The sequence below is a fragment of the Proteiniphilum sp. X52 genome (genome assembly GCF_003712195.1).
Taxonomy (GTDB): Bacteria; Bacteroidota; Bacteroidia; order Bacteroidales; family Dysgonomonadaceae; genus Proteiniphilum.
Map to the genome: position 1 here is coordinate 346,029 of NZ_RDSD01000001.1, position 57,671 is coordinate 403,699.

Annotated in this window: 47 protein-coding genes (2 of these 47 cut by a window edge); 12 read left to right on the plus strand and 35 right to left on the minus strand. The window is 45.5% G+C overall.

The features are described 5' to 3' along the window. The 3 genes from infB to rimP form a co-directional block, all read right to left on the minus strand. Window positions 1–485 carry the 5' end (the start) of a translation initiation factor IF-2 gene (gene infB, locus D7D25_RS01140; protein ID WP_122967128.1) on the minus strand. The gene continues 2,608 nt to the left of window position 1, outside the view, so only the first 485 of its 3,093 coding nucleotides appear in the window; the start codon lies at window positions 483–485; its stop codon lies beyond the left edge, outside the window. A 71-nt stretch (window positions 486–556) separates the two neighbouring features. Continuing rightward, window positions 557–1,954, minus strand: a complete 1,398-nt coding sequence (nusA, locus tag D7D25_RS01145) for a transcription termination factor NusA (RefSeq protein WP_122967129.1) — start codon at window positions 1,952–1,954, stop codon at window positions 557–559. Window positions 1,955–1,957: 3 nt separating this feature from the next. Then, window positions 1,958–2,425 (minus strand): ribosome assembly cofactor RimP, encoded by a 468-nt coding sequence (gene rimP, locus D7D25_RS01150; protein ID WP_122967130.1) that lies wholly within the window; start codon window positions 2,423–2,425, stop codon window positions 1,958–1,960. Between the two features lie 349 nt (window positions 2,426–2,774). Between rimP and D7D25_RS01160 the strand changes: the two genes are divergently transcribed. The 5 genes from D7D25_RS01160 to D7D25_RS01180 all read left to right on the plus strand — a co-directional run bounded on the left by D7D25_RS01160 (window position 2,775) and on the right by D7D25_RS01180 (window position 9,117). Further along, window positions 2,775–3,347, plus strand: coding sequence for a DUF5063 domain-containing protein (locus tag D7D25_RS01160; protein WP_122967132.1), 573 nt, complete (start codon window positions 2,775–2,777; stop codon window positions 3,345–3,347). Then, entirely contained in the window at window positions 3,323–3,913 is a 591-nt protein-coding gene (locus tag D7D25_RS01165; protein WP_122967133.1) for a 3'-5' exonuclease, read from the plus strand. Before D7D25_RS01160 ends, D7D25_RS01165 begins: the two co-directional genes overlap by 25 nt. After that, window positions 3,910–5,103 carry a class I SAM-dependent rRNA methyltransferase gene (locus D7D25_RS01170; protein ID WP_122967134.1) on the plus strand — a complete coding sequence of 398 codons (1,194 nt, stop codon included), beginning with the start codon at window positions 3,910–3,912 and terminating at the stop codon, window positions 5,101–5,103. Before D7D25_RS01165 ends, D7D25_RS01170 begins: the two co-directional genes overlap by 4 nt. A gap of 525 nt (window positions 5,104–5,628) precedes the next feature. Further along, window positions 5,629–6,606: a GSCFA domain-containing protein gene (locus D7D25_RS01175; protein ID WP_122967135.1), complete on the plus strand. Its 978-nt coding sequence runs from the start codon at window positions 5,629–5,631 to the stop codon at window positions 6,604–6,606. Window positions 6,607–6,648: 42 nt separating this feature from the next. Next, entirely contained in the window at window positions 6,649–9,117 is a 2,469-nt protein-coding gene (locus D7D25_RS01180) for a bifunctional UDP-N-acetylmuramoyl-tripeptide:D-alanyl-D-alanine ligase/alanine racemase (RefSeq protein ID WP_122967136.1), read from the plus strand. Between the two features lie 57 nt (window positions 9,118–9,174). On the opposite strand, the gene D7D25_RS01185 is transcribed toward D7D25_RS01180, so the two are convergent. From D7D25_RS01185 to D7D25_RS01225, 9 genes are all read right to left on the minus strand, one after another. Then, complete coding sequence (locus D7D25_RS01185; RefSeq protein WP_122967137.1) at window positions 9,175–10,332, minus strand: OmpA family protein; 1,158 nt, start codon at window positions 10,330–10,332, stop codon at window positions 9,175–9,177. A gap of 280 nt (window positions 10,333–10,612) precedes the next feature. Further along, the gene (locus tag D7D25_RS01190) at window positions 10,613–11,473 is read right to left on the minus strand and encodes an RNA polymerase sigma factor RpoD/SigA (protein ID WP_019538504.1); all 861 of its coding nucleotides are present in this window, start codon (window positions 11,471–11,473) and stop codon (window positions 10,613–10,615) included. Window positions 11,474–11,681: 208 nt separating this feature from the next. Next, complete coding sequence (locus D7D25_RS01195) at window positions 11,682–13,211, minus strand: Do family serine endopeptidase (RefSeq protein WP_122967354.1); 1,530 nt, start codon at window positions 13,209–13,211, stop codon at window positions 11,682–11,684. A 257-nt stretch (window positions 13,212–13,468) separates the two neighbouring features. Further along, window positions 13,469–14,632, minus strand: coding sequence for a glycosyltransferase (locus D7D25_RS01200; RefSeq protein ID WP_122967138.1), 1,164 nt, complete (start codon window positions 14,630–14,632; stop codon window positions 13,469–13,471). A 3-nt stretch (window positions 14,633–14,635) separates the two neighbouring features. Further along, entirely contained in the window at window positions 14,636–15,793 is a 1,158-nt protein-coding gene (gene lysA / locus D7D25_RS01205; protein WP_122967355.1) for a diaminopimelate decarboxylase, read from the minus strand. A gap of 85 nt (window positions 15,794–15,878) precedes the next feature. Then, entirely contained in the window at window positions 15,879–16,802 is a 924-nt protein-coding gene (gene miaA / locus D7D25_RS01210) for a tRNA (adenosine(37)-N6)-dimethylallyltransferase MiaA (RefSeq protein ID WP_122967139.1), read from the minus strand. A gap of 1 nt (window position 16,803) precedes the next feature. Then, window positions 16,804–17,595, minus strand: a complete 792-nt coding sequence (locus tag D7D25_RS01215) for a YgcG family protein (protein WP_122967140.1) — start codon at window positions 17,593–17,595, stop codon at window positions 16,804–16,806. Then, window positions 17,573–17,995, minus strand: coding sequence for a TPM domain-containing protein (locus D7D25_RS01220; protein WP_122967141.1), 423 nt, complete (start codon window positions 17,993–17,995; stop codon window positions 17,573–17,575). Before D7D25_RS01220 ends, D7D25_RS01215 begins: the two co-directional genes overlap by 23 nt. Window positions 17,996–18,126: 131 nt before the next feature. After that, window positions 18,127–18,708, minus strand: coding sequence for a LemA family protein (locus D7D25_RS01225; protein WP_122967142.1), 582 nt, complete (start codon window positions 18,706–18,708; stop codon window positions 18,127–18,129). Window positions 18,709–19,096: 388 nt separating this feature from the next. Here D7D25_RS01225 and D7D25_RS01230 point away from each other — a divergent pair, with 388 nt between their 5' ends. Next, window positions 19,097–20,689 carry a DUF3078 domain-containing protein gene (locus D7D25_RS01230; RefSeq protein WP_122967143.1) on the plus strand — a complete coding sequence of 531 codons (1,593 nt, stop codon included), beginning with the start codon at window positions 19,097–19,099 and terminating at the stop codon, window positions 20,687–20,689. A 2-nt stretch (window positions 20,690–20,691) separates the two neighbouring features. On the opposite strand, the gene fmt is transcribed toward D7D25_RS01230, so the two are convergent. The 7 genes from fmt to recR form a co-directional block, all read right to left on the minus strand. Further along, window positions 20,692–21,669 (minus strand): methionyl-tRNA formyltransferase, encoded by a 978-nt coding sequence (gene fmt / locus D7D25_RS01235; protein ID WP_122967144.1) that lies wholly within the window; start codon window positions 21,667–21,669, stop codon window positions 20,692–20,694. 117 nt (window positions 21,670–21,786) lie between these two features. Next, on the minus strand, window positions 21,787–21,927 hold the full coding sequence (locus tag D7D25_RS17910; protein WP_158602504.1) for a hypothetical protein: 141 nt from the start codon (window positions 21,925–21,927) through the stop codon (window positions 21,787–21,789). Between the two features lie 9 nt (window positions 21,928–21,936). Then, window positions 21,937–23,727, minus strand: coding sequence for a chloride channel protein (locus D7D25_RS01240; RefSeq protein ID WP_122967356.1), 1,791 nt, complete (start codon window positions 23,725–23,727; stop codon window positions 21,937–21,939). 205 nt (window positions 23,728–23,932) lie between these two features. Continuing rightward, window positions 23,933–24,496: an L-threonylcarbamoyladenylate synthase gene (locus tag D7D25_RS01245; RefSeq protein ID WP_122967145.1), complete on the minus strand. Its 564-nt coding sequence runs from the start codon at window positions 24,494–24,496 to the stop codon at window positions 23,933–23,935. Between the two features lie 26 nt (window positions 24,497–24,522). Further along, the gene (locus tag D7D25_RS01250) at window positions 24,523–25,050 is read right to left on the minus strand and encodes a GNAT family N-acetyltransferase (RefSeq protein ID WP_122967146.1); all 528 of its coding nucleotides are present in this window, start codon (window positions 25,048–25,050) and stop codon (window positions 24,523–24,525) included. Next, the gene (locus tag D7D25_RS01255) at window positions 25,028–25,672 is read right to left on the minus strand and encodes a hypothetical protein (protein ID WP_122967147.1); all 645 of its coding nucleotides are present in this window, start codon (window positions 25,670–25,672) and stop codon (window positions 25,028–25,030) included. The genes D7D25_RS01250 and D7D25_RS01255 overlap by 23 nt, the downstream gene beginning before the upstream one ends. 44 nt (window positions 25,673–25,716) lie before the next feature. Beyond that, a complete protein-coding gene (recR, locus tag D7D25_RS01260) occupies window positions 25,717–26,349 on the minus strand; it encodes a recombination mediator RecR (protein ID WP_122967148.1) in 633 nt (210 codons plus the stop codon). A 242-nt stretch (window positions 26,350–26,591) separates the two neighbouring features. Here recR and D7D25_RS01265 point away from each other — a divergent pair, with 242 nt between their 5' ends. The 5 genes from D7D25_RS01265 (at window position 26,592) to D7D25_RS01285 (ending at window position 32,367) form a co-directional block, all read left to right on the plus strand. Beyond that, window positions 26,592–27,518 carry an NAD(P)-dependent oxidoreductase gene (locus D7D25_RS01265; RefSeq protein WP_185140194.1) on the plus strand — a complete coding sequence of 309 codons (927 nt, stop codon included), beginning with the start codon at window positions 26,592–26,594 and terminating at the stop codon, window positions 27,516–27,518. Between the two features lie 117 nt (window positions 27,519–27,635). Next, window positions 27,636–28,715, plus strand: coding sequence for a 3-phosphoserine/phosphohydroxythreonine transaminase (serC, locus tag D7D25_RS01270; protein WP_122967150.1), 1,080 nt, complete (start codon window positions 27,636–27,638; stop codon window positions 28,713–28,715). Window positions 28,716–28,859: 144 nt separating this feature from the next. Continuing rightward, on the plus strand, window positions 28,860–29,222 hold the full coding sequence (locus tag D7D25_RS01275) for a BlaI/MecI/CopY family transcriptional regulator (RefSeq protein ID WP_122967151.1): 363 nt from the start codon (window positions 28,860–28,862) through the stop codon (window positions 29,220–29,222). A gap of 29 nt (window positions 29,223–29,251) precedes the next feature. Then, on the plus strand, window positions 29,252–30,946 hold the full coding sequence (locus tag D7D25_RS01280; protein ID WP_122967152.1) for a M56 family metallopeptidase: 1,695 nt from the start codon (window positions 29,252–29,254) through the stop codon (window positions 30,944–30,946). Between the two features lie 104 nt (window positions 30,947–31,050). Further along, the gene (locus D7D25_RS01285; protein ID WP_158602505.1) at window positions 31,051–32,367 is read left to right on the plus strand and encodes a lipopolysaccharide assembly protein LapB; all 1,317 of its coding nucleotides are present in this window, start codon (window positions 31,051–31,053) and stop codon (window positions 32,365–32,367) included. A gap of 357 nt (window positions 32,368–32,724) precedes the next feature. On the opposite strand, the gene D7D25_RS01290 is transcribed toward D7D25_RS01285, so the two are convergent. The 10 genes from D7D25_RS01290 to trmB form a co-directional block, all read right to left on the minus strand. Next, the gene (locus D7D25_RS01290; RefSeq protein ID WP_122967154.1) at window positions 32,725–33,930 is read right to left on the minus strand and encodes a 6-bladed beta-propeller; all 1,206 of its coding nucleotides are present in this window, start codon (window positions 33,928–33,930) and stop codon (window positions 32,725–32,727) included. A gap of 33 nt (window positions 33,931–33,963) precedes the next feature. After that, window positions 33,964–34,224, minus strand: a complete 261-nt coding sequence (locus tag D7D25_RS01295) for a hypothetical protein (protein WP_122967155.1) — start codon at window positions 34,222–34,224, stop codon at window positions 33,964–33,966. A 609-nt stretch (window positions 34,225–34,833) separates the two neighbouring features. Next, window positions 34,834–37,131 carry a transglycosylase domain-containing protein gene (locus D7D25_RS01305; RefSeq protein WP_255417146.1) on the minus strand — a complete coding sequence of 766 codons (2,298 nt, stop codon included), beginning with the start codon at window positions 37,129–37,131 and terminating at the stop codon, window positions 34,834–34,836. A 379-nt stretch (window positions 37,132–37,510) separates the two neighbouring features. Further along, window positions 37,511–39,220: a hypothetical protein gene (locus D7D25_RS01315; RefSeq protein ID WP_122967158.1), complete on the minus strand. Its 1,710-nt coding sequence runs from the start codon at window positions 39,218–39,220 to the stop codon at window positions 37,511–37,513. Window positions 39,221–39,327: 107 nt separating this feature from the next. Continuing rightward, window positions 39,328–42,318: a tetratricopeptide repeat protein gene (locus D7D25_RS01320; RefSeq protein ID WP_122967159.1), complete on the minus strand. Its 2,991-nt coding sequence runs from the start codon at window positions 42,316–42,318 to the stop codon at window positions 39,328–39,330. Between the two features lie 8 nt (window positions 42,319–42,326). Next, window positions 42,327–42,536 carry a type II toxin-antitoxin system RelE/ParE family toxin gene (locus D7D25_RS18710; RefSeq protein WP_158602506.1) on the minus strand — a complete coding sequence of 70 codons (210 nt, stop codon included), beginning with the start codon at window positions 42,534–42,536 and terminating at the stop codon, window positions 42,327–42,329. Between the two features lie 92 nt (window positions 42,537–42,628). Continuing rightward, window positions 42,629–42,850 (minus strand): hypothetical protein, encoded by a 222-nt coding sequence (locus D7D25_RS01330; protein ID WP_122967161.1) that lies wholly within the window; start codon window positions 42,848–42,850, stop codon window positions 42,629–42,631. Then, on the minus strand, window positions 42,847–43,380 hold the full coding sequence (locus D7D25_RS01335; protein ID WP_122967162.1) for an NUDIX domain-containing protein: 534 nt from the start codon (window positions 43,378–43,380) through the stop codon (window positions 42,847–42,849). Before D7D25_RS01335 ends, D7D25_RS01330 begins: the two co-directional genes overlap by 4 nt. A gap of 148 nt (window positions 43,381–43,528) precedes the next feature. Next, window positions 43,529–44,638 carry an Mrp/NBP35 family ATP-binding protein gene (locus D7D25_RS01340; protein WP_122967163.1) on the minus strand — a complete coding sequence of 370 codons (1,110 nt, stop codon included), beginning with the start codon at window positions 44,636–44,638 and terminating at the stop codon, window positions 43,529–43,531. Between the two features lie 76 nt (window positions 44,639–44,714). Continuing rightward, entirely contained in the window at window positions 44,715–45,452 is a 738-nt protein-coding gene (gene trmB / locus D7D25_RS01345) for a tRNA (guanosine(46)-N7)-methyltransferase TrmB (protein WP_122967164.1), read from the minus strand. Between the two features lie 425 nt (window positions 45,453–45,877). Between trmB and gdhA the strand changes: the two genes are divergently transcribed. Further along, a complete protein-coding gene (gene gdhA / locus D7D25_RS01355) occupies window positions 45,878–47,215 on the plus strand; it encodes an NADP-specific glutamate dehydrogenase (RefSeq protein WP_122967165.1) in 1,338 nt (445 codons plus the stop codon). A gap of 146 nt (window positions 47,216–47,361) precedes the next feature. Here the strand turns inward: gdhA and D7D25_RS01360 are convergent, their stop codons facing one another. The 6 genes from D7D25_RS01360 to D7D25_RS01385 form a co-directional block, all read right to left on the minus strand. After that, a complete protein-coding gene (locus D7D25_RS01360) occupies window positions 47,362–48,693 on the minus strand; it encodes a DUF5125 domain-containing protein (RefSeq protein ID WP_255417129.1) in 1,332 nt (443 codons plus the stop codon). A 21-nt stretch (window positions 48,694–48,714) separates the two neighbouring features. Then, window positions 48,715–50,208 carry a glycoside hydrolase family 30 beta sandwich domain-containing protein gene (locus D7D25_RS01365; protein WP_370453816.1) on the minus strand — a complete coding sequence of 498 codons (1,494 nt, stop codon included), beginning with the start codon at window positions 50,206–50,208 and terminating at the stop codon, window positions 48,715–48,717. A gap of 237 nt (window positions 50,209–50,445) precedes the next feature. Then, window positions 50,446–51,846, minus strand: a complete 1,401-nt coding sequence (locus D7D25_RS01370; protein WP_122967168.1) for a hypothetical protein — start codon at window positions 51,844–51,846, stop codon at window positions 50,446–50,448. Window positions 51,847–51,896: 50 nt separating this feature from the next. Further along, window positions 51,897–53,435 (minus strand): RagB/SusD family nutrient uptake outer membrane protein, encoded by a 1,539-nt coding sequence (locus tag D7D25_RS01375; protein WP_122967169.1) that lies wholly within the window; start codon window positions 53,433–53,435, stop codon window positions 51,897–51,899. Between the two features lie 11 nt (window positions 53,436–53,446). Further along, the gene (locus D7D25_RS01380; RefSeq protein ID WP_255417131.1) at window positions 53,447–56,671 is read right to left on the minus strand and encodes a TonB-dependent receptor; all 3,225 of its coding nucleotides are present in this window, start codon (window positions 56,669–56,671) and stop codon (window positions 53,447–53,449) included. A gap of 301 nt (window positions 56,672–56,972) precedes the next feature. Continuing rightward, window positions 56,973–57,671, minus strand: partial view of a FecR family protein gene (locus D7D25_RS01385; protein WP_122967358.1) — the 3' portion only. Its footprint extends 294 nt past the window's final position; the window shows 699 of its 993 coding nt (coding positions 295–993); its start codon lies off the right edge, out of view — the gene reads right to left on this strand; it ends in the stop codon at window positions 56,973–56,975.

Sequence of the window (57,671 nt, forward strand, 5' to 3'; positions counted from 1 at the left end):
GCCGGTTTTTCCACTTCGGCCTCGGGCTGTGTTTCCACTTCACGGGAAACCGGCGCAATGATCTCTTCAATCTCTTCCTTCACCGGCTCTTCTCTCTCTGGTCCGCTTTTCTTTTTATGAAGGTTGTCGAGATCAATGCTGCCTACGACATGGAAGTGAGGTCTTAATTCGTCAGGTATCTCTGTCTCGATAGCTTCTTTTTCTGTCTTTTTCCTGGGAGTTTGTTCTTCCGGAAGTTCATAGCCCTCTATGGCGACAGTCTCCCGTTTTTCGTCACGACGATGTAGTTTTTCACGGGTGATAGTCGCTTCCTTGCGTATATTTTTGTCTTTACCGAATTCGGCAATCAGTATATCATACTGTTCATCCTCAATTTTCGCATTGGGATTTGCTTCAATTTCAATACCTTTCTTGTGCAGGAATTCAACAAGAGTGTTGATTCCCACATTTAAATTTTTTGATACTTTTATTAGTCTTACAGGCATATATCTCTCCTAACCTTTCTCTCTTTTATGTTGTGAACAGTATGTATAATATTGACCGGGATTGGATTGGACTAATTATCATCTTCCTCTTCGACAGCCATGCCCATATCGGCCTCCGTGTCTGTAGCGGTATCCATATCTATATTTGATTCTGCCTCGATATCTGTGTCCACGTATACATCTGCTTCCGCATCCATATCTGTGTCGTCCAGGTCATCTTCTTCAAACTCATAGCGTAAGATGGCCAATATCTCATCTACTGTACTATCTTCCAGATCCGCTTCTCTGATAAGCCTTTCACGTCCCATCGCGAGTACGTTCTTGGCAGTGGAACAGCCGATCTTTTTTAATTGGTCGATCACCCATCCATCGATCTCATCACGGAATTCATCGAGATAGATATCTTCTTCGTCCACCTCGTCTATGTCGCGGAACACTTCGATGTTATAACCGGTGAGCATGGAGGCCAGTTTTATATTGGCACCACCCTTTCCAATGGCAAGGGAGACTTCTTCGGGATTAAGAAATACTTCGGCACGACGCTCCTCCTCCCTTACGGTAATGGAGTTGATCCTGGCAGGACTCAACGCCCGCTGGATATAGAGAGTGGTGTTGTTAGTGTAGTTGATTACGTCGATGTTCTCGTTTCGCAATTCACGCACTATGCCGTGAATACGAAATCCTTTCATCCCAACACAGGCTCCTACCGGATCGATGCGATCGTCATACGCTTCCACAGCTACCTTGGCTCGTTCACCCGGAATACGGGCGATACCTTTGATGGTAATCAGTCCGTCCGCAATCTCCGGAATCTCCTGTTCAAATAACCTTTCAAGGAATACGGGTGAGGTGCGCGAAAGAATGATCCTGGGATTGTTGTTCTTGTTCTCGACGCGTGCCACCACGGCACGGGCATGTTCCCCTTTCCGGAAAAAATCGCTGGGTATTTGTTCTGTCTTGGGTAAGATCAGCTCATTATGCTCATCATCGAGCAGTAATAATTCCTTTTTCCAGACCTGATAGACCTCTCCGGAAACAATTTCTCCTACTTTTTCCTTATACTTGTTATAGAGATTGTCTTTTTCCAGTTCCAGTATCTTGGAAGCCAGTGTCTGCCTGAGATTCAGGATAGTGCGGCGGCCGAAATGGTCGAGCGATACCTCGTCGGTAACCTCTTCTCCCACCTCAAAATCCTCATCGATCTTCCGGGCTTCCGACAGGCTAATTTCCAAATTGGGATCCTCCAGTTCACCGTCTTCCACAACCACCCTGTTACGCCATATTTCCAAGTCACCTTTGTCGGGGTTGATGATGATATCATAGTTTTCATCCGTACCGTTGTTTTTGGAAATAACATTGCGGAACGATTCTTCAAGCACGCTGATGAGTGTGGCTTTATCGATATTCTTCAGCTCGTTGAATTCAGAAAATGTATCGATGAGGCTGATGGTTTCTTTCTTCTTACCCATATATTATTTAAATCGTATAAGATATTTTGTATGTTTTACTTCTTCAAACGCAAAACGGAGATCCTCTTCCACTTCGATTTTGCGTTTGGCACCTTCGGGTTTTATCTTTTTTGTGACTGAGACAGTGAACCCGTTGTCATCAGACGATTTCAGCGTCCCGGTAATTTTCTGTCCGTTCTTGCTGAGTACTTCCACTTCCCTGCCCTCGTATTTTTTGTACTGACGCGATATTTTGAAGGGCGAGGAGAGTCCGGCCGAGGTGACGGTCAATTCAAAATCTTCTGTGTCACGGTCGAGTTTTGACTCCAAATAACGGCTCAACGCGACACAATCGTCAATATCCACTCCATGATCGTTATCAATTTCAACGGTAATGGTATTATCCGCACTCACCGAAACGTCCGTCAGATAATTGGGCGAACCTTCCAGATATTGTTCAGCAAAATCGATAATCAGTTTCTTTTCGATCATATTTATTTATCAGTCAGTAAGAGAGACTCATAAGATATAAATTCATTAAAGTTCACACACAAAGATATAGTTAAAATGTCTTGTGTGGTGATTTTGCCTCTTGAGTCTTTTTTGTACGAATAAAAAAGGAAGCGGTGTGTGTCCTGCTTCCCTCCTCCTTTACGGGGGCAAAGATATTATTTTCAAACGGATTCACAAAATGTTTGTGACTTTTTTTGTATTGTCGGATCAGTTGTTTGCCACCGCCGGGTGTGATATTATCGGAAAATAATGCGTAATTTTGTCTTCCGAAAAAAAGTGTATGCCCTCTCCAGATTAGAAAGGGCATGTTGTTACACGGATTGAGCGTATGGAGAAAGCAGATATTGATAAGATCGTATATGATAAAAGTGTAATCGACTTCGTCACTATTGCCGTGGAGGTTTGTCTGTTTTTGGAAAAAAACGAACCTCTTGCTCGTGAAGAGTGGGTGGACAGGCTATTGAAAATGCTTCCCCTTTTGTATGTGAAGGCGCTTTTGTTGCCTGAGACGGCAGCCACACAGGAGGAGGTTCCGGCCACTTTTGTCAGGGAAGAAGATTATTCGCGGGTAGCAAACGGGGTGTCGGAAGTGATGGGTGAGGAGGATGTCTATCTTGATGTCTTTGTGGAAGAGATGAAATACAGTGATACGCCCATATCCATGTTTGTGTCGGAAAATATCGCAGATATTTATCAGGATATCAGGAATTTTGTGTCGGTGTATCAGATTGGCCTTACTGAACAGATGAATGATGCGCTGTATCAGTGTAAAGAAAACTTCCGTCTCTATTGGGGACAAAAGTTGGTAAACGTGTTGCGTCCGTTGCACGCGTTGAAGTGTCTCTACTTGGAAAACGAAAATGATGAGGCGGATTTATGGGAGGAGGAATTGTGGGGTTAGCGATTTCAAAAGAAGAGTTGGCGGAGTTGCCATTGGAGACCTTTAAGGGTGAAATAGTGGTTGTTGACCATGTTGGGGAAATACGGCAAGCTTGCCACTATCTTTCTTCACACGGTGCGCTGGGTTTCGATACGGAGACCAGGCCCGCGTTCAAGCGGGGACAAATAAATAAGGTGGCTCTTGTGCAACTCTCCACGGAGGAGGTGTGTTTCCTGTTCCGTTTAAACAAAATCGGTTATCCTGATGAACTGGAAAGGATCCTGAGCGATCCCGGGATCAAGAAAATAGGTCTTTCGTTGCGCGACGATTTTGCAGCCCTCAGAAAACGGTCGGGACGGAAACCGGAAAATTTTATCGATTTGCAGGGTTTTGTGGATCAATTCGGCATAGAGGATAACAGTTTGCAAAAGATTTATGCTATTCTTTTTGGCAAAAAGATATCCAAAAACCAACGTGTTTCGAATTGGGAAGCTGAAACGCTTACCCCCGCGCAACAGTCCTACGCGGCGATCGATGCCTGGGCCTGCCTTCGTATTTATAATCATTTAATCCGAACAGAGAGATGAAGCCATACAAAGAGATACGGTTGCGCCCCGGCAAGGAGGCGTCATTACAACGCTTTCATCCATGGGTTTTCTCGGGTGCCATCGCCCATAAACCGGAAGGTGTGATTGAAGGGGAAACGGTACGGGTATTGTCAGCCGACGGCTCTTTCTTAGGGGTGGGGCATTTCCAGATCGGCAGTATTGCTGTGCGTATCATGTCTTTTGTTGATGAAGCTGTAGACGGTGCATTTTATGAAAGAAGACTCTCCAATGCCTATAAGATGCGCTCGACGCTGAATCTTGTCAGACCTGATAATACAATTTTCAGGTTGGTGCATGGTGAGGGGGATTATCTCCCGGGCTTAATTGTCGACATATACGGCAATACGGCGGTGGTACAAGCCCATTCGGTGGGAATTCACAAAGACCTGGAGTTGGTGACCAATGCGTTAAAGGGCATCCTTCCTGCCGATGCGGTGAAGCATATCTTTTATAAATCGGAGGGAACACTACCCTATAAAGCCGGTATCTTTCTTGAAAACAGCTATCTCTCGGGAGGGGAGGATGTCGATGGAATTGCCATGGAAAATGGTTTGCAGTTCCGTATCGATTGGTTGAAGGGACAAAAGACCGGTTTTTTTGTCGACCAGCGGGAAAACCGCGCGCTATTGGAGTATTATGCGAGAGACCGGCACGTGGCGAATATGTTTTGTTATACCGGAGGTTTCTCGGTGTATGCCCTTCGGGGCGGTGCCGCTTCGGTGGTGTCGGTCGACAGCTCCGCGAAAGCGGTTTCGATTGCCGACCAGAATGTGGCGCTCAATTTTGGTGACGATCCCCGGCACCGTTCCTGTGCTGAAGATGCTTTTAAGTTCCTCAAACAGCTTCCCGATGGAGAAAAGGATCTTATCATCCTGGATCCACCGGCTTTCGCGAAACATCGGGGAGCCATCAATAACGCGTTGCAGGGCTACAAAAAGCTGAATCTTCATGCCTTGGAGAAAATTGCTGCCGGCGGTATCCTGTTTACTTTTTCTTGCTCACAGGTGATCTCTGCTGAGCAGTTCCGGCTGGCTGTTTTCAGTGCTGCCGCCATATCGGGCAGGAAAGTACGGATCCTGCACCAACTTACACAACCGGCCGATCACCCTATCAATATCTATCATCCCGAAGGTGAATACCTGAAAGGATTGGTCCTTGAGGTGGAATAAGACTCAAGATTCAAAATTCAAGATTTGTGGGACGCCCATTCATCGGTCATGGGTAATTGGTCTCAAATAACCCCGGTGACTAAAAAATGCGTTTAAATCTGTTTAAAACACCCCTGATCGATCGAGAATCAGTTAAACTATATGAAATATGTGATTTTTATGCTCGGAAAGTATGTTTTATAACACAAAAACGCTTATCTTTGCAACGTGTTTTTCATGGTATTAGATTTAAGGTTAACAATGAAGATTGGTTGTCGTGAGACAACCTTTCCTTTTTTATAGACCTCACACTTAAAATGAAAAGTGAAAACTAAAAGGGAACCCTCTTCCCTGACAGACAATCTTCCCTTCAACACATCGTCGGATCAAGCTCTCGGTTTATCATATGCTCGCCTCCACATATGCTCGCCTCCACATATCTTCAGTTTATCACATCCTCCATATTATGATTTCACAAAATATAAACCGGTTGCATGGGCGAAATGGCGCTATTATTGTTATTTTTGTGATGAAAATGGTTTATATATGAATTTTAGGACAATCATAGATATTCCCGTATCGGATATACGGATTGATCACTCCACCCGGATGATGCTTTTCGGTTCCTGCTTTTCTGAAAATATAGGCAGGAAACTTCAGCAATATAAGTTCCGGGTGGATGCGAATCCTTTCGGTATTTTGTACAACCCTTTTTCTGTTTCCGCTGCCATGCAAAGGTTGTTGTCCGCAATTCCCTTTTCCGAAACCGATCTGGTATTCAATAATGGGATATATCATAGCTTGATGCATCATGGCCAATTTTCTGCTCCTGACAAGACTGCTTGTTTGCGGAAAATTTCAGAACGTTTTGAAAGTGCTGCCGCGAATATCCAACAGACGGATCTTTTCCTTATCACCTTTGGTTCCGCATATACATATCGATGGAGAGACAGCGGCGAAATAGCGGGGAATTGCCATAAGTTTCCCGCCCGTCTGTTCCACCGGACCCGTTTGTCGGTAGAAGAGGTTACTGAGGAGTGGAAGAGGTTGATCTCTGTGCTGACCTCCATTCGTCCGGGTGTCAAATGGCTGTTTACTGTCAGCCCCGTCCGTCACTGGAAAGAGGGAGCACATGAGAATCAAATCAGTAAATCGGTGCTTCATCTGGCGATAGACAACTTACAACAAGTTTTCCCGGAAAATGTCCGTTATTTTCCTGCCTACGAAGTGATGATCGATGAACTACGTGATTACAGGTTTTACGATGAGGATATGATGCACCCTTCCTCCTTCGCGGCAGATTATATTTGGCAACTTTTCAGCAATACATTCTTTTCCGCTGAGACCATGAATATCAATGAAGAATGGGAGCATATCCGAAAAGCAATTGAGCATCGTCCGCTTTATCCCGGCACGGAGGCTCACACTGCGTTTGTAAAGGATACCTTACTGAAAATGGAGGCTTTTAGCCGGAGATATCCGGAGATTTCGTGCGACGAGGAGAAATGTCAGTTGATGGGATGATTTTTTTAATCCACAAAATCTGCAAATTGGAAAATTAATTTTATGCAATACAATATTCAAGATATAGGAGCCATATTAGGTGTTCCGGTTAACAAGCAGCGGTCAGATAGAATAACTATTTTGCTTACCGACAGCCGTAAATTGACACTGCCGGCCGAGACGCTTTTCTTCGCGTTGGAAACCAAAAATAATGACGCACATGTTTTTATAGGAGAACTGTATGAAAAGGGCGTGCGCAATTTTATAGTATCCAAGACTTTACCGGAATGGGAAAAGTTTATTGATGCGAATTTCCTGAAAGTGAAGAACAGTTTGTCGGCATTGCAGAAGATCGCGGCTTATCACAGAAAAAAATTCAATATACCCGTCATCGGAATTACCGGCAGTAACGGGAAAACTATTGTAAAAGAATGGCTTTACCAGATACTCGAGAATAATTATAATATTGTCCGTTCACCCAGGAGTTATAATTCCCAAATCGGCGTGCCTCTCTCAGTGTGGCAATTGGACGATGATACAGAACTGGGAATTTTTGAGGCAGGGATATCGATGCCGGATGAGATGGAAAAGCTGGCGCCCATTATCCGGCCTACGATCGGAGTATTGACGAAAATAGGGGAGGCTCATCAGGAAAATTTTGCTTCCTTGCAGCAAAAGATCAAGGAAAAACTGACCCTTTTTGTCAACTGTGATGTGTTTATTTTTGATGAAGATAATGATCTGGTTTCAGAATGTGTCGACCAGATGGTGCTTTTCCAGAAAACCTTTACCTGGTCGAGAAAGAACAGGGACGCGCATTTGTATATTTCCTCCGTAAAAAAGAAAGGGGAGAAAACAGTGATTAACTATTCGCTGCTGGATTTTGACGATTCCTTTACCATCCCTTTTACGGATGATGCTTCCGTTGAAAATGCAATAAGTTGCCTAGCGGTGGCACTTTACCTGCATATTTCCCCGGCAGATATTTCTTCCAGGATGGCTAGGCTCGAGCCGGTCGCCATGCGGTTGGACGTGAGGAAAGGAAAAGAAAATTGCATTATTATCAATGACACCTATAATTCTGATATCAATTCCATTAAAATCGCGCTTGATTTCCAACAACAGCGAAGGCTGGATCGCCATCTGAAGAAAACGTTGATTCTTTCCGATATTCTTCAGATGGGAATACCACCCAAGTCTCTCTATAAAAAGGTAGCGGAGATGGTTGAGCAGAGCGGTGTGGTGAGAATTATCGGTATAGGCAGAGATATCTCTGCCCATCACGATCTGTTTTCAATGCCGGAGAAATCCTTTTATCAGACAACAGATCAATTCATCTCTTCAGGCGGATGGAAAAACTTCAATCATGAGTTGATCCTGCTGAAAGGGGCACGGAGATATCATTTTGAACAGATCAGCGCTCTTATTGAGGAGCGTATACATGAGACAATGCTGGAAGTCGACCTGGATGCTGTGGTGCATAATTTCAATTTTTATAAGTCCCGCCTGCAATCGGATGTGAAACTGGTTTGCATGGTGAAGGCCAACGGATATGGCGCGGGTGCGGTGGAGATTGCCAAGACGCTCCAATACCACCGTTGTGATTACCTGGCGGTAGCTGTGGCCGAGGAAGGGATCCAACTCCGGAAAGAAGGTGTTTCTTTGCCTTTGATCGTGTTGAATCCCGAAGTGAATGGCTTCGAAGAACTTTTCTCCGCCGATCTGGAACCGGAAGTGTACAATTTCCGTATTCTGGAGGCATTCATTAAGGAATCGGAACGAAGAGGCATTGCCGGTTATCCCATCCATCTGAAAATCGATACCGGAATGCACCGGTTGGGATTTTTGCCGGAGCATATAACCGAGATGATTGGCTTGCTTAAAAAACAAAAGGGGTTGAAGGTACGTTCCGTATTCTCTCATCTGTCGGCAAGTGAGAGTTGGCATTTCGATGATTTCACCCACAGGCAGATGGAAATATTCAGGAAGGCTGCAGAGGAAATTGAGCAAGCCTTCAATTATCCCATCTACAAGCATATTCTCAATTCTGCAGGTATGGAGCGTTTTCAGGAAACGAAGTGGGACATGGCGCGTTTGGGAATCGGGTTGTATGGCATAAGTGCGAGCGGTTTACAGGGTCTTAAGAATGCCTGTACATTGAAAACGACTATTTTGCAGATCAAGCGGATCCCCTCAAACGAAACTATCGGTTACGGGAGAAAGGAAAAACTGGACCGGGATGCCCGCATAGCTACTATTCGTTTTGGTTATGCGGATGGATTGGACAGGCAATTCGGGAACCGGAAAGGAAAAGTACTGATTAACGGGCAATATGCTCCTATTGTGGGGAATGTTTGCATGGACCTTTGTATGGTGGATGTCACCGATATTAAAGCAGAGGAGGGAGATACCGTGATCCTGTTTGGCGAAAATCTGTCTGTGATAGAGTTAGCGGAAAGTATCGGGACAATCCCTTACGAAATACTCACCTCTGTCTCCCCACGCGTAAAACGCGTCTATATTAAGGAATAAAAAAATATCCCGGCATTGGCCGGGATATTTTTTATTTACTGTTTGCCATGCCTTCTCTTACTCAACGAAGAAGATAGCAACACGGTTCCAGTCATTTTCCGCGTACGGCTGTTCGGTGTCACCCTTCCAGTCGATGGAGATACGGTCGCTGTTGATTCCGTGGTCGTTAGTCAACGCGTCGGCAACCGCTCTTGCGCGTTTTTCAGAAAGCGCGAAGTTGTATTCCGGAGTACCGGTTTGTCTGTCGGCATAAGCCACGATGTTTACTTTCGCATTCGGGTTAGCTTTCAGGTATTCAGCAGTGTTGTAAACGCTTACTTGCTGACCTCTGTCGATCTTCGCGGAGTTGATGCGGAAGAATACCACGTTCGGCACGTATACACCTTCAGAAACAACGGTCGGTTGAACTTCAGGACATTCCGGGCAAGATTCCGGTCTGAGGCTCAGTTTTTCGTTTTCAGCACGCAGTCTGTTGATCTGGCTGTTCAAGTCGTTGATCAGGTTGTAATCCATCAGCTCGGCAGGAGTGAAATCCTGTTTTCCGCCAAGACCGAATTTGATACCTGCCGCGGCGGTCAACTTGCTGTCGTATTCATAATCTCCGGTTACTCCACTGAAATCAAAAGATTCTTGGAATACTTTGTAGCCTATTTCAAGGAACAAAGCAACGCTTCTGGAAAGTTGGAAATTGTTGATCAAACCCACATTGTAGGTCAATGTCTGGTTTTGGTGTTTGAACAAGTCGCCGTTCGCATTGGGCTTTTTCCAGTCTTCATTCAGTCCGTACATGTAACCGATACCAAGATAAGGAACCAGGCTGTAAACCCTGTCGGGATTGTAGCTGCCCCACGCGTTGGTGACATTGTACATCAGATCCAAGTGGCCGCCTAACCAATTTTGTTCATTCGGAACCGGTGTGCCGGCTACGTGTTTGATATGACCACCGTCGATAACCACACGTGCACCCCAATTGGGAGAGTTCCAGCGTCCCACCTCGATTTGTCCGTTCCATCCCAGACGGTCGCCGAAGTTTGCTTTGGCGTCATTTTCGGCTTTGGTCATGTAAAGGTTGGTTCCGCCGCCAAGACCAATATACCAATTATCACTTGCTTTGTTTTTCAGATACACTGTACCGTGAGAAACGTTTTGTACTTCTTGCGCGCTTATGCTGAATGCAATAAGAGCCGAGAATAAAAGTAAACCAAACTTTTTCATAAATTTAAATTCTAATTAAACATTTTATTACAATAACTCGATATTATTTTCTGTCGTTCGTTAGACATGTGTAATACACACTTAGTACCTTTATTACTTCATGTATAACATTTCCGCTAAAATAATGTTCATCGAAGTGTATTCATTCTTACTTCGGATCACAAATATAAAACTTAATTTTCACATATACTCTATTTTGTGTAAAAAATCACCAAAAAACATCGCTATAGTGGCATTTTAAGCAATTTTTTTGCTTTTTATTTCTGATAATAGGCTCTGATTAACCCAGGTAAGTTTTCAGTAACTTGCTCCTGGAGTCTTGTCTGAGCCTTCGGATTGCTTTCTCTTTGATCTGGCGGACGCGTTCGCGCGTCAACTGAAATTTATCGCCGATCTCTTCCAAGGTCATCTCCTGGCAGCCGATACCGAAAAACATTTTGATGATATCGCTTTCCCTTTCGGTCAGTGTGGAGAGCGCCCTGTCAATCTCTTTTTGAAGTGATTCGTTGATCAGCGTGCGGTCGGCTACAGGTGCGTCATCGTTCACCAATACATCCAACAGGCTATTGTCTTCTCCTTCTACAAAAGGAGCATCCATGGAGATATGGCGGCCTGACACTTTTAGTGAGTCCGTCACTTTTTCCACCGACAGATCCAGTTCCTGTGCCAATTCTTCAGCCGAAGGCCTCCGCTCATTCTCCTGTTCAAATTTTTGAAAGGCTTTGCTTATTTTATTAAGTGATCCTACTTGATTTAACGGCAATCTGACAATCCTCGACTGCTCGGCTAACGCTTGCAGAATGGATTGACGAATCCACCAAACGGCATAACTGATAAATTTAAACCCTCTGGTTTCGTCAAATTTCTCGGCAGCTTTTATCAGACCGAGGTTCCCTTCATTGATAAGGTCGGGTAAACTCAATCCCTGGTTTTGGTACTGTTTAGCTACCGATACCACAAATCGGAGATTGGCCCTGGTGAGTTTTTCCAGCGCCTGGCGATCGCCTCTCTTGATGGCCTGCGCCAATTCCACCTCTTCTTCCACAGTGATCAGGTCTTCACGGCCGATCTCCTGAAGGTATTTGTCCAAAGAAGCGCTTTCCCGGTTTGTGATTGATTTTGTAATCTTTAATTGTCTCATTTATAATTAATCCTTACTAAATTATCTTATGGTGTATTATTTCGGGGGTGCAAAACTACAAAATATTTCTGATACTTACATAAAAGCCCCGTCAATAAACCATAACAAAGGAATCTGGTATTACACCCAATTCCTTTGCTATAAAACACGAATCACTCCTTTTTTGTTACTGAAAAAGTCGAGATTAACTTTTGTTAACCGATCTTCGTCACCTGATTGTCAAATCGATGGCAATATACTGTGTTCTTCCGTTGGGATAGAATCCCGCTACAAGCAGTACTTTATCCTGGCGGTTGCTGGTGGCCGCTACAATGTTATTTATATCGCTTTCGGTATTCACAGGTGTATTGTTGATTCTCATAATGATAAATCCTTTGTTGATTCCCTCTTTCCGGAAGAGCCCATTGCTTTTTACGCTTTCCACTTCAATACCGCTCGATATTCCCAATGCTTTTTTCCTTTCATCAGGTATTTGCTTGAAGGTGGCGCCCAAAGCGCTTAAGGCATTTGTGCCGCGTGTGATTTCAGTGCTTCCTTCATCGTTTGTCAGTGCGACGTTAAATGAACGGCTGTCACCGTTGCGGTCAACCGTTACGCTGACTTGATCTCCGGGGCGGTATCTGTTCAACTGACTTTGCAATTCGGCGAAGTTGCGGATAGGTACGTTGTTGATAGCGGTAATAACGTCTCCCTTCTGAATACCGGCAGCTTTGGCCGCGCTTCGGTCGCTGAAATCGTCCACAAGGACGCCTCTTATTTGCGATAGTTCGCGTGCTTTATTGGGATCCTGACGCCTGATATTTTCTATGTTTGGTGCCGATATTCCCAGCAAGGCGCGCTGTACGGTGCCGTATTCTTTCAGGTCGGCAGCCACTTTTCCCGCAATTGAGATGGGAACGGCGAAAGCATATCCTGCAAAATTACCCGTCTGTGAGTAAATGGCAGTATTGATCCCCACCAGTTCTCCCCGTGTATTGACCAGCGCGCCTCCACTGTTTCCGGGGTTGACGGCTGCGTCTATCTGAATGAAGGATTGAATGCCTAACCCGCCTCCCATTACATTGCCTCTGTTTTTGGCACTGACGATACCGGCAGTGACCGTAGAGGTCAGGTTAAACGGGTTACCTACCGCCAATACCCATTCTCCCACCCGGAGGGCATCAGAACTCCCGAAAGTGAGATAGGGGAAGTCATCCCCATCAATTTTTAGTAGGGCAATATCGCTCATAGCGTCGGTACCGACCACTTTGGCGTTGAATTCCCGGTTGTCGTTGAGCGTGACCGATACCTCATTGGCATTCTCCACCACGTGATTATTGGTGATGATATATCCGTCCTTGGAGATGATTACCCCTGAGCCGAAACCCACCTGTTCGCGGGGCTGCGAAGGCATGCGGTCACCGAATCCGAAGAAGAAATCGAACGGATTGATATATTGTTGCTGGCTTATTGTCTTTGTTTTTACGTGAACTACGCCGTCGACTGATTTGGCGGCTGCTTCCGTAAAGTCGGGATAACCGTCCGATGTGGTAAGGCTTGTGAGTACTATGTTCTTGTCTTGCGAAAAGGAGTCGGCATAGGCGCTGACTTCTTCTGAAACCCTGTCTCCTGATAAACCGGGGAGCGCGCTGTTTCCGTTGTTTTTAGTTATTATGTTGTAACCCAACAGAGTGATAACGGAAGTTATCATTGCGACCAAAACGATAACAAATACATTTTTACTATTTCCTGTGTTCATAATTCTTTGAATGTTGATGTTTGTCTTAATCTGTTTGCAAATATATGACAAATAGCATGCAGATTTTTTCGCTGTGGATTGACTTTTTAACACTTTTAACGCAAACGAAGATCGATTAACCCGATTTAACCCTATTGTTTTCATTCAGAGTGGTTTTAGCATGACAGATTGACGGAACACCGTGGGTCACTTTCCATAGCGTTTCTTTAATTCCTGGTTTTTCCCGCTTTTGACTGTCATTTTTGTCTGTTTTATGTTTATCTTCCCGTCCTGTTTCGTCTGGTTGCATACTTCCTGAAGCGGATGTTGTTGAGCGGTTGGAAGATATCGTAAAAGGGAAGGTTAACATGGTATTTCCCCGCGTCGAAGAGACGGCTGTTCAGGGTGATCACTCTCCATTGCACTGCGTATCTGATCGCAAAAAGCAATAGCGCTGAAACTGTCAGTAGATGGTTGCCGGTTACCACTCCCAGTGTAATAGTGCCAATAAATAACAGATAGAAAAGATATTTTGAGAATGTTTCCAGTCCGAATAAACGGAAAGAGAATCCCTTGTAATATTGTTTTGAATAGAGATACCCCGACTTCAATGTGCGCCATGAGGAGAAGTGTTTCACGCTGTCAGTCTCCGTGAGGCTCTCCCTGGAAAGTACCACACCCGTCTTTTTTTTGGGGGCGATCCTGTTCACATACAGATCATCTTCGCCGCCTTCCAGATTCAATATGGCGGAGTAACCCTTGTGCTTGAAAAAAAGCTCCTTTTTGTAACCCAGGTTACGACCGATTCCCATGAACGGTTGGCGCAGGATGGCCATGGAGAGGAATTTCAGGTGATGGATAAGGTTGTCATAGAGCATAAAACCCCGCAGGCCTGTTTTTCGGGGAATTTCTAACCGGCTAAAACCCAGCACCACCTCTTTACCTTGTGCGAATTCCTTTCCGTATTCTTTTATCCAGTGTTTGGAACAGGGTTTGCAATACGCTTCGGTAAAAAGGAGATAGTCATTTTTCGCTGCCTTGATACCCAATGTGAGCGCCAGTTTCTTCTCATTGACGCCGTCGGCCTCCGCGGGTACATAGGTATGATAGAGCCTTGAATATTTATGTTGTGCGGCTTTCAGCACCATGTCGGTATCATCGGTCGATCCCCTGTTCACCACAATCACTTCAAAATCGGGATAATCCTGCTCGATAATGAATGGCAGATTCCGCGCCAACTCTTCGGCACTGTTCTTTGAAGTAACAATGACCGAGATGGAAGGCAGCCCTTCATCGGGAACAGGAGATATCTCTTTTCTCTTTTTTTGGTAACTATAAGGCCGTTTATAGAAGAAGAGCCAGAAAAAGAGTTGTATCAGGAAGCAAAGCAATAGGGTGCCTCCCAGGATCCATTCTGTCAGTGTGAATTGGTTGAGCATCATAATTTAAAACTGGTCGGAGAAGTAGGATAGGGGCAAGTCGCGACAGTTGTATCGGGATGCCATGACTTCTCCGTAAGCGCCGGCTGAGCGGATAGCGATCAGGTCTCCCCGGGCACTTTCGTTGAGTAATATCTGTTCCGCGAAGACGTCGCTCGATTCACAGATAGGGCCTACCACATCGTACAGCATAGGCTCTTTCTCGGAGGAAATGTTCTCTATATGGTGAAAAGCCTGATAGAGCGCGGGACGTATCAACTCGGTCATGCCCGCATCCACGATCAGGAATTTCTTTTGGATACCCTCTTTCACGAAGAGTGCCCGTGATATAAGCGAGCCGCAGGGTGCCACCACCGCGCGTCCCAGTTCGAAATGCAATGACTGGTTTTCCTGTAATGGCAGGTTTTTTTCAAAGAGCCGGAAATAAGACTCGAAATCAGCCATCGGGATATGGTTGGGGTGCTGATAGTTTATTCCCAACCCGCCACCAACGTTGATAATCGGTAGTTTGATCCCCCGCGCGTTGAACCATTCCTGCAACTCCTTCACTTTCACACAAAGATCCTCAAATGATTTAAGGTCTGTGATCTGCGACCCGATATGAAAATGGATGCCGCTAAGTTGCAGGTTTGGCGAGGTTTTTATTACCTCCAGAATCCGTGGCAGATCCTGCTCGTTGAGACCGAACTTGTTTTCAGTCAGTCCGGTAGTGATATATTTATGTGTATGTGCGTCCACATTCGGATTGATGCGGAACGCGACCCTTGCTGTTTTCCCTTTTGCCAAGGCCAATAGGTTGAGCACTTCGAGCTCGGGAATCGATTCCACATTGAAGCAGAAGATATCGTTGTCGAGACCCACTTCTATTTCACGATCACTTTTTCCCACACCGGCAAAGACGATCTTGTCAGGGGTGAATCCGGCAGCCAGTGCGGCCAGTATCTCATTGCCGCTGACGCAGTCGGCCCCGAATCCGAAAGAGGCGATTTCTTTCAGGATACGCGGGTTGGCATTCGCCTTCACCGCATAATGCACATGAAAAGGCTTATTCTCTGTCTCTTTTCTGATTGCGTGGAGTGTTGCCCGCAACAATTGTATGTCGTAAAAATAAAACGGTGTGTCGAGACGTTTGAATTTCTCAACGGGAAATATTCCTTTGACCATTGGTGTTAATTTATAAAGATGGAGTTTGCGAAAAGCTCCTTGCCTATCTTGTTTTTTCAGGCGCATCACTATCTGAACGGCAAAATTACGATTTTTTTCCGGTAAAAAAATGGGCCAGATGCAGTTTTTGTTCCATGGGTAGGGTCGCGTCTATCCAGTGAATGAAGAATCCTCGCCGTTCCATGCCCCTGAACCATGTCATCTGCCGTTTGGCAAATTGATGGATGGCAATCTCTAATTGCCGGAACATCTCTTCGTAACTTAACTTACCGGTCACGTGAAGTGTTACGAATTTATATTCCAGTCCGTAATAAATCAGATCTTCGGGTGAAACTCCGGAATCAAGGATACTCCGCACCTCTTCGATCATCCCTTCCTGAAGGCGCGCGTGCAGGCGTGCAGTGATCTTTTGGCGCCGGAGTTCCCTGTCGATATCAAGACCTAATAGGATGCTATTCACTGCGGGGAAGGTGGTGGCTGAACTCTTTTGTCTCGACTTGTGCTCTTCTATTTCGATGGCTCTGATCGCCCTTTTTTTACTGTCGGTATCGGTTGTGTTGTGTAGTGGACGGTAACTTTGCAGGATGTCGGTTAGCTCCTCGAGTGATTTTTGGTCGAGTGCTAACCTCAGTCCCGGATTGGGGGGTACATCAGGAAGATTGTATCCTTTCAGCACCGATTCGATATAAAGTCCGGTGCCGCCGCACAGTATGGGAGTCTTGTCGCGGCCCAGGATGTCGCGGTAGGTTTTATGAAAATCGTGTTGATAGTCAAACAGGGTGTATTTCTCTCCCGGTTCGCGGATGTCGATGAGATGGTAGGGAATAGAAGAGCCTTCTACATTATATTCCGAAAGGTCTTTGCCGGTACCTATATCCATCCGCCGGTATATCTGTCGGGAGTCGGCACTCACAATTTCGCCATCGAGCGTATATGCTAATTGTGCGGCAAACGCGGTTTTTCCACTCGCCGTGGGGCCCAGAACGGTGATCAACGATTTCTTTTCCATGTTACCAACTTCCTCCGGCGCCTCCACCCCCGAATCTGCCCCCGCCACCGCCGCCGAAGCCGCCTCCACCGAACCCTCCGCTCCAACCGCTTCCGCTGCCAAAGCCACCGCTTCTATGCCCACCACTTATTGGCGGGAAGAATAGGGGGGGGCTTGTCCGGTGACCGCCACCGCTGATATGCTGGTCTCCTCCCTTGGAAAGGAAAGAGAGCAACAGTATGATGCCCACCAGGATAATAATGATCACGAAAAAGGGGATTCCTTCCTCTTCTTTGGCATCGGCGACAAATTCACCCGAGAGGCGCGCTATCATTACGTCAATAGCGGCATTCACTCCACCGAAATAATCCTCGTCGATAAAGTAGGGAATCATCTCGTCGCGCACAACACGGCCGGCATAGGCATCATTGATCCGCGCTTCCAGACCGTACCCGGTGGCGATAAATGCTTGTCCGCGGCTATTCCCTATTTTCGGTTTGATAAGGATGACGGCACCGTTGTCTTTACTCTTCTGTCCAATCTCCCATTTCTCACCAAGCCTGAAAGCATAATCGGAGGCGGGATATCCGCCCAGATCGCTTACTGAGACTACATATATTTGTGTGGAGGTGGAGTCGTGGTAGGCACGTAGTTTTTGCTCCAGCGCCTGTTCTTCAGCCGGAGAGAAAATAGCTGCAAAGTCGTTTACCAAACGGTAGGGCACCATCGGTGACGGGATATCCTGCGCCGACAACCCTAAAGAGGAAAAGAATATAAGTATAAGAAGATATTTACTCTTCCATAATAACTTCATCGCCTAATTCATTTATATCATTTTCCGATACAGGATAACGGGACTTGATCAATTCACCCACTTTTTCCACACCTTTGCAGATCCCTTCCGAAATTTCTCCTTTTTTGAAATAAGAGAGCATCTTTTCCAGGGCTTCATTCCAGAATACACCATTCACGGCGTCGTGGATGCCCTGATCGCCGATAATAGCTGTTTTATGGTCGGATGGAGACACGTAGATGAGCACCCCATTACGGAGCCGGGTTGTATCCATCTTCAGTTGATTGAACTTTTTGAATGCGGCTTCCAGCGGATCGCCTTTGCATTGCCGGGCCACGCATACGCGTATCTCTCCCGAAGTATGGCTTTCTGCGAGTTGAATCGATTCGGTGATTCTCTGCAGTTCCTCTTTATTCAACATATCTCAACCGGTTTATATTTTCCCGTCAAATTAAATTGTATGGTGCGGGAAAATTTTCCCAGCATTGTACTTGGCGGACTTTTTCTATCTGTACATTTTGTGACCGGTCATACAAGTCCGGGAAAATCTTCTCAGAATTGTACTTGGGGTACGGCCTGGGCTTCAGAAGTCGCCTCGAAATAAGCTTTCGGTTCAAATTTGAACCATTTCGCATACATCACCTGTGGGAATTTGCGGATATAGGCATTATAGTCCTGCGCCATCTGGTTGAAACGGTTCCGCTCAACCGAGATCCTGTTTTCTGTTCCTGCCAGTTCATCCTGAAGGGCGAGGAAATTCTGGTTGGCTTTCAGTTCAGGGTAATTCTCCTGTATCAGTAACAATCTTCCCAATGCCTGGCTCAGTTGATCCTGGGCCTGCTGGTACTCCTGCAAGCTCTCCGCGGTGAGGTTTTCGGGGTTGATCGTTGTTTGTGTGGCTTTGGCCCGTGCTTCGGTCACCTGGGTAAAGGTCTCCTGTTCGTGCCGGGCGTATCCCTTCACTGTATTCACTAAGTTGGGAATGAGATCGGCACGGCGTTGATAAGCATTCTGCACATTCCCCCACTGTGAGGTTACTGCTTCCTGTTTTTCTACCATCCGGTTGTATCCCTGGCATCCGGTAAGGCCCATCGCACCTGCAACGATCAGTAAAACGAAAGATAATTTTCTCATTTGGTTCTATTTATGAGTTATGAATTGCCAAATTATGAATTGCCAACCGCTAACTACCCATTCAATTAGTCCCCTTAGCAGATGGGCACATTAGTCGCATTGGCACTACTTGTCGGGATTATTCGCATTGTCTTGTCCCTTCCTGCAAAAGTAAAACAATTTTTTGTTCCTACTGTCTGCCACAAGAGATCTTAACAGATATAAATAACAGATAAACGGAGAGAAAAGTTTTTTTGAATGAATTATGCAGATCGATCATCATCCCCAAATTCAAAACAGTTTCTTAAAGTCCCAGGCAAGAAAAACAAAGAATAAATAAAACTTTTTTATATCTTTGCCCGTTGGAAGAATGTATAGGTGAATTGACGTAAAAAAATAAAATAATCGTATGAGACGAATTATTCTCCCTTTTTTGATAATAACTGTATGCTCATTCGGAGTGATAGCTTCCGGAGTTGAGAAAAAGGTCGCCCAGAAGCCAGATTCTATACCGGTGATAGATAGCCTGGATCTGTTCCGGGATATTACCGATATCAGCAGGCAGATTGAACGTCGCAGAGCACAACCCCAAGAGATAGATGGCAGTGCGATAATTTCTCCGCGGCAGCCTTCTGATACGCTTCCCGATAGCATTATTATTTCTCCGGTTTCGAGCCAAACACCGAGGAAAACCGTTCCTATGGTACCGGTAGATTCGACACCTTCATACCGGAACCCACTTGATTTCATCTATCTCAGGAAAGAGAATGGTACGCTGCAGCTTCCGGTAAATCAGGGCAGTTTTGAATCAATGAGTGGACTTACATTCCGGGACACACTTTTTTATAATCCGCTTTTTCTGCCGATGATATTTACAGGAGAGATGCTTCCTCGGGAGTTGTCTTTATATTCTGAGGAAAAGGATGGAGATAAAGGGGTACTTATCCCGCGGGAAAAAACTTTTGCTCCCCGGCTCAATCATATCGACTTTGTACGGAATGTGCGGCGTGATTATTATATGAAGTATCCTGACCGGATCAGATATTCCGTGGCAAGTTTCGACTCAATACCGAGTCTGAAGTCTGATGATCAGGTTGTAAGAGAGACATTCAATCCTTTCCGCGAATTGATAAAGGCAGAAACGACTTATTCGTTGGATGCGCCGGGTATTGAAGGAGTTACCATTGGACGGAAATATTGGGTTCGTTCCGGTGAACACTCTTTCCAGTTTGCGCAAAACTATTTCTCTGACAACTGGCATAAGGGGGGGGTTAACAATTTGAACTTCAATAGCCTTCATATAGTGCGGGCGAATTATCAGAAAGATAAGGTGAAATTCAATAATACCTTCGAATGGCGTTTGTCCGTTTTTAATGCCCCTGACGATTCCTTACGCAAGTACCGTATCGGTAATGACCTTATTCGCTACTATGGTGACTTCGGTGTGGATGCTTTTGGTAAAGGATGGTCTTATTCTACGAATTTGGAGGCGAAATCGCAGTTGTTCAACACCTATCCTGTCAATTCGAACGATATTCTCTCGTCATTCATGTCGCCTCTGTATGTCAATGCCGGGATAGGGTTAAAGTATAATCTCGATAAACCCTCCCAAAGGGTACGGCATCGCCGGGTGAGATGGGAGCTGGCCATCGCGCCCATCTCCATAAACTATACCTATGTGTTGAATAATTCTGTGGAGGTGAAGCGGTTTGGTATTCAGGAGGGAAAGAAATCCCAACTCGATATCGGTAGTACCCTTACATCGATATTGAAGTACGATATCACAAGGTATATCACATGGGATTCACGTCTGACCTACTTTACCAGCTACGAAAAGGTTATTTCGGAATTTGAGAACAGCCTGAATATGTCATTGAGCAATGCCTTCTCCACGCGTATATATGTAAATATGAGGTTTGACGACGGGGTTCCTCCCGATCCCAAGTTCAAGCATCTGCAAGTGAATCAGACTCTCAGTTTCGGGTTGAATTATAAGTGGTGATATCAACCGAAGCGCGCTTCTTTCCCGAAGTGATATCCGTTCAGGAAATCAATGGTGTTCATTCGTTTCTTGCCAGGCATCTGAAGTACGGTAATTCGTAAGAAACCGTCTTTTGTAGCCACATCGAGATATGTCTTATGGTCTGTTTCAATGCTTCCTGGTTGTAGATCGTGGATGCTGTTCTCAATCGGTTCACCGGCAAACAGTTTGAAGCGGAGTTTCTCTCCCTGGTTAGCGGAGAATAGTTCCGTCCACGCTGCGGGATAGGGCGATAAGCCGCGGATAAGGTTATATATCTCCCGCGCGGGTTTGTTCCAGTCGATCTGACAATCCTCCTTGAATATTTTGGGTGCATTCTTTAGCTCGGATAGGTCCCTGAAAAGCTTATCCTGCGGGACGGATTGTACATCCCCTTTCAGTATGGCATCGACGGTTTTCAGCACCAGTTGCGACCCCATGATCATTAGTCGGTCGTGCAGAGTGCCTGCATTGTCTCTATCGTCGATCGTTGTCTTTTCCTGGAATATTATCTTGCCGGTATCAATCTCGTGTGAAAGAAAGAAACTGGTCACGCCGGTTTCCTTTTCCCCGTTGATAATGGCCCAGTTGATGGGAGCAGCGCCCCGATACTGGGGAAGGAGGGATGAATGGAGGTTGAAGGTCCCTTTCGGAGGCATTGCCCATACCACTTCGGGTAGCATGCGGAAGGCCACTACGACCTGCAGGTCGACGTCCAATTGTTTCAGCTCATTCAGGAACCCTTCATCTTTCAGTTTTTCGGGTTGTAAAACAGGAAGTCCCCGCTGTGACGCATATTGTTTTACCGGCGAGGGTTGCAGTTTATAACCTCTACCCGCGGGTTTATCGGGCATAGTGACAACTCCCACTACATTATATCCGTTCTCTACAAGCGCTTTCAGCGACTCTACGGCAAATTCGGGAGTTCCCATGAAGAGGATACGTAATGATTTTTTGTCCATGCGGTTGAATTTTTGAATTGTGAACTTGGAACTTGGAACTTGGAACTTGGAACTTGGAACTAAGAACTAAGAACTAAGAACTTAGAACTGGGAACTAAGAACTTAGAAAATAGGTGATTAACCGGATCCCTCTATACGCCGTTTTCCTTGTCCGCCGTTTTCCTTGTCCGCCGTTTTCCTTGTCCGCCGTTTTTCTTGTCCGGCGTTTTCCTTGTCCGCCGTTTTTCTTGTCCGGCGTTTTCCTTGTCCGTCGGTCATTTTCCCACCCTACTCATCCGTTTCGGAATAATTTTCGACCAATACCTCCCTGTAGGAGTTGAATACAGATGATTGAGACAGGAGGCCCTGATAGACTCCTTTATGGTCTACTACCGGCAAATTCCATGCTTTGGTGTTTTCAAACTTTGCCATTGCCTCCTCCATGCTGCTGTGTATTTCTATCGTGGCGGGAGCTCCCACCATGAATTTCTCCACCGTGAAACGGTCGTACAGCTCAGGGCGGAACATAATGTTGCGGATATCGTTCATCAATACGAGTCCCAAGAGAATACCGTTGTCATCTACTACCGGGAAAATATTCCGGTTACTGGTAGAGATTACTTTTACCATATCGCCAAGGGTCATTTTCGGCGTTATGGTTGGGATGTCTTTCTCAAGCAGATCTCTGATCTTCAGGAAAGTAAGTATGGCCTTGTCTTTATGATGGGTGATCAGCTCTCCTCTTTTGGCAAGGCGGATAGCGTAAATGCTATGCTTTTCGAAGACCATGATAGTCCCATAGGAGAGTAGGGAGACGATCATGAGAGGTAAAAACAAGTCATAACCACCTGTCAACTCCGCGATAAGGAAGGTGCCGGTAAGCGGAGCATGCATTACTCCTGCCATTACCCCCGCCATCCCCATCAGAGCGAAATTTTCCTGCGGGAGGTAAACGGTATGTCCCAATTGATTGAGTGTGTATGAATAGACAAACCCGGCAATACAACCTAAGAAAAGGGTAGGAGCAAACACTCCTCCGGTACCGCCTCCGCCGTTGGTGGCACTGGTGGCAAATACCTTAAAGAGGATGACCAGCACCAGGAATGCGACAATAGTCCATCTACTTTCCAGTTGATGAAAAAAACTTTCTTTGGTGAGCGATTGGAATAGATCTCCCCCGGCTAACAGGATATTGATGGTATTGTATCCTTCACCATAGAGCGGTGGAAAAAAGAAGATAAGCAAACTCAGCATGGTTCCTCCAAGCAGGAATTTCTTCCAGTGTGACAGTCGGTGAAAAAGCCCTTCCAGACGACTCATGATACGGATCACATACAAGGACAGGAATCCGCAGAGCATCCCCAGAAAAATTACGTGGGGAATGCGGTTGAGGGTGAAAGGTTCGATCAGCGTGAAAGCGAACATGGCGTCCATGCCCGTAAGGATGTATGACACGGTGGTGGCTGTGACAGCCGTTACCAGGAGAGGCAGGATAGACGACATGGTGAGGTCGAGCAGCAGTACTTCTATCACAAAGAGAATTCCGGCAATGGGTGCTTTGAAGATGCCGGCGATGGCACCGGCGGCACCACAACCCACAAGAATCATCAGGCTGCGTTGTTCCAGTTTGAAGAATCTGCCCAGATTGGAGCCGATAGCGGAACCTGTCAGTACGATCGGCGCTTCCGCTCCTACCGACCCCCCGAAGCCGATAGTAATGGAGCTGGCCACCAACGATGAATAGATGTTGTGTGGTTTGATCCGGCTTTTGCGCTGGGAGATGGCAAAGAGGATTTTTGTAACACCATGGCTGATATCGTCTTTTACCACATATCTCACATACAGTCCCGCAATCAGGATGCCTGCAATAGGGTAGAGCAGGTAGGAGAAGTTGAGATTGGGACGGCTGAAATTTTCGGTGAGAAAAACCTGAAAGAAGTGGATCGCTGTTTTCAGGAAGAAGGCGGCCAATGCCGTGAGAATCCCCACTAAGAAGCAGACGAACAGTAAAAAATGACGCTCCTTTATGTGTCTGTCGCGCCAAATAAGAAATGTATTGAATCTTTCTGTCAGTTGCATCGGAGTACGGTACATTTTCGTTAAGCGAATACAGAATTAAAACTTGTTTTAACTCTGTCGAGCATAGCACTATTTCGATAAGTGAGGGCAGAAACAAAGCTGCTTTGGTTTTGCCGAACGTGGAAATAGTCTAAAGCATTTAAAATAGTAGAATGAAATTCAAAATGGCTATCAATAATAGCCTTTATGCAAAGATAATTATTTTTTACTTGCGTATAATTTTGATGGAGCCGTCTTTGGCCAGTTTCACGATCGCCGACGGTTTGGCTTGGCTTTGTTCTTTTTGGCGGTATGTGACGATGTAATCCACACCTTCTCTGACGGCCTGTCCGATTTGTGAAAAGGAGGATGGGGACGAGTCTCCGCTTATGTTGGCCGATGTGGACACGATGGGCTTATGGAATCGCCTGCACAATTCCATAGAAAAAGGCTCAGTGGTGATGCGGATGCCAATGGAACCATCCGGGGCAATGAGATTTGCCGCCAGGTTCTTAGCTCCATCGTAGATAATGGTGAGCGGCTTGTCGGCCAGATCTATCAAATCCCATGCAATATCGGGCACATCCTTTACGTATGCCTGTAACTTTGCCGGGTTATCCAACAGCACGAGCATCGATTTGCTATCGTCGCGTTGCTTCAGTTCGTAAATGCGTTGTATGGCCTCTTCATTGGTCGCGTCGCAACCAATACCCCAGATGGTGTCGGTGGGATAGAGAATGATTCCCCCCTTTTTTAATATGTCGCACGCTTTTTTTATATCGTCTTGCATACTTCGTGAAAAAAAAAAGTTTGACCTTACAGTTTGAGCTTTTGCATGATCAATGCGTGGTAAAATGAATCTTCCGAAGAAAGCCACTCTTCCAACAGCCCTGTCTGCCGGTAACCCGTCTTAGCGAACAAACCGATACTACTATTGTTTTTTTCGGGAATGATCGCGTAGAGCTGTCTCAGATTCAGGAACCGGAACGCATAATCTTCCAGCAGCATGAGTGCTTGCCCCGCATAGCCTTTACGCCGGTGTTTGCCGTCAATCAATATCCCCACACCGGCTCTTCGGTGAAACGGATCAAAATCATACAGGTCGACGGCACCGATGCATTCGTCGGTTTCCCTGAGTGTTACCATCAGCCGTAACTGTTTGTCCACATATATGTCATGCTTATAATCGATCAGATATTGTTTGATGGAGTACCGGGAAAAAGGGACAATAGAGGCGCCGTTTTGCCAAAGGGCCGTGTCGTTCTCCCAGGCATAAAGCAAATCCAGATCCTCCGGTTCGGGAGCACGGAGGCTGAGAATATTATTTTCCAGGAACCTGTTCATTTTCCGGATATTTATATTGGATGGGTTCTGCGATATCTTCTCTATCCTCAAATCGTTTTCCCTGCTTTTCTCCGGCTTTTCCGTCATCGATCCGGCTGTGATCCCCGTAAGACAGATTTGGGTGTAATTGTTCTTCTTGTCGTTGTTGTTCTTCTTCTTTCCCCGGCGAACCTTGTTTTGCGGGCGTTTCAGTGAGGTTTTCCAACTCTTGGTATGATGGTTTGCAAAAGAGAAAAACAATAAACAATACTACCGTAAACCAGAAAAAATTCATATTCCGCGAAAGGATAAACAGGATAATATGCGTCAGCGTCACCGCGCTGATAGTGTACAGACGCATGAAAGAGGCATTTTTATATTTTTCGGTGGCTCTCTTGGTTTCTGCGGGACGAGGCATTTTCTTTAATTGATGGGCGAAAAATTTCAGTGAGGAGGGGATGGCTATGATAGAGATCATGATGGCATATCTCTCAGTCGTGACGCTAATGACCTCTCCATTGGCAAAGAATGGAATCAGGCTAGATATGGCAAGCAGGAAAATAGTCGCCAGCAGGATGATATTTCCATAATAATGCCCTTTCAAGAGCCTTATGGTTTTCTCCATTGTATTCACGTTTTTCATATTATTTCCCTTTTTTCATCATTACATCGACTTACCTGCTCGTTTCATTTTGAAACAAGTTTATAGGATTCATCAAACGGCGTCCGGTTCAAAATGGAGCGGCCCAGTGTCACCTCATCGGCATACTCGATCTCATCGCCGATGGATACCCCTCTGGCTATAATGCTCACTGTTACCCCATAAGGCTGAAGCTTGCGGTAGATGTAAAAATTGGTGGTGTCGCCCTCCATGGTCGCGCTGAGGGCAAGAATCACCTCCCGGACTTCGCCCGATTTCACCCTCTCTTCGAGACTGGCTATTTCCAGATCGGACGGGCCGATACCGTCGATAGGGGAGATGATACCCCCTAAGACATGGTAAAGGCCGCCAAATTGCACTGTTCTCTCAATGGCCATTACCTCCTTTACATTCTCCACCACGCAGATCAAAGAACGGTCTCGGGATTGGTCACTGCAAATATTGCATACCTGGGTATCGGAAATGTTATGACAGACAGCACAATATTTAATCTCCCGCTTCAATTTCAGCATGGTGCCGGCAAAGTTGGCTACCCTGTCTTCATCCTGACGTAACAGATGAAGTACCAGTCTCAATGCTGATTTTCTACCAATCCCGGGAAGATTGGCAAATTCATTGACTGCATTTTCGAGTAATACGGATGGATAAGGACTGTTCATTTACCTAACATTTTCGAGTGGCACAAAGATACGATGATTCAATTTATCGGACAAATAACTTTTAAAGAGCGGAAAATAGAATCATCGCGGATTTTTTATTCCGATTTCGTTTTTTGTTAGATATAAGTTTGTAAATTTGCACTTCTTAATTACAAAGTGATAATTAAAAAAAGTGTATAAAAAGCCCTGCTTTGAGGGAATCGGTCGAGTATCCGGTGAATTTTTATAAACAAAGGATGAATATGAAAGTACTTTTGGCAACGAGTAAGCCATTCGCTTTACCTGCTGTGCAGGGGATTCAGCATATTATAGAATGTGCGGGTCATCAGTTCGCGAAGTTAGAGAAGTATGAGGAGGAAAGCCAGTTGCTTGATGCTGTGAAGGACGTGGATGCTTTGATCATACGAAGCGATATTGTCAACCGGAATGTGATGAAAGCTGCCCCCAATCTGAAAATAATTGTCAGGGCCGGGGCAGGATACGATAATGTGGATTTGGAAGCCGCTACCGATTGCGGTATCTGTGTAATGAACACTCCCGGACAGAATGCCAATGCTGTGGCTGAGCTTGTTTTCGGAATGATGATTTATGCCCAACGTAACCATTTCGATGGTTCGGTAGGACGTGAGTTGACTCGCCGGCGGCTGGGTTTATATGCTTTCGGGAACGTGGCCAAGATGGTGGCCAAGATAGCGAGAGGCTTCGATATGCCGGTGTATGCTTTTTCACCTACCCTTACGCATGATGACTTGCGTAAAGAAGGGGAATACGGAGTGATTACCGCATATACTAATAAAGAATTGTTTCAGAATAGCGATTTTGTTTCTCTCCATATGCCTTTGCTGGAAGAAACACGTTACTGTGTGGATTATTCCCTCTTATCCCTGATGCCGCAAGATGGGCTTCTCATCAATACAGCACGGAAGGAGTTGGTGGTGGAAGACGATTTGATCCGTATCATGGAAGAACGCCCGGATTTCCAATATGTTACCGATATCAAACCCGATAAACATCAGGAATTTCTGGAAAAATTCCCGAGACGTTATTTTACTACACCAAAAAAATTGGGTGCGCAAACTATGGATGCCAATAAAAATGCGGGTTTAGCTGCCGCCAATCAGATTGTGGCGTACTTCCAGAATGGAGATGAACGTTTCAGGGTAAATTGAGGAATTCTGAGAGTGGAAAAATGACCGGAGGGCTCAGTTCCCAGTTCCCAGTTCCCAGTTCTCAGTTCTCAGTTCTAAGTTCTAAATTCTAATCTCATAATTCAAAAATATAACCGTATGCAGAAGTATAATTTTAATGCCGGTCCGTGCGTGCTTCCCCGGCCGGCAGTGGAGTCAGCCATTGAAGCGATACGCAATTTCGACAATACCGGAATAGGTATTCTGGAAATTTCGCATCGTACTCCGGGATGGGAGCGGATCATGAAAGAGACGGCAGATCTGTGGAAGGAATTGCTCAATATTCCTGATAATTATCGGGTGCTTTTGCTTGGCGGAGGTGCCAGCACCCAGTTTTTTATGGTTCCTGCCAACCTGATGAGGAAGAAAGCAGCTTATCTGCAAACCGGCACCTGGGCTAAAAAGGCCATCAAAGAAGCGAAATTTTACGGTGAGGTGGAAGTGGTGGCTTCATCAGAAGACAAAAACTACTCCTATATCCCCAAAGAATACACTATTCCGGCAGATGCCGATTATTTCCATATTACCACCAATAATACTATTTTCGGTACTGAATTGCATGAAGATATCGATAGTCCGGTTCCATTAGTGGCCGATATGTCGTCCGATATTATGAGCCGTCCGATAGACGTGTCCAAATACGGTCTTATCTACGGTGGTGCGCAAAAAAACGTGGGCCCGGCAGGTGTGGCTTTCGTGATCGTTCGTGAAGATATTCTCGGTAAGATTGACCGCCCGCTGCAGACGATGGTTGATTACCGTACACATATCAGCGATTCCGACAAGAATCGTTCCATGTTCAATACCCCTCCGGTATTTCCTATTTTCGTGATGCATGAAACACTGAAATGGGTGAAGGAACGGGGAGGTCTGGAAGTGATGCATAAGCTTAACAAGGAGAAAGCGCGGCTCCTCTATGATGAGATAGACCGTAATAAACTTTTCGTGGGAACCGCTTCCCAAGAAGACCGTTCTATCATGAACGTCTGCTTTGTGATGAATGAAGAATACAAGGACCAAGAAGCCGCTTTCCTTCAGTTCGCCATTGAAAGGGGAATGGTGGGCATCAAAGGCCACCGTTCTGTGGGCGGATTCCGCGCTTCTATTTATAATGCCTGTCCCAAAGAGGCGGTGGAAGCGCTGACCCGCTGTATGCAAGACTTTGAGAAACAGCTCTGATTATCCATTGCAGTTGCTTGTCCAGAGCCGCCTCTATCACAGAGTCGGCTCTTTTTAAAATTATTTAACCCGATTTTTTTTACGAAACGCATGGTTTGTTACGGAAAATTCGTAGATTTGCATTGTAAATATAGACAAAAAGATATGGAACGTTTGACTCACCAGGAAGAAAATGTGATGTTGCATGTATGGCAACTCAACGAATGTGCAATTAAGGATGTGGTAGACAGGATGGAAGATCCGAAACCGCCGTATACCACGGTGGCATCTATCTTCAACAATCTCGAGAATAAAGGATATCTTGCAAAGAGGCGGTTTGGAAACGTGAAGGTATTCAAGCCGGTAATATCGGAATCGGCCTATAAGAGACATTTTTTGTCAGGGGTCGTGCGGAGTTATTTTGATAACTCGTATAAAGAGTTGGTTTCTTTTTTTGCCAAAGAACAGAAAATTACTGCGGACGAACTGGAGGAGATTATTCGTCTGATTGAAAAGAAACGGAAGTAAGGATTTGTTTCAACCAAATTGCCCATCTCATGTCACTGTTTTTTATATACCTGATACAAGTAAATATCGCCCTTGCTTTATTTTATCTCTTGTATATTATTCTTCTTAAGAGGGATACCTTTCTGTGGCTACGGCGATTCTTCTTCCTCTCGGTGATTGTCTTTTCACTTCTCTATCCTTTTTTTACCATCCCGGGGCTAAGCGACCTATGGACTTCCCTTTTTCCCGCTTTTCAGGAAGCGACTGCCACGGTGATGATTGGTGAACCAACTATGGCTATGATAGTGGAAGGAGAGGCTGTCGCACCTGTGGCGATCCCTTGGGAAAAAATCCTTTCCTGGTTTTATATAGCCGTCACGCTTGCGTTCGTGTTACGGTTCGTATTTCAATTGCTATCTATCCATGGTATATGGGCGAAAAGTGAAAAACAGATTATTTCGGGAATCCCGGTGTGCCAATTGAAGGAGAATATGACTCCTTTTTCGTTTTTCAGTTTGATTTTTATCCATACCGGAAAGCATTCTGAAACCGAACTCTCTCAAATTTTACTGCATGAACAAACACATGCGCGCCAATGGCATTCCGTCGATATCATGCTTGTCGAACTGGTGTGCCTGTTATCCTGGTGGAATCCGTTTGTATGGCTACTGAAGCGGGAAATGGCCATGAATTTGGAATACCTCGCTGATAAAGGCGTACTGAGTGAAGGGGTTGACAGCCGGGAATACCAATATCATCTTTTACGATTGACTTATCATGAGACGGCAGTCCGGATAGCAAATAACTTTAATGTGTCACAATTAAAACAACGAATTATGATGATGAATAAAACCAAATCGCCTGCCTTGAAACTGGCGAAATACCTGCTGATGCTTCCTTTGGCTTTTTTACTGGTCTTTGCCAATAGTTGTGTGAATCGGGACAAGAAAAGCGGAGAGGATGCGACCACGGAGAGTGTGGTTACCATACCGGGTTCCACGGATACGCCCGATCTTCTCCCTGATGAAGTGGGAGAAGACAACAGTGAGGTTTTTGTGGTTGTGGAAGAGCAACCCTCATTTCCCGGGGGAAATGAGGCGATGATGAAGTTCCTGGCTGATAATATCAAATATCCGAAAGAGGCACAGGAAAAAGGCACTGAAGGACGAGTGATCGTTAACTTTGTCGTCGAAAAAGATGGTCGCCTGAGCGATTTTAATGTTGTGCGCGGTGTGGATCCTTTATTGGACAGTGTAGCTTTGAGGGTATTGAAAAGCATGCCCAACTGGACTCCCGGTAAACAACGGGGAGAGGTGGTAAGGGTACGGTTTACGTTGCCTGTGGTTTTCAGGTTAAAGGGGAAAGACACCCAAGATTCCTCTTCCGTTTCAGCATCTTCTGCACCGGTTAAAGAGAGCGCTTCAGATGAAGTGTTTGTGGTGGTGGAGAAACAGCCCGAATTTCCTGGAGGGCAGGAAGCCCTGATGAAATACCTTTCCGACAATATCAAATATCCCATGGTAGCCCAGGAGAATGGAATCCAAGGACGCGTGATCGTGAATTTTGTGGTCGAGAAGGACGGCGGCCTGAGTGAGGTGCGGGTTGTCCGCGGTCAGGATCCTGTTCTCGATAAAGAGGCTGTAAGGGTTATAGAGGGTATGCCCAAATGGGAACCGGGTATGCAGAGGGGAAAGCGGGTGAGAGTACGTTATACGTTGCCGGTGGTCTTCAGTCTTCAGCACTGATCAATATTCCGTTGAATAAATGAGGAGTATATTACGAAAACATGTGGTATAAGGAATGTCTCCGGCAAGGGAGGTTTCTTCTGAGAGTGCAAACACTTTCAATCATGCCCAGATCCATACTTTTCAGTCTGTTGTTCCTTCATTCGCTGTGGTTATTATCTCAGTCGAATGAATTGCGGGATGCCTTGCGTAACTATCAATATAATGAAGTATTGATGTTGTTGGAGTCGGAACCATCCACCCGGGAGAATTTGCAACTAAAGGCCCATTGTTATGAAAAGTTGTATAGTTACACTTCCGCACTGAATATTTACAAACTTTTGGTGGATGAATATCCTGATGATGCCAATCTGGTGATTTCCATGGCGGAATGCGCATCACAGGCGGGGAACTCACCCTTGTCGTTACAATGCTGGATAGTGGCCGACAGTTTATCACCGGAAAACCAATTTATTCAGACCCAAAAAGCAATGGCTCTTTACAGGAATGATAATTGGAAACAAGCCATTGAACAGGCGAAAGTGGTCTTTGAAACAGATTCAGTGCCTCATCTTCTTCGTATGGTGGGTGATGCCTATTTATACAGCTCCGAAGCTGATTCCGCCATCTGGTACTATTGCCAGGCCATCGCGAAAAATCCGGCGGATTATCTGGCTGTAAATAAGCTGGGGAATATCTATCTGGGGGCGAAATTTTATGATGCGGCGATCAACCTGACGCGGACATATCTCGAAAATATCAACCCTGGCCAGCCATTAATCGGCCAATTGAACGGAATGGCACACTACTCGGCGGGCAACTATAGGGAAGCGACCCAACGGTTAAAGGAAAATATCATTCTGGGCGACAGTTCGTACACCACCTGTTATTATCTGGGTATGAGCTTGTATGCCTCCAAATTGTATTATGAAGCAGTTAACTGGCTGGAAAAAGCATATAATCAGAATAGTACTGATATCAATCTGCTCTATTACTATGGAACCGCTCTTTCCAGGACATATGACCGAAAGAGGGGGATAGAGGTTCTGACGGAAGGTGTGGAGATGATCGAAAAAATGAACGGGATGTTGTTTGATTTTGACCGATCCTTTGCTGATGCCTATATGCGGTCGAAAAATTACAACAAAGCCATTCAGTATTTCCAGTCGGCCTATAAGCGGAACCCTGATACGCATTCTCTGCTTTACAATATGGGTTACTGCTATGAGTCGGTGAAAGATTATAAAAATGCAGTCACCTATTATGAACGTTTTCTAAAGACTGCCCCCGAAGGTTGGGATGCGGACCAAGGGAACCTGGTAGATGGTGGAACCGGAAGTCCAAGTTCTACCGACCGCCTTTACAGGTATGTGGCCCAACATCTTGAAAGACTCAAAGAGGAGTTGTTTTTCCAGTCACCAGGAAATAGGGGTAAAGAGTAGAGGGCCAAAGCCCGGGATTCAGTGAGATTATTTATTTTATCATGCCCCCCTCCCCTTGCGGGGCTTGCTCGTGTTCGTTGAAAAAAGAATTATCTAAATTTTCATGAATAGTCGTATATCCCATTTTATTTCTGTTGTTAAATAAACAGACAGAGATGGATATTATACCAATTAATATTGCGAAAAAACAGAAAATTTTATTTTTCATATGACTATAATATTTATTTTCAATGGTGTCATATGGAACTCGCTTTAGTCATGATCTTGTGTGATAATGATTATCATGCTCGTTTCATATATTATAACTGGATTCAGTCCTTCAGAGAATTTCTTTTGTGATTTGAAAGAATATTCTTTCTACTTAATTTCATACCACAAAATAAAACCATTAAAACGATCACTGTCTTTTATGTTTTTCAAACCGTTTAATAAGGATTCATCCTTAATAAGTTTCGATGATGTTATCATAGTCTCCCAATCCCTCGGTCCGATATAATAAAGAACAGATTTATCTTCTTTAATACCATAATTTACAGGGAGTTGATTAATATTGACACGATTAAAAAATAAATCTTCATAAATAGATTCTATTTTTTTTGCAGACGAATTCCCTTTATCGTATAAGATATTATGGGGTTTGCTCCCTTTGTTCAATCTAAAGAAGATAAAATCGTCCGTATCCATAAAATGATGAATATCAAAATATTTGTTCATTCCAAGAATTTTTATCATATCCATAGGATTGTTATTGACGTCTAACCCGGATAAATCGTTCGGGATAAAAAAATTCTTTTCATATCCACTCAAAACTATATATGGTGTTGGCCGGTTGTTTGAATATTCATATATTGTATCCATAAACAAGTGGGATAATAAGGGTTTATTATCCCATTTCAATAGAAAGGGTCCGTTATAATTTGTCAGAGCATTATCCCAAGACTTATTACTAAGGGTCGGAATTATAAAGTTATTATCTTCCCCATCCACAGGGAGTATTCTAAATAAATATTCTGTATCCTTTTTACTTGGATCGAATTGAGTCAGATATATAGTGTCATTCTCATAAAAAATATATGAGCACATCGGCATATTCGAAGACAGGGATATCGATGATTGGAATATTCCATCTTTAATATTGTATTTGTTGATCTTTTGTGTCTGAATATCTGAGATATAGATACAATTGTTTTTTTTGTCAACAGACATATCAAAAGCCCTTAACATCTCGCCGGGGCCTGCCCCTCTTGATCCAATCTTTTTCTTGTAATTCCCCTTTTTGTCAAAAATAAAAACAGCACTGGATAGTTTATCCAAAATAAATAGTTCTTCATCATGAACCAATATCTTACTTATTTCTCCAATAAGTATTTCATCACTTAATTGAATGACATCAATATTATTGAAGATCTGGGATAAGAGTAATGTGTCTTCTTTTTTTATTTCATCTAGATTTATTTCAATATACTCCGAACTAATAGGAACTGAATTGTGATTTTTTTTACATGATGCAATTGTAACCAGAACCAATACCAATATAGAAAATGAACAATATTTTTTTTTCATAAGTTAGTTGTATATCAAGAGGGCTTGTCAATGTCAAGCCCTCTTTGTGATAGATTTATATGTATAATAACCATTATAAAGAGTAGTTTTGTATGAATCTACAAGATATCCTTGACATCCTTCATTCCCACCCCCGGAGCTACCTCCACCCCCGGAGGTAGTTGACTGCGCCAATACTTCCACATGCAATTTATTCTCTACTACTCCGTAATCATCCAATGCATGCCTCAGGTTCAGTGTAAGGGCAAATAGTAAAGTTGCTATGCCCAAAATTGTTAAATAGTTCTTTTTCATTTTATTAATTGTTTAGTTATTAATAATATGGTTAGAATCAATAAATTGCTTAATAATTACTTTCATCCCGTTTGATAACGGGATTGTCGGAAGATCGACTTTTCATAAAAAGCAAAATCTGTTTTCATGCGGTTATCTTTTTTTGATTGTTGATTCATCACTCATTATTAGGATAAATATATGATAATCATCCTGTTGTTTCAGTAACTTCTTAATTCTTGTTTCAACGTATCCGTATTATACCACGTGTACGTGCGTTGGCAGATAGGATAGGGTAATATACTACCACCGCAGACACTCCCAGTATTATGAAATACAAGTAGCGGAAAGAAAAGATAGATGGCCTTTGTGTTTCCATAAGGAAAAGAATTATGTTTTCATTCTATCGGACCAGCTCGTTTTTGGTTATTACCTATTCTGGTACTATTCGTCTCTCATTGAAATTGTGATAAACACTTTTATATCAGTATTTTACTGATAAGATGCAAATATGGGTATTATTTTAAAAAATCAATCACAAATCCCGATAATCCTACAGTGCAGAATTTCAGGAGTTTTAATAATAACCCCATCATCACTTAAAGGATGGCCACGGTGGCAGATTTTTCATTAGTTGAATATGTCGTCAATCCCCTGGCTTTCGATTACCGGATCGTTTCGGCGGTAGAAATCGGGAGAATATCGCTGCCTATCATGGCAGGGATCAAAAGCGGCAGGGATATCGAAGACGCCGTCATCGGTGTAATTCAATTCCTTATCGGAATAGACCTTCTGATAGAAAATACCGTGAATGGGGAGTGCCATACTGGCTCCCTGGCCATAACCCATCTGGTCGAAATGGATAGAGGGTTCTTCACCTCCCACCCAACAACCTGCTACCAGGCGGGGCGTAAACGACATGAACCAACCATCGGAGTTGTTATTGGTAGTGCCGGTCTTGGCCCCCATTTGTCCTTTCAGGTTATAGATGCGGCGTAACCGGCCACCCGTTCCGCCGTCCACGACTCCTTTCAGCATATCAAGCATCTTATAGGAAGTCGATTCACTGAAGATCTCCTTCATCCGGGGGACGAATGAAGCGACTTCATTTCCATAGGCGTCTTCAATTCGGGTTACCAAAACCGGTTCCACACGGATACCCCTATGGATGAAAGCTGAATAAGCGCCCACCATCTCATATACGGAAGCGTCATTTGGTCCTAATGCCAGGGAGACTACCGGGTCGGCAGGTGTCTTTAACCCAAAGGATTGGAGCATCCTGGCAAAGGCATAGGGCGAGAATTGGCTCATCAGCCAGGCGGTTACCCAGTTGTCGGAGTTTTGCAACCCCCATTTTATAGATACAAAATCACCGCTTGCCGGACGTGTATTTCTCGGTTCCCATGGAATGCCGTTCTCATCCATCAATCTTACCGGCCCGTGGATCATTCCGTCGCAAGGGCTCATCCCTTCCTCCATTGCCAGCGTGTAGAGATAGGGTTTGATGGTAGAACCGATCTGGCGTTTACCGGTGGCACTGTCATATTTAAAGAATTTGAAGTCAGGGCCTCCCACATAGGCTTTCACATGTCCCGTCAAGGGATCCATTGCCATGAAGCCGGTCCGCAGGAAATTTTTGTGGTAACGGATGGAATCCCAGGGCGTCATGAGCGTATCCACTTCCCGGTGTTCCCAGGAAAAGACCTTCATTTCCACCGGTTTCTCCTTGAAGTTACGGATAATCTCCTCTTCGTTGAGGCCGCCTTGTTTAAGGACTCGGTAACGCTCGCTCTGTCTCACGGACGCCATCATCAGGTTGTCCGCTCTGTCGCTTACCTCACGGGAGTAAGGGGCATAGGCCTTTCCTTTCTTTTCACGGAAAAACTGACTCTGGAGATAACCTCCCAGGTGCTCTTTCACGGCTGCCTCCGCATGGCGCTGCATCCGGGAATCGAGGGTAGAGTAGATTTTTAATCCGTCGGTATAAATATTATAGTGAGAACCGTCAGGTTTCTTGTTTTTGTTACACCAGCCGAAAAGCGGGTCTTCTATCCATGCCACCGAATCTTCCCTGAACTGCTGTCCTTGCCACGATGCGTAATTCTTCCTCTCCGGCTTTCTGGCCATCATTATCCTTGCCAGGTGCTGCCGGTAATAAGGTGCGATAATATCGACGTGGTCCGAACGGTTGAAATCGAGCCGAATGGGAAGCTGTTTCAAAGAGTCAGCTTCCTGTTTAGTGAGGTGGCCGGCTTTCTGCATCTGGGTGATCACCACATTCCGGCGGTTCCGGGTTACTTCCGGACGACGTTGGGGATTATAGAGGGAAGAGTTTTTAAGCATCCCAATCAACATGGCCGCTTCTTCAATACCCAGCTCTTTGGGTGTTTTGTTGAAATAGGTACGGGCGGCAGATTCAATTCCTACCGCGTTGTAGTTGAAATCATACTTGTTCAGATAGAGGTTAATGATTTCGTCTTTTGAGTAAAAGCGTTCCAATTTGGCTGCAATTACCCATTCCACCGGTTTCTGGAAAACACGTTCTATTTTATTATTCGCCCTTGGTGAATAGAGTAGTTTCGCCAACTGCTGGGTGATGGTACTACCGCCTCCACTCTCTTCCCTGCTGAGGATAAGTGTCTTGAATATGACCCTTCCCAGACCGATGATATCGATGCCGGAATGAGAATAAAAGCGTATATCTTCCGTGGCGACCAGCGCGTTGATGAGATGGGGAGATAGATCGGAGTAATCCACGAATATGCGGTTATCATCACTTTGGGAGTAGGTGAAAAGCAATTCATTATCGGTGGAGATTACCTGAGAGGCATATTTGTCGATCGGGTTTTCCAGTTGTTCAATTTTGGGAATATAGCCTATGAGTCCCGCGGAAATGAGCAGGAAAAAAAGGATAACGCCTCCCGCCATGATACCGAAAATGCTCCATATGGCTTTGATGATGCCATTCTTTTGTGATATATCCTTTGTTTTCGGGCTTTTCTTCCGACCCTTTGTTTGTTTACCCATACCTTATCTTATTCTCCCGTATGATTTATAGATGCTGAAAGATTGCGACAAAAGTAATGAATGTTGAGCGGCAAGGTGAAAATAGATTTTCAGACTTGGCCGAAACGCATCTTACATTCTACAAAAGTACACAAAAGCATTGGAAACAAGAAGGGAGATCTATTAAAAATAGTTTCAAACGCTTTTCAGTGCTATGCAACCTCACTGTCAGACCGGGGAGTGGGATCCGCCCCGGCTTTCGGAAGGGAGAATCGGGCGGTTCGTTCACAGGAAAATATCGTCAGAAGCGGAAGGTGAATCCACCGGATGCATTGAGTCCCTGTGCCGGATAACCGTACCAGATATCATATTTCTGAGAGAGCAGATTATTTACCCTCAGGTTGATCGAAAAGGCATCGTTGATCTGGTAGAGGGCGCCCGCATTGAGGTCGTTGATATTGTCCATTTGCCTGTTTGAGCCATCGTAGTATGACCATCGGTCTCCGGCAAAGTAATAATTGGCTGTAAGTTTCAGGAAACCGGTAAGGGTGAATGCGGCACGAAGGTCAGCTTCAAAACCGGGTTTGTTATAAGCTTTGGGGTCTTTGACCTGCGTCTCATCTATAGTGACATAGTCCAGATTATAAAAATTCTTTTTCAGACGCAACGAAATGTCGAGGGGAGCCCAGATATTGCTTTGGATCATTCCGCCAATATGAGCATGGGACAAATCGCCATATACAGGCCTGAGCACCTCTTTATGGGCCCCCGGCACACCTCCGTCGATCACATCCCGGCCGTTCAGTATCAGGAAATGCTCATCATCAGTTTTTTTGAATCCACCGAAGATATCGAACCGGAATCCGCTGACTTCGCCGATCTTTGCCCCGGCATCCATATCCACGATGGAGTAGGAGGGATTCACATTCCCATAAGGACGAATGTATCTCGATTCCTGTACCATGTCGAGGAAAGTGTTATTGCTGAAACCACCGTGGATATTCGCATACAGCGATGAGTGCTCGGTTACCGCCCATTGGGCCTTTACGTTGGGAGCAACCCGGGCCTTTGTGCCGTTGGAGTTCTGGAATAATATCTCTGCCCCTAGTTTGGCAAAACTGCTTGAACTTCCGAACGTGACATAAGGAGCCGCGTTTATCAGGTAGTAATTATTGATGTCATTATTGTAAAATGTTGTAAAAATCTTTCCATCGACACCTAATTTACTTTGTGCGTCGCCGAAAGGTTTATCGAATCCCACCATGGCGTTTATCTCATTTCCCTTTATCCCTTCCTGGTCGAGAAGTCCGTCGAATTTTGTGGAGAAGTTGCGGAGATGCACATATCCCCTGTAATTCAACAGATCCGTCTCGCGCGACGCGACGCCGACTTTAGCGTCCAACACTCCCAGGCGTTGGTTTTCATCCTCATAGAAAGCCGGGTTGCCGAATCTGTTTCCGTAGTAGTTGAACAGTGAATGAAGGTAGGAGAGCTCCATATTGATCGTGAGCGCATCGGCCCGGTGCTGATAGCCCAAACCACCTTTATTGTCCATGAAAAAGGCTTTGTTGGTCTCCGCTTCCACATTTTGCACATATTTTATCTCTCCGTTTGAGGAATTGTGCAGAAAGGAGAAAGTGAGACTGTTCTTGTCATCTTCCAGGAGACGGTAACCAAATGCCCCATCCAGATTGGCATAATTCCCCGCGTTGAAGGAAAGATACCCCTTTTTCAGGCTGTAAGGAATCTCCGTCATGATACTTCCCGGCCGGGGTAAGGCTATTTCCAAGGGGGGAGTGGTACGGCCTGCCCAGGTGGAGTAATTGGTATTGGCTTTCTGAACGGAAGGTTCACGGAGGGCCGGCAGCGAATGGATCTTGTCGGCATCCAGCAGGGTAGGGTTGAAATCCCGTTCCAACTCCATCTGACGCCTCAGCAGAGAATCTGCTGTCTGGGCAAAACTTCCGGCGGACAACGCCAATGCTGCTATTACGATATATATTTTCTTCATACGGATATAAATTTGTCAATGTGCTAATTTGCGAATGTGCCAATTATAGAAGTGAAAAACTAAAAGTGAAAAATTAGGAATATCAAATCATTAAATCATTACATCAACTACTTATTAAGTCTCTGATTGATCATTTGTTGGATATCGGCCTCATCTCCTTTATAGTTGGATTTCAGACTTTCCAGGTATTGGCGTGCCTGGAATTCATCGCCTTTGGCAAGATAGGTGTCCGACAGGATAATAAGTGCCCGCGCCATCCAGTACTGGTGTGGGGTGCCTTTTCGCATGAACTCTTTGACCTGAGCTTCGGCACGATCATATGACTTCCACCGGTAATAGGTGTCGGCAAGGATGAACTGTGCTTCCGCCCCGTAGATACTGCGGGTATCATTGGCCACGAACTGGAAATCGGCCATGGCGTTATCCGTTTCATTGACTTGCTGGTACGCTTTTCCTCTCAAATATCTGGCTTCTGTGATCGTTTCGGGTGAGAGATTATTATTGGAGAGCAAGTCGGTAGCTGCTCTGGCTGCTTCGTGATAACTGCCCAGTTGCGATTGTGACCGCACAACTCCCATTTGTCCCAACTGCCGGTTGGTGGCATTACGGGCTGAATGAGCCAATCGGGAATAATCGGCAAGCGCCTGGCGGAAGTTTCCGTTTGCATATTCAGTCCGCGCGGTATAGATCAACGCGTTGTCGAGGAATTTTAGATTGCCGGCGTCGATCACCTTCCGGAAATGCGATAGTGCCAAATCCTGCTTTTTCCTTTCGTCGGCAATCACTCCGAGATAATAATGGGCATCGCTGTGATATGCTCCATTGGGATAAGATTGGATATATTTTGTCATGGCCGCCTCGGCATCCGCCCGTTCGCCACGCATATATACACTTTCGGCTGCCAGATAGGTAAGCGAATCCTGTCGTGATGGGGTGATACGCATACCTCCCGGCAAAGAGTTGGCATATTTTACATAGCTGTCGATATCGTTCATGTCACGATAGACTGTTTCTAACGAGATTAGCGCATTACGCGCATCGTCTGAACCGGGAAAATGGGCAATCACGTTCTTGTATGCAGCGATACTCTGTTGATAATTACCGATATTGTAGTACAATTGCCCTAATTGGACCCCTCCCTGACTGGCGAGGGGACTTTTCGGGAAATCATTCACCAGTCGTTGCAGTACCGCGATGGCTTCATTCTCTCTGTTGAGCATCGTGAGTGCGCGACTTTTCTCATAAAGGGCATCATCAAAATATTGTGAATTGGGATAGGTGCGCATCAGATTGTCCAATGCCGTGATCTTTCCCTGGTAGTTGCGTTGCAGTCCCATCACAAATGCCCGTTGATAGGCGGCATAATCGGCAGAGGATGGGTTGATGTCGGTTGCCTGTGCGTAATAGCGTTCTGCCTCGCTAAAACTGCGGTTAAAGTAGTAGCTGTCGCCTATGCGGTTCAGTGCGTCGGCGTATTCCGGCCGATTCCTGGTTTTTTCCGCCGCGATGTATTGCTGAAAAGCATTGACGGCCTGATTATATTGCTGTTGTTTGAAGAGCGCATACCCCAGATTGTACCATCCCAGAGAGTGATTCTCGTCTGCAGGGGCGGCGTTTTGGGTGAATTGCCGGAAATCATTGGCTGCATTGCTGTAGTTCCCCATCCGGTAATATGCTTCACCCCGCCAGAAATAGGCGTTATTGCGGGCTTTGGCATCCTGATTGCCCAGACTGATGCTATTGTTAAAATGCTGTACTGCCTCGTTCATGTTACCGTTGATAAAGGCCTGGGCTCCCAACTGGAAAAGGACCATCTGTTTCGCCTCCAGTATCCGGCGTCCGGGGTTACTGATACGGTTGATCGCGTTCAGGGCAGCATTGTAATCTTTGGTAGTCAGGAAAGTCTCAGCCAAAATGTCGTTTACCTGGTCTTTATAGGGCGAATTGGGAAATTCCCTGAGAAAGTTCTCGAACAGGGTGATGGATTCGCTGAAGACGGAGAAATTGGTCTCGTGGGCCAGTAAAGCGTAGTTGAACAGGGCCGTTTCACGTACCTGTGGGTTGAAATTGCCGCGGGACGCCGCCTCAAAAGCCATTTGGGCCGCTTGTTTCTGATTCAGCCGTAAATAAGTTTGCCCCAGTTGCAATTGTGCGTTCTGAGTGAGTTCATCGGCTTCTCCCACCGCCTGCTGGAACATCTCTACTGCCCTGCTGTAATTGCCTGTTTCGAAATAGGATAATCCCAGGAAGTAAGCATCCCCTCTAAGCGGCTTGTCCACGCCGGCAAGGTACTTCTCGTAATGGGGTACTGCCCTGGAGGCTTGTCCCAGCCTGTAATAACCGTTCCCCAGAACTCTGTATGCCTCGGTAAGATGTTCACTCGAGGGATATCTGCTTACGAAAGCCTCCGACAACCTGACGGCTTCCTCGACCTTGCCATCGAAGAAAGTAGCCTGAGCTTTATAAAATGCTACTTCCTCACTGTATTCGGGATGATTTTGTAATCGTTCAAAACGGCGCAACGCCTCCGCATAGTTTCCGTTGGAATATTCGATGTAACCCAGATAAAAAGTGGCCGCATCCCGGTATTGGCTACTGTTTTGTGAGAGTAGTCCGAAAAGACGGCTGGCATCTTGTTTATTTCCCAATTGCAATTGGGTATAAGCCGAACGGAAACTGTAATCTTCCTGTTCCGACAGGGTGAGATAATCGAGGTCCGCTTGATTGAACCGCTCTCCTGCTGCATGCCACTCTTTCTTATCGAAATAGTATGAGCCGATCAGGAAATTGACCTGATGGCGGTGGATGGTTTCAGGATGTGTGTCGAGAAACGCTTCCAGGATATTCCCACTGTTATTGCTGCCGCGATAGAATGAGGACAGAGCCCTCATGTAGGCGGCCTCCTCTTTCAAATAAGCATCGTCGCTTCCGGCAACGAATTTTCCCAGCAATTGTTCCGCGCCTTCCCAATTCCCTTCAAGGAACATCTCTTTCCCACGGTTGAACAGTTGCTCGGGCTGAGCATGGTATACCGTTTTTTGCGCTATGGAAACCTGTGCTATAAAGGCAAGGGTAAACAGTAAAATGATTTTCTTCATATTTTAGATTATTTATTCTCACTTGATAACTTTAATAATTTTTGTGGGTTTTGCCGGTTATCCCAAAATGCCATAATAAGAATTCGGGAGCCTTCAATTTTGTATAAAATGCTATAATGTTTAATAGGCAAAATTCTAATATCGTTAAAATCTGTCTTTCTCCCGCTAAAAGGTGAACTTTTCAACAAAAAAGTACGTTCTTTTATTGCTATATTCAACTTTATAGAATATTCATTACTCTTGTTTCGATTATTCCAATACCGAAAAACAAGATTACGTTGTAAAATGGCTGTCTATGTCCAAAAAACTTTTAATGAAGCCATGCTTTGTCTATCTCTTCCAATTCTTCTTCCGAAACGATATTACCGTATGCAACATCCTTTTCACTCATTATCAACATCTCTTTTTGTTCCGAAGAAAGGTTTATGATATTTTCTTCGGATTGGGATATGTTGATAAGCTGTAAATCGGCAAGACTGCGAAGTAGCTCTTCCGCTTTTGGATTTATAATATCTATTTTAACTGTTTTCATTTTTTGTTCTTTACTCCCAATAATAATTTTTCAACCCCTTTACGAATGGACATTAACCCGAAATCAGCCGGATTGATTCTGTTGTATGCAATAAAAAGTAATTCTGAGACATCGTCCTGGGCAGTTAAATGATTGAATTCTTTTACTCTGCATTTAAAGAATATGTCCACAGTATGTACTTCAAACCCCGAATATAGATAAATATTCGGAATAGAGAACAGATATTCGCATGAATTTATCAATAAGCCTGTTTCTTCCTTTATCTCACGAGCTACAGCCTCTTCCGCCGTTTCGTGCATATCAATAAAGCCGCCAGGAAGATCCAGTGTGTCTTTTGCCGGATCTTTCGCCCTGCGGGCGACAAGTATTTCCCCTTTGCTGTTTTCAATTACCGCCACCACAGCGGCCGACGAGTTGAAATAATATATAAATCCGCAGCCGGAACACTTCTTCGACTTTTCGTTGTGTTCGAGAAAATGTGCTGAACCGCACTTCGGACAAAACCGAAATTGATGCAGAGGATGATTCATATTAATGTGATTAATGTGACTAATGTGACTAATGTGCCAATGTGCTAATGTGGCAATGTGACAATGTGCTAATGTATCAATGTGCCAATGAGACTAATATGACCAATTTGGTAATTAGTAATTGCTAATTGGTAATTATAAAACGTTCTTATTTCCGGGTTACTTCCACGATCTGCGTTTTAGGTTGTTCCCGGTTTCGTTTATCGACAGCTTCAACCAGATTATCGGCCAGTTGCGAGAAAGCCATGCCTGTAATACTTCCTTCCTGTAACGTTACCGGTTGTCCCTCATCACCGCCCTCACGAATAGTTTGTACGATGGGTATCTGACCTAATAAAGCGTATCCTTGCTCTTGCGCCAATCGCTTACATCCTTCTTTTCCGAAGATATAATACCTGTTTTCCGGTAATTCGGCAGGGGTGAACCATGCCATGTTTTCCACCAGGCCCAGGATGGGTACGTTTACCTTATCTGCGGCGAACATGCTGATCCCCTTGCGCGCGTCTGCCAGTGCCACCTCCTGGGGAGTGCTTACGATCACCGCACCGGTAATGGCTAGCGTTTGTACCAGCGTCAGGTGGATATCGCTTGTCCCCGGCGGAAAATCGATCAGGAAATAATCGAGTTCTCCCCAATCGGCATCGCCGATAAGTTGTTTCAACGCGTTACCTGCCATCGCCCCACGCCAGACTACGGCGTCTTCCTTCTTGACGAAGAAACCTATGGAGAGCATTTTTATGCCGTAATTCTGTATGGGGACAATAAGGTCTCGCCCCTCTTTTTTCTCTAATGCCGGTGAAGCATCTTCTACTCCGAGCATTTTGGGAACCGACGGGCCGAAGATATCGGCATCGAGCAGGCCTACCTTATATCCTTTTTGCGCCAGTGCTACCGCCAGGTTGGTACATACGGTGCTTTTCCCCACACCGCCTTTTCCCGATGCCACGGCAATGATATTTTTTACTCCGGCCAACAGGTCGGGGAGTTCCGGGCGGGGTGCCTGTTTCGATTTCACGGAGATATTTCCCTGTATGTCGATATTTTCGTCGGCATACATCAGGATAGCCTGTTCGGCCATTTTCACGACCGATTTAATAAACGGGTCATGGGCCTTTTCAGTGATGAGCGAGAAGCTCACTTTCATCCCTTCAATCCGGATGTCGTCGGCTACCATGCCGGCGGAAACAATGTCCTGTCCCGTTCCCGGGTAACGCACATTTTTCAATGCGTCGATGATGAGTTGCGGGTATATTGCCATAATATTAATGTGACTAATTAATTAATGTGCCAATGTGACTGATGTGCCAATGTGACTCATTGTCACATTAGTCACATTAAACTCTCGCATCGCGGCCAAAACTGCGATACGCGTCTTTTTCTATTTCCACCTCCGGTTCTGTCCAACGGTGATTTTTCGGGCAGAGAAAGCGGATATATTTGATGTTTAAACCACGTGAGAGCCACTGTTGTTCATAGAACGTGCGGATTTCGAGCATATCCTCATTCAGTCCGGAGCGATAGAGGTCGTCGGTATCGAAAAGCACTTCGAGCCGGTTCTCCGTGATCATTGCTTTGGTGTATCGGTAAAGGAAATTACTATCTGTTTTCAGATGAATGATACCACCCTCTTTCAGCATCCGGCTGTACTGTTCCATAAACCGGGTGGAGTTGAGCCGCTTGTTGGTCTTCTTCATCTGGGGATCGGGAAAAGTGATCCATATTTCCGATACTTCATCCCGTGCGAAGAAGTGCTGGATGAGCTCGATGCGTGTCCGGAGAAAAGCTGCATTTGTTAACCCTTCTTCCAATGCCTGTGTGGCGCCGGTCCACATTCGCGCACCTTTGATGTCTATCCCGATAAAATTCTTTTCCGGGAATTTACGCGCCAGCCCGACGGTATATTCCCCTTTGCCGCAACCCAGTTCCAGCACAAGGGGATTATTATTGCCAAAATAGGCCTGCCATTTTCCCTTATATGGAAACCCTTCTTCTTTCAAGGTTTCAAAGGTGTATTGAAACACGTTTCCGTAAGTGGCCATATCGGCAAATTTGGCCAGTTTGTTCTTTGCCATTGTAAACAGATCAGAAATTCATCACAAAAATAGGCATTTAACTCTTACCATCCGAAACTTTTTTGGATTATGCCGTTGCATAAGGGGAAGAGGAGAGACAATGAAGAGGGAAGAGTGAAGAGGGAAGAATGAAGAGTGAAGAATGAAAAGTGAAGAGGGAAGAATGAAGAGAGAAGAATGAAGAGTGAAAAAGGGAAAGAGGGACGTGAAGAGCGAGATTGGGATAACGCGGAGAAGGAGAATTTATGCTGAGTTGATAATGTGATAATTAATCGATTGTGAATCCTGAATCTGAAATCCTGAATTGAGAGCCCATTTCGTGGAATTTGAAATTTTTTCGGAATAATTTATGATCCAAGAAGTGTCAATATTCCAAATTATTCTATACCTTTGTCAGATTGAATTCCTAAATAAACCTTATAAATATGAAAGTGAATGACATTATGACACAACTCGAGGCGAAACACCCGGGTGAGTCTGAGTATCTTCAAGCCGTGAGAGAAGTGTTGATATCGATTGAAGAGGTATACAACCAACATCCTGAGTTTGAAAAGGCGGGCATAATCGAACGGATAGTGGAACCCGACCGAGTGTTTACTTTCCGAGTCCCATGGGTGGACGATAATGGGAAAGTGCATGTGAATATCGGTTATCGGGTACAATTCAATGGCGCAATAGGCCCTTACAAAGGGGGGATTAGGTTCCATTCCTCGGTGACTTTGTCCACCCTGAAATTTCTGGGATTTGAACAGACTTTTAAAAACGCGTTGACGACTCTTCCGATGGGAGGAGGTAAAGGTGGATCTGATTTCTCCCCCAAAGGCCGTTCCCAGGCGGAGATCATGCGTTTTTGCCAAGCCTTTGTGATGGAGTTGTGGCGGAATATCGGTCCCGATACCGATGTGCCGGCCGGAGATATTGGCGTTGGTGGACGTGAAGTGGGCTATATGTTCGGTATGTACAAGAAGTTGGCCCGCGAACATACGGGAACCTTTACAGGAAAGGGAATGTCATTCGGAGGCTCCCGGCTTCGTCCCGAAGCTACCGGATTTGGAGCACTCTATTTTGTGCAGAGGATGTGTGAAACACATAATATCGATCTGAAAGGAAAGACCGTAGCTGTTTCCGGTTTCGGAAACGTGGCATGGGGTGCAACGATAAAAGCTACCGAGTTGGGGGCCAAAGTGGTGGCGATATCAGGTCCCGATGGTTATATCTATGACCCGGATGGTGTGAATACCCCGGAGAAGATCGACTATATGCTCGAATTGCGTGACTCCGGAAATGATGTGGTGGCGCCTTATGCCGAAGAATTTCCAAGGTCGACGTTCTATCCCGGAAGGAAACCATGGGAGCTCAAAGTGGACATCGCCTTACCCTGTGCTATTCAGAACGAATTGAACCTGGAAGATGCCAAGCGGTTGAAAGAGAACGGAGTGTTGCTCGTGGCTGAAGTCTCTAATATGGGTTGTACCGCCGAAGCGGTGGATTTCTTCCTGGAGAATGAGATGCTTTTTGCTCCCGGGAAAGCGGTCAATGCGGGCGGTGTGGCCTGCTCGGGTCTGGAGATGACGCAAAATGCCATGCATATTTCATGGAACAATGAGGAGGTAGACAAATGGCTGCACCAGATCATGAGTGATATTCATGAACAATGTGTGGCGCACGGCAGAAACGGACAATATATCAACTACGTGAAAGGAGCCAACATCGCCGGTTTCATGAAAGTGGCCGACGCCATGATGGCCCAAGGAGTGATATAGCAACGTGAGAAACGACCGGGATATGGCCTTCCGGGCAGCAACCCGGCCGAAGATTGAAAAGGCAAGGGGCTGCATACCGTTATGGTACGCGCCCCTTGTCCGATTGTTAACCAATCTCTCCACTTCTTCACATGACTTCTTCAATATCACTTCTCTTCCACTGTCAATACCGCGTTATTTATCCCTCGGGATACATCCACAGCAAATACATAGGTTTTACCAGCCGTTAACGTTTTACCTTCGACAATGCCCAGGTTGCCGTTATCCCGGCCATTGGTCCCGTTGCCGACAAATACGATGCCGCTTTCGCTGGTAAGCGATTGGCTGCCGAATTCCCCTCCCCAGTCTTTCTGGTGGAAGAACTTGAAGTTGATTTGCGAGGCATTCACCGTTTCACCGGCCACCAGCGTGAGCTGGTACTTCTTGTTTCCCACGGGAGCCATGCAGAGCGCGTTGGCTGGTGTCCAGCCCACATGGTTGGAGAGGTAGGAGGGTTTCCCCACCTGATCGCCGATGACCCAAATGGCTCCGGTGCCGTCGGGTTGGAGTGTGGCTAAGTTGCTGCCAACAAGCGCTTCCACTTTCAGGTAGTTAAGCGGTAGGTTGGCTGTTACCCGGTATCTGCCAGTGAGGGGGACGAAAGTCATCTTGTCTTGGTCTTGCGCAAAGAAATCGGGGTCTACCCACCAATTGCTCAATCCTTCAAAAGTAATTTCTTCTCCCTGAGCCAGATCAATATCCAACTGGTAATTGTCCTTGTCGACCATATTCATCTTTTGACCGTTGAGTATCACTTCGAAGAATGGGGATGCTTCAAATGTCCTTGTATTGAATGTGACAGAGTAGGTGCCACCCTCCGGGCTGACGAACGGAATATTGTTTGAGGTGCCTTCGGCGATGCCTCCTTGTCCATCATCCCATCCAAAAAGAATTTCACGTCCTTTGCCATCCAAGACCGGGGTTTTTATATATGCGGGTAATTCGGTTGTCGGAAAAGCGGAAGAGGCCGCATACTCATTGGGTTTTCCTGTCGGCACCATGGGATAAGAGGCATCGGCGGTCACCAGTATGAGATAAGGATAGTGAGCCAGTTTTACCGGAACATCAAAGCTCCGGGAAGCTTTTTTCAGGGTGGTATTCACCAGGACGAACTCGAGGGTGGCGGTTCCGTCGGGAATATTTTTCCCGTATGGGATTGCTATACTTCCGGCATATTGACCGTTCTCTTTTGTGCGGATAATTGTTTTAGACACTTCCTCTTCCCCAAAATACAACTTGGCTGTCAAGGTAGACAGGGGCACATCGTCATTGACCGTTACCTCGAACGGCAGGAGGTCTCCAAAATGCACATGGGCAAATTGGTCTTCTATCTGCATGGTGGGGTTCCCTTCCTGTTGAGGTTCCGCGACCTCATTGTCGCATGAGGCTAAAGCAAAGGAAACCACGAAGACAAGCATCCAATATTTTATTTTTTTCATGTTCATACGATTATTATGTTTTTATTTTTTCCATCGATAAGAGATAACTGATTGGGCAGGTACTTCATAAGCAAAGTGATGTGTCCCGTCGTGGAGGGTGACCACCTTATTTACCGCCGTACTGTTGAGTAATACCACCGCATAGGTGCCATCAGGATTTTCAAATGCCGAGTGATAGAAACCGGGCTCCGAAAAACCGGATGTGCCGATACGTGCCGCTCCGGGCTTTACCACTGATGAGAGATGCCCGACGATATAGTAATGGGAGTTACGGGTGATGGTCGCATAGTTGGCGCGGTCGATATCGACAGCGCCATAACAGGTTTGACAGCCACCATCACGATTAGGGCCGCGGTCGGTGTCGAGCATCAGGTTCCAGACAATGACGCCTTTGCACCCATTATTGACCGTACCCAGCGCCACTTCCCTCATGTCATCGATCAGTCGGACTTCCAGGTTACGGCCGTCGTTCCATGTGCCGATGGAGGTTTCGGTAAATACCAATTCCTTGTCCGGACGGGAATTACGGATAAAGTTCAGCTCCTCCTTGTTCCCTCCATAATTATGGTAGGCCGCGCCGGTAATAAACTCAGCCGCTGCCGCATCTTCATAGATCTTCAGCGGATATTGTCCCTGATCGGCATTTCCCGCCTTGTCGCGGTCGTAATCATAATTATGATCATAAATATATATCTTGGTGTTCAATCCTGCTGCTTTCATCTTAGGGCCTAACGCGGTTTTTACAAAATCACGCTGTTCCTGCCATGTCATGTAAAGCGAAGCGGAATTTCCCCTGTTGAGCGGTTCGTTCTGTGGGGTTACCGAATAGATATTTATTCCCTGTGCTTCGAAAGCCCGGATCCATTTCACCAAGTAATCGGCATAGTCGGCATAATATGCCGGATTGAGCTGACCGCTTGTCCATGAGTTGAACGGCTGTAAATCAGTGAGGTTGTTCACCTTCATCCATCGGGGAGGAGTCCATGGCGACCCCATGATTTTTATATCCGGATTGATAGCCAGGATCTCTTTCAGGATGGGGATTACGTAATCGTTCTCTTCCGATGTAAGCGCAAAATTCTCCAAACCGGGCGTGTCACAGCAGGTGTATTCACTCAACGAGAAATCGGAACAGCCGATAGATATCCTGATATAGCTTTGCCCCATACCCTCTGTGGTAGAGAATGTCTCCTTCAAGAAACGGGCGCGGTTCTCCTGTGTCATTCGCATCAGGTTATAACAGGTTGATCCCGTTACAGCCGCCCCGAAACCGTCCATGGTCTGAAAACGGGTACTTGGTTCCAGTTTCAGGGTTGTCGGCGACATGTTGTCCTTTGTGCTGAAATTGACCGCCTGTTTTTTGAAGTCCTGGGAACGGGTATGGGTGGTGATATACATCGTTACATCACCTGCTACCGGCGGCTCAGGTGGGGGAATCGCACCCCCGTTATCTTCTTTCTCCACACCGCCGCAGAATGTGAGACAGCATAATGTCAGCATCAGTAGTGTTGTCATTTTTAAATTAAATAATAGCTTCATTCGATTATATTTTAGAAAGGGAAAAATTAAAAATGAAAAATTAAAAGTGAAGAATGAAGAATGAAAATCTAATCTTCGCATTATTCATAAAATTAATCACATTTAACTCCGCTTCATTCCGTTGAACATGGTTTGTCTCATTGGCATATCAACTACGCTTCGTTCCGTGGAACGTTGGTTGATTAACGGGCACATTATTATAGGATTACCTTATTATAGGATTACCTTCTCAATATGCACTGTGTTGTCATTCAGGTTGACAGTGAACCTGTAGTTGGCGGATTCTATCACCGGATCATCTTCCCCGTTCGGGATATTCCAGTTATTGTTACCCGAAATGATTTGTTCGCCGGTAAAGGTAAACCCACCTGCTTGCTTCTCATTTCCCCAACCGGTATTCTCAAACGGTTTGAAACTCGCATAATGGTCGTGGTCACCCGGCGTATAGAACGTCCCCTGATAGATGCCTTCACCCATGCGGCGCAGAAGTACATAGTTCAACACATTTCCAAATCCCCAATCGGTATGGGTCCTACCTTTTCCCGGATAAACCGAAGCGATTTTTTCGGAAGTGATATTTGTGGGATATCCTAATCCCCAACCGCAAGCCAGCAGATAATCAGGGTAGGAAGGATTGTTGACACCCACGAAGGTATTCTTCCGGACAGTATTGTAATACACTGTGTATTCTCCTGTTTTTCCCAGAAAGGTAACCTTGTTGGCGGCAGGTCGCTCGAAAAAGTCGGGATTGAAAAGATTCCTTGTTTCGGCCAGTTCCCCGAATACCGAATAGGTCTTCCCATTTTCCAGGTGGATTTGAAGTACTTTGAATGATTCCCCGTTGATGCCCTGATCCGTGAAAATACTTAAGCCCAGCTCTCCCTCCCCGAGATTGTTCCCAATGGTTGTCACACTGAGACTATAGCTATCGAAGGTCAATTCCTTTGTGTAATCAGCCGATGGTGTATATACAAAAGCCGATTCGCCACTCTCGTTGATCATTCCAATCTTACCGTTCACATTGCCATATACATCTCCCGTGTAATCAATAGTTTTGTCGTTGTGGATTTTCTCCGCTATTTTAAATCGGATGGAGGTGGCGAAAGGGAGTTCTCCCACATGATATTTATTTTTATCGGTCGCCAAGGGTTCCAGAATGGCTATCTCCCCAATATCCGTGACCAAATAGAGCCGTTGATAAACGGGACGGTTTCCGGTCAGGCCGGTGACCTGGGTCGTTGCGAATCCTTTCAAAACATTTTGCGCAACCAGATTGACCCGAACTTCCGACTTATCGGCTTGATTGCTCAACAAAGGTACGTGGATCGCTTGGGAAACTTCGTGTGAATCGCCACCAATGGGTATTTTTCCCGACGTGATAACGCTGTTTCCTGAAACCACCTCATAGGTCAATAGGCTGAGATTGGTTGCCGGATCGGTGATTTTTGCCGTGAGCGTGATGGAATCGCCGAAAGTAAAACTGGTGGGACTCACCGCCGCTGACTCAAACAGGGGAGTGGACTCCTTCCGGGAGCCATATTCATCATCATTGCAAGATATCAGCAATAATGGGATTATCGCGGTGATGGATAATATTTTTTGTATCAAGTTCATATGATTATTTTTTCTTGTTGGATGAAACAATTTTAAAGTCTTTACCCTCTTTAATATCCCGGGTTTTGCTCAAGGTTCGGGTTCTGATCCATTACTGCCTGTGGAATAGGTAATATATAGGATAGACTCGTATAAGGCATAGCCTGTGACGGACGGCCTTCATCTTTGGCAAATACGGCGTTCATCACCTCCTCCACCTTGTCGAGGCGAACCAGATCGAACCAACGTTGACCTTCCAATGCCAATTCAAGACGGCGTTCTTTCAGGTATGCCTGGGTAATGGCTTCTTTACTCGCGGATGCCGATGCGGGCAGATTCGACAAACCGGCGCGCCGGCGTGTCTGGTTGATGATCTGTGCTGCGCCGTTATAATCGCCTTTGCCGATGAATGCTTCCGCTTTCAACAACAGGATATCAGCATAACGCAACTTAATGACGCTATTGAAACCACTACGGCATTTATACATGAATGCGTAGTTATTGGCCGGGTAATATACGTTCCAATTGCATTCATAGAATACCACAGTCTGCTCATACCGTTTATCGCCCGGTTCACTGTTGAAAGTGCGGATAAGGTCGCGCGAGGGAGTGATCCACTTCAGGAAGCTGAAATAGAATGTCCAGTCATCCAGTTTACGTCCGAACATCCATGTTACCCAATTCGTGTTTCCCGGGAAAAACTGCGCTTCATAAATGGTTTCCCCGGTGTTGCGCATTTTTGCCTCTGTGGCTTTATTCTCCTGGGAGGGTGGTGAATTAGGGTCAGTCAATACCACATCGAACATGTCGCCGAAATTATCTATCAGTCCAAACCCGTCGGCAGCCAATTCATCAGCATATTTGATCACTTTGTCGTAGTCCCGCAATGGTTTTTCGGCATATACTTTTGCCAGTAAGGCGCGAGCCACCGATTTGGATAGCTGGGTTTTATCCTGTGGATTGTTATTGGGAGCATATTGCAATGCCTCCAAAAGATCCTCTTCAATCTGATGATAGATGGTCAATGCGTCCGTTTGCCTCGGGAAATAGGCCGGGTACACATCTTCGATGGTCTCGGCGGTAATGTCTCCGGCCACAGTTGTAACCAAAGGTAAATTTGCCCATATCCTTACCATATCGAAATAGATCATTGCCCTGAGTAATTTTGCTTCCGCCTTGAATTGAGCTCTCTCAGCGGCTGTCAGTGTGTTATCGGCCACACTGTCGACATATACGATCATTTTGTTTGCCTGGGCTATATTTCCCATATGCATGTTCCAGTCGCGGTTCAGCGTGGTGCTCGATCCTTCGATGGAATTCACTTCAAACGGCGTTGTTTCGTTATTAGGTGCGCCTGCATAAGCATTGTCGGAATGAGTTTCTGCTAATAGAAGCAAATCCAAGTGCCAGTGCTCCTGTCCATTCTTATACAAATTCAATAATGTTTGCCGGTGTGATACCACGGCGGCCTTATCCTTAAAGACCACTACGGCGGTGTCCTGTTCCATTCCTTCCGTCACATCGGAGTAGGTGTCCAGCGGATCATAGTCCAGTGAGCAGGAAGCCAGTAAACAAGCGGTAAGGACAGATAGAATATATTTTGTCTTCATTTTTTTATGATTTAAAATTCAAGATTCACTCCAAAAACAAATGTCCTGCTGTGAGGATATGTACCCCAGTCGATACCCTGTACGGCGCCACTGTTTCCCCATTGATTGACCTCGGGATCCATCCCCTTATACTTTGTCAGTGTCAGTAGGTTATTGAATGTCACGTAGGGCTGTAAACGGGAGATCCCGGCACGATCCAACAGATTTCCCTTGAAATTATAGGACAATGTCACGTCTTTCACGCGCAGGTAGCTGCCATCTTCAATAAAGTAGGTTGACGGCTTCATATCGAATCCCGCTTTCGGGATATCTGTGATTTGTCCCGGGGTACGCCAGCGTCTGAGTACCTCTACCGACTGATTCTTTAAGTCATACATTCCCTGCACATCAGCTTTTGAAGCATTGAATATGTCATTTCCCACAGATCCCTGAAGAAAGAGCGACAGGTTAAATCCCTTGTAGGAGAATGTATTGGTAAGTCCGAATGTGAAATCGGGATTGGGATCACCTATATATGTCCTGTCGGAAGAAGATATCCTGCCGTCTTCATTTATATCGCGGTACATCAATTCCCCGGTTTCGGGGTCGACACCGTCGCTGATATATCCGTAGAATCCTCCCAAGGGCCGCCCGGGTTCATTGCGTACTACGCGTATAAGACGAAGGGCGTCGGTTGTTTCGGCATCGTAATAAATCTGTTGTAAGGCGAGTTTCTCCAGTCTGTTCCTGTTGAAAGAGATATTGAAATCGGTATTCCAGGTGAATGCGCCGGTCAGGTTGCGTGAGTGAAGGGCAAATTCGAACCCGCGGTTGGTCATTTTCCCCTCGTTCCTTACAATGCTATTTGCCGCCGCCGCACCAGAAGGCAATGATACATACATCAACATATCGGTGGTGTATTTGTAATAGTAATCCATTGCGATAGTCAACCTGTCCCTGAACAGCGTCGCATCGATACCTATATTGGTTTGGGAGGTGGTTTCCCATGTGAGATCACGCGTGCGCAGGTTTTGTTGGGGTATGAGGGGCACCGCGTCGGCTTTACCTTCTTCGAACCATGGTTCACGAACAATATTGTACCGTTGTAAGTATGCATAGTCGCCCACACCCGATTGGTTACCGGTCTGCCCCCATCCACCACGAATCTTCAGGTCGTCGATCCAGGTAAGGTCCTGCATGAAGTTTTCAGATGAAACACGCCATGCGCCGGAAAAAGAGGGGAAATATCCCCACCTGTGGTCGGGATGGAGTTTAGATGATCCGTCCGCGCGCATATTGAATGTAAAGAGGTACTTGCTGTCGTAATTATAGGAAACCCTTCCGAATCCTGACATGATGCCCCATTGTGATGCATTTGAACCGGTGCCGCTATTAGGATCATTTCCCCATGCAATTTTGTTTGCGGCATTCAGCGTGTGGATGGAACCGTCTTTGAAATGGGTTCCATGGATATAGTTCTGTGACCATTGGGAATCGGTCCATGACGTGCCTGCCATACCTTCAAAGCCATGTCTGTTGGCCAATGTTGTTTTATAGGTCAGTACATTGTCGAACACCACCAGCTGATTAGTGCTACGCTTATCTCTTGCATATCCCCAGTCATCCCTGTCAGATCCATGTACGGGAGGTGTAAAGCTTGTGGCTTTTCCATTCCGGCGATCTAACGTGAATGATGATCTCAATGTCAAATCGGGCATAAAGGTAATAGTCGCGTTTGCGGAGGCGATTAACCGGTTTTCGTTGGTTTTGTTGTTTTTCCCGTTTTCCAGCGATTCTACAGGGTTAGTGATATTTTGGCCAAAGAAAAGCCGGTTGTATAACCCTGTTGCCTCATCCCTTACTGCCGCCGCGGTCGGTAAATTAACCACGGACAATACAACACCTCCACGGTTGGAGCCAAGCCCGGTAGTAACGCCATTGCTGGTATTGTCCGAATAAGCGAGATTCAATCCCATGTGAAGCCAATTGCGTATTTGGCTTTCCACATTGCTGCGCAGATTGAATCGGCGGAAGAAAGCTGAACTAAGTATCCCTCTCTCATCCAGATAACCTCCAGATACAAAATAACGGATACGTTCATTTCCGTCAGCCAACTGTAGCTGATAATTTTGAGTGATGCCGGTCCCATACACTTCGTTGAACCAGTCGGTCCTGTCGGTTGTGCCTTCAGGAATGGCACCGGGACGAAGCTCGTCTATTAATTCCTTGTATTGCGCGGCATTTAGCGATTTAATCTGATTGGCAACACGGCTTGCGCCATATTGTATATTGGCCGTAATCTTGGCGCCGGCGGTTGCCTGTTTTGTAGTGACCAGTATCACGCCGTTTGCCGCACGTGATCCGTAAATAGCCGCGGAAGAGGCATCTTTAAGTATCTGTATGTCGGCAATATCGGTAGGTGACAGGAAATTCAGGTTGTCGACGGGCACCCCATCCACCACGTATAGCGGATCATTGCTTCCGTTGAAAGAGGTCGTTCCACGTACACGTATCACCATTTCTCCGCCGGGAGCGCCGTTGGGTTGGTATACGTTGACTCCGGCAGCCTTTCCCTGGATAGCCTGGCCTGCAGAAACGATGGGCCTTTCGTCCAGACTTTCCGTGGAAATAGAAGACACGGCGGTAGTGACATCACGTCTCTTTACTGAGCCATAACCGATTACTACTACCTCTTCCAATGTCTTTAAGTCTTCCTGCAATGTGATATGAAAGGTGTTTCGTCCCGCAGTATTGATTTCCTGCGACAGATAACCGATATAAGAAATAAGGAGTATGGCATTGTTTTCAACATCCAATGTGAAATTACCGTCCATATCGGTAACGGTACCATTCTTTGTTCCTTTTTCGATGATATTGGCACCTATGACGGGTTCATTGGATTCATCGATAATTGTTCCGGTGATCCGCCTTTGTGTGCTGGCCTCTCGTTCCGGGACAATGATGATATAGTTGTCTTTCAACTGATAGGAAAATCCCGTTCCCGCAAGTATTTGGGCCAGCACATTCTCTATGGGTTGGTTGGAGATGTTCAAATCGAGATTCTTTTGATTCTTTAACTGCGATTCATTGTAGGCTACGAACATTTTTGACTGCCTTTCAATGGCCTGTAATGCTTCGATAACCGAGATATTGTTTTGTTTTATGGTTATTGAAACATTCTTCTGAGCAAACAAGAAGGGTGGTGAGGCAATAAAGCAGAAAAAAAAGATAAAAAGTCCTATTTTTGCCTTTTTCATGTAAGAAATTTTCATAACTTTAATAGTTCTTAGTGTTAGATTAGAAATTTGACTGATTTTCAAGAGTATAACTCTAACGCTTGTTTCGCCGGAATAGAGGTGCCACTTTATTCCGGCTTTTTTGATTAGGATGTATCCATATGCATATAAATTAAAAATTAAGAGTGAAAAATTAAGAATGAAGAATGAAAAATTAAAAATTAAAAATTAAGAGTGAATTTTCTTAGGAACTAGGGCAGAAGCAAACTTGTTTGCATTATGCCGAGTGACGACAAAAAATCTACGGAGTGAAAATCGTTTATTATAAAGGTGATAAATAATATTTGTTATCCTCAATCCTGTATTTGATATTGCCTGAAACTTCAACAATGATGTCCATTATCTCCTGTAAGGAAGTGTTTTCCTTGAAACGGAACGTGTATCTGTCATTTCGCAAGGTGCTGACCGTGTAAACGAATGAATAGGGGTATTTTCGTTCCAGTACGGGGATAATCTCCTCCAAAGTTGCCGACCGGAAGACAAGTTCACCTCTTTGCCATGCTGTCACATCATCTAAATTGGGACGGCTGATGGTCTCTTCTTTGGTCCGTTTATTATAGGTAAATTGTTCACTTGGGTTTAATATCAATGATGACTCCATATTATTAAATCTTACTTCCACACTTCCGGAAAATAAAGTAGTGGTAAGAAGGGTTTCATCGGGATATACTTTCATGCTGAACTCCGTTCCTAAGGCTGTTACCTGAAAATCATTGGATTTAACGATAAAGGGTTGTTCTTCATTTTTTGTTACTTTAAAATTCGCTTCTCCAATCAAATACACACTTCTGGTTTCCCCATTGAATTGTGCGGGATATAACAAAGTCGCGGTGGAATTCATCTGTACCTCTGTTCCGTCGGGCAATGTAAGGTGAGTCATTTCGGCGACCGGCACATATTGTTCGATAAGGTCGGCATTCACCGGTGTTTCATTGGATGTAAAATACAAGGCGGATAATAG

Excerpts from the sequence above, each read along its gene's own strand:
- D7D25_RS01315 (WP_122967158.1), bottom strand. The coding sequence starts at position 39,220 with ATGAAGAAAATATATATCGTAATAGCAGCATTGGCGTTGTCCGCCGGA.
- D7D25_RS01305 (WP_255417146.1), bottom strand. The coding sequence starts at position 37,131 with ATGGCGGGAGGCGTTATCCTTTTTTTCCTGCTCATTTCCGCGGGACTC.
- D7D25_RS01285 (WP_158602505.1), top strand. The coding sequence starts at position 31,051 with ATGCCCAGATCCATACTTTTCAGTCTGTTGTTCCTTCATTCGCTGTGG.
- D7D25_RS01250 (WP_122967146.1), bottom strand. The coding sequence starts at position 25,050 with ATGAACAGGTTCCTGGAAAATAATATTCTCAGCCTCCGTGCTCCCGAA.
- D7D25_RS01240 (WP_122967356.1), bottom strand. The coding sequence starts at position 23,727 with ATGCAACTGACAGAAAGATTCAATACATTTCTTATTTGGCGCGACAGA.
- D7D25_RS01160 (WP_122967132.1), top strand. The coding sequence starts at position 2,775 with ATGGAGAAAGCAGATATTGATAAGATCGTATATGATAAAAGTGTAATC.
- lysA (WP_122967355.1), bottom strand. The coding sequence starts at position 15,793 with ATGGTCAAAGGAATATTTCCCGTTGAGAAATTCAAACGTCTCGACACA.
- serC (WP_122967150.1), top strand. The coding sequence starts at position 27,636 with ATGCAGAAGTATAATTTTAATGCCGGTCCGTGCGTGCTTCCCCGGCCG.
- trmB (WP_122967164.1), bottom strand. The coding sequence starts at position 45,452 with ATGGCAAAGAACAAACTGGCCAAATTTGCCGATATGGCCACTTACGGA.
- D7D25_RS01230 (WP_122967143.1), top strand. The coding sequence starts at position 19,097 with ATGAGACGAATTATTCTCCCTTTTTTGATAATAACTGTATGCTCATTC.
- D7D25_RS01275 (WP_122967151.1), top strand. The coding sequence starts at position 28,860 with ATGGAACGTTTGACTCACCAGGAAGAAAATGTGATGTTGCATGTATGG.
- D7D25_RS01215 (WP_122967140.1), bottom strand. The coding sequence starts at position 17,595 with ATGAAGTTATTATGGAAGAGTAAATATCTTCTTATACTTATATTCTTT.
- D7D25_RS01340 (WP_122967163.1), bottom strand. The coding sequence starts at position 44,638 with ATGGCAATATACCCGCAACTCATCATCGACGCATTGAAAAATGTGCGT.
- D7D25_RS01245 (WP_122967145.1), bottom strand. The coding sequence starts at position 24,496 with ATGCAAGACGATATAAAAAAAGCGTGCGACATATTAAAAAAGGGGGGA.
- D7D25_RS01290 (WP_122967154.1), bottom strand. The coding sequence starts at position 33,930 with ATGAAAAAAAAATATTGTTCATTTTCTATATTGGTATTGGTTCTGGTT.
- D7D25_RS01165 (WP_122967133.1), top strand. The coding sequence starts at position 3,323 with ATGGGAGGAGGAATTGTGGGGTTAGCGATTTCAAAAGAAGAGTTGGCG.
- nusA (WP_122967129.1), bottom strand. The coding sequence starts at position 1,954 with ATGGGTAAGAAGAAAGAAACCATCAGCCTCATCGATACATTTTCTGAA.
- D7D25_RS01220 (WP_122967141.1), bottom strand. The coding sequence starts at position 17,995 with ATGTTGAATAAAGAGGAACTGCAGAGAATCACCGAATCGATTCAACTC.
- D7D25_RS01170 (WP_122967134.1), top strand. The coding sequence starts at position 3,910 with ATGAAGCCATACAAAGAGATACGGTTGCGCCCCGGCAAGGAGGCGTCA.
- D7D25_RS01185 (WP_122967137.1), bottom strand. The coding sequence starts at position 10,332 with ATGAAAAAGTTTGGTTTACTTTTATTCTCGGCTCTTATTGCATTCAGC.
- D7D25_RS01225 (WP_122967142.1), bottom strand. The coding sequence starts at position 18,708 with ATGAGAAAATTATCTTTCGTTTTACTGATCGTTGCAGGTGCGATGGGC.
- D7D25_RS01320 (WP_122967159.1), bottom strand. The coding sequence starts at position 42,318 with ATGAAGAAAATCATTTTACTGTTTACCCTTGCCTTTATAGCACAGGTT.
- fmt (WP_122967144.1), bottom strand. The coding sequence starts at position 21,669 with ATGGACAAAAAATCATTACGTATCCTCTTCATGGGAACTCCCGAATTT.
- D7D25_RS17910 (WP_158602504.1), bottom strand. The coding sequence starts at position 21,927 with ATGACCGACGGACAAGGAAAACGCCGGACAAGAAAAACGGCGGACAAG.
- rimP (WP_122967130.1), bottom strand. The coding sequence starts at position 2,425 with ATGATCGAAAAGAAACTGATTATCGATTTTGCTGAACAATATCTGGAA.
- D7D25_RS01175 (WP_122967135.1), top strand. The coding sequence starts at position 5,629 with ATGAATTTTAGGACAATCATAGATATTCCCGTATCGGATATACGGATT.
- D7D25_RS01195 (WP_122967354.1), bottom strand. The coding sequence starts at position 13,211 with ATGAACACAGGAAATAGTAAAAATGTATTTGTTATCGTTTTGGTCGCA.
- D7D25_RS01255 (WP_122967147.1), bottom strand. The coding sequence starts at position 25,672 with ATGAAAAACGTGAATACAATGGAGAAAACCATAAGGCTCTTGAAAGGG.
- D7D25_RS01360 (WP_255417129.1), bottom strand. The coding sequence starts at position 48,693 with ATGAAAAAAATAAAATATTGGATGCTTGTCTTCGTGGTTTCCTTTGCT.
- D7D25_RS01380 (WP_255417131.1), bottom strand. The coding sequence starts at position 56,671 with ATGAAAAAGGCAAAAATAGGACTTTTTATCTTTTTTTTCTGCTTTATT.
- D7D25_RS01370 (WP_122967168.1), bottom strand. The coding sequence starts at position 51,846 with ATGAACTTGATACAAAAAATATTATCCATCACCGCGATAATCCCATTA.
- D7D25_RS01280 (WP_122967152.1), top strand. The coding sequence starts at position 29,252 with ATGTCACTGTTTTTTATATACCTGATACAAGTAAATATCGCCCTTGCT.
- gdhA (WP_122967165.1), top strand. The coding sequence starts at position 45,878 with ATGAAAGTGAATGACATTATGACACAACTCGAGGCGAAACACCCGGGT.
- D7D25_RS01335 (WP_122967162.1), bottom strand. The coding sequence starts at position 43,380 with ATGAATCATCCTCTGCATCAATTTCGGTTTTGTCCGAAGTGCGGTTCA.
- recR (WP_122967148.1), bottom strand. The coding sequence starts at position 26,349 with ATGAACAGTCCTTATCCATCCGTATTACTCGAAAATGCAGTCAATGAA.
- D7D25_RS01330 (WP_122967161.1), bottom strand. The coding sequence starts at position 42,850 with ATGAAAACAGTTAAAATAGATATTATAAATCCAAAAGCGGAAGAGCTA.
- D7D25_RS01190 (WP_019538504.1), bottom strand. The coding sequence starts at position 11,473 with ATGAGACAATTAAAGATTACAAAATCAATCACAAACCGGGAAAGCGCT.
- D7D25_RS01295 (WP_122967155.1), bottom strand. The coding sequence starts at position 34,224 with ATGAAAAAGAACTATTTAACAATTTTGGGCATAGCAACTTTACTATTT.
- D7D25_RS01200 (WP_122967138.1), bottom strand. The coding sequence starts at position 14,632 with ATGATGCTCAACCAATTCACACTGACAGAATGGATCCTGGGAGGCACC.
- miaA (WP_122967139.1), bottom strand. The coding sequence starts at position 16,802 with ATGGAAAAGAAATCGTTGATCACCGTTCTGGGCCCCACGGCGAGTGGA.
- D7D25_RS01265 (WP_185140194.1), top strand. The coding sequence starts at position 26,592 with ATGAAAGTACTTTTGGCAACGAGTAAGCCATTCGCTTTACCTGCTGTG.
- D7D25_RS01180 (WP_122967136.1), top strand. The coding sequence starts at position 6,649 with ATGCAATACAATATTCAAGATATAGGAGCCATATTAGGTGTTCCGGTT.
- D7D25_RS01365 (WP_370453816.1), bottom strand. The coding sequence starts at position 50,208 with ATGACAACACTACTGATGCTGACATTATGCTGTCTCACATTCTGCGGC.
- D7D25_RS01375 (WP_122967169.1), bottom strand. The coding sequence starts at position 53,435 with ATGAAGACAAAATATATTCTATCTGTCCTTACCGCTTGTTTACTGGCT.